This window comes from Nocardia sp. NPDC127579, from assembly GCF_042672005.1.
Lineage (GTDB): Bacteria > Actinomycetota > Actinomycetes > Mycobacteriales > Mycobacteriaceae > Nocardia.
Genome location: NZ_JBHXVZ010000014.1, coordinates 1 through 57671 on the forward strand (window position 1 = coordinate 1; position 57671 = coordinate 57671).

The window sequence follows — 57671 nt, forward strand, 5'->3', positions numbered from 1 at the left end:
ACCGACCCCACCTGGACCACCAAAGACCCCTACCTCCACGCCGAACAACTCCGCGGCACCACCCTCTACATCAGCACCGGAAACGGCACCCCGGGACATCTCGACACCGTGGCGGCGGTCGGCGGCGACCCCGTGCAATTGATGTGGCAACTGCTCATCGGTGCGCCCATGGAGGCCGTCGTCGCGGCCTGTACGCGTCAACTCGGTGATCGATTGCGGGAGTTGAACATTCCCGCCACCATCGACTACCGCCCCGAGGGCACCCACGCCTGGGGCTACTGGCGTGAGGACCTGCACAAGTCCTGGCCGATCCTCGAAGCGGCTCTGATCAACTGATCGACGCGGCCAGCAGGCGCTTGAGGACCGTCCCGGTTCCGCTGCGCGGCAACGCGTTGAGGAAGTTCACCTCGTGCGGCACGAATCGGCGGCCCAGGCGGTGGCGAAGATAGTGACGGATGGCCTCCGGGTCCAAACCACCCCCGCAGACCACGAACGCGGTCAGGCGTTGCCCGAGGTCGTCATCGGGGATGCCGAGCACTGCCGCCTCGCGGACCTGCGGGAGCATCTCCAGTGCTTCCTCGATCGGGCGCGCGAAGACTGTGCCGCCCCGGGCACGAATCGTCTCGTCGGCCCGGCCGAGCAGGAACAGCCGCCCGGAGACATCCAAATACCCCAGGTCGCCGGTATCCAACAGGCCATCGCAGTCATCCGGCGGCACCGCATCGACGTAGCCGTCGAACAGCCAGTGATTGCGCACGAAGATCCGTCCGACCGCACCGATCGGCACCGGCTGCCGGTCCGGGCCGAGCGCCGCCACCGTCGTGCCGCGAGGCGGCTTGCCCACCGTCTCCGGCGATATTCGCAGGTCGACGGGATCGGCGACCGACACCACCGACGCTTCGGTCGAGCCGTACACGTTGTAGAGAATGTCACCGAACACCCCCAGGAAGCGGAGCACGGTCGCACCGGCCAGCGGCGCGCCACAGCTGACCACCATGCGCAGGCTCGAAATGTCGTAACGGGTGAGCACTTCCACCGGCAGGTCCAGCAGTGCTCGCAGCATCGCCGGCGCGGTGACGAGAACCGTCACGCCCTGGATGGCGATCTGTCGCAAGCACTCCTCGGCATCGGCGAAATCCGGCAGCACGATCGTGGCACGCAGCGCGACACCCGCCTGGAGCGCCACCAGCCCCCAGCTGTGTGTGAGCGGTACGGTGATCAACATCGTCTCGCCGGTCCGAAACGGTATCCGCGACCGGATCGCCGCAACCGCTGCGAACCCCTTCGACCGCGACCGCCACGCGCCTTTCGGACTATCCCCGCTGCCCGAGGTCAGTACGACGATCCGGCCGGAGCGGCGCGGCGCACGTGATCGCTTGCGCCCGGCCACGATCATGTCCTCTACCGCGACACGTCCGGGCACACTCGACGCTCCGTCGGTGCTGAAAACCACGACATCCGGGTGCACCTCGGAAACGAGCGCTTCCAGGTCGCCGTCGACGAATACCGCCGACAGGCCGCCCCTGGCGGCGATCTGCGCGATTCGCCGTGGTGACAGCCCGGCATCGAGCAGCACGACGTCCGCTCCGAGTCGTCCTGCGGCAACCAGGCATTCGACCGTCTCGATGTGATTGCGGGCCAGCAGCCCGAAGGTGTCACGGCGACCGAATCCGAGCCGCGAGAGCGCACACGCCAGTGTGCGGGCGCGCCGATCGATTCCCGCATAGCTGCACGCGCCCCAGTGGTCGACGAGGGCAAGGCGATCGGGCGACCGGGCCGCGGCCACTGCGAATCCGCCGCTCGGTGTGAATCCCTGGCAGACGAGTCTCAGGCTCTGGCGCAGCGCACGATCCGGCCGAGAGCTCACGATTCCGGTTCCGAGCACTCGCCCGGCGATTTCGATACCTTGCATGAGCCGCGTTCGGCGGTGGTTCACCACCACCGCGGTCGGCTCCCAGACGGCGTAGTCGGCGATTCGGTCGAGTCCCGCTCTGGCCCACCGTGTCACAGACTTCTTGGTGAGCCCGCGCAGCAGCGGATGGTTCGGGTCGGCCGCATAGAACACCACCGTGACACGGGTATTCGCCCCCGTGCCACGCAGACCCACCGTAACGAAGCAGTCCGGCTGCTGTGTCCGCAACTCGAAACTCTCGTATTTGCGCCCGACTGCCAACTGCGCCCACACCGCATCGATCCCGAGTGCGGGTGTACCTACCCGCAAGGCGAACACGGGATGGTCCCCGGCCACCGACACCTGCTCACATGCCCCGATACCCGCAAACAGTCTCGGGTAGATCCGGGGATCGATCAGGATCCGCCAGAGCGCGTGCCGGGGAATCAGGTATTCCTCGACGACTTCCACAATCTCGGAGACCATGCGCGGAGCCCACCCGATCCTTCGGTCACCGAGTCCGTGCGTCCGGCACCGTGAGAAAGCGCGGTATGACCTTGCCGGTCGCGCCGCGCGGCAGCGCACTCAGGAACGAGACATCGCGCGGCACCGCGACCCGGCCCAGACGATGTCGGAGATAGTCGCGGATCATCTGTGCGTCCAGGCCCGCACCTTCGCGAGTGACGACGAATGCTGCCAGGCGCTGACCGAAGTCCGGATCGGGGACGCCGACGACCGCTGCCTCACGGACCTGAGGCAGATACTCGAGCGCCTCCTGCACCGGGCGCGGGAAGAACTTCTCGCCGCCGGAGATGACCATCTCGTCGCTGCGGCCGGTAAGGAACAGCCGCCCGGCCACGTCGACATATCCGTTGTCACCGGTGTCGAGCATGCCATCGGCCACCATCGGTGGTGGCGCGTTGACATACCCGTCGAAAAGCAGCTGGTTCGCGACGAAGACCCGCCCCACCGCACCGACCGGCACCGGCCGTAGATCCGGCCCGAGGACCGCAATCCGGGTACCGACCGGTGGGCGGCCGACGGTTGCCGGAGCACAGCGCAGATCCTGCGGTGTCGCGATCGTCGCCCAGGACACTTCGGTCGAGCCGTAGACGTTGTAGAGGATGTCGCCGAAAATATCCAAGAATCGCAGTGCCGTCGCACCGGACAGCGGCGCACCTCCGCACGCGACGACCCGCAATGACGAAGTGTCGTAACGAGACCGGATCTCCGGTGCCAGCTCGATCAGCCTCTGCACCATCGTGGGCACCACGACCAGGGTGTCGACACGCTGGTCGGCGATCGTCCGCAGACACTGCTCGGCATCGAACCGCGGCTCGAGCACCACGGTGGCCCGAAGCGCGGTGCTGAGCTGCAACATCCCCAGCCCCCAGGTATGGAACAGTGGCGAGGCGATCAGGATGGTCTCCTCCATCGCCATCGGGATCTCCGACAGCACCGAGGCCACAGCGTCCAGACTGCGCGGATGCGGCCGCCGCGCACACTTGGGACTTCCGCTGGTTCCCGAGGTGAGCACGATCATGCGGCCGGTGCGGGCCGGCCGGGCAGCGGTTCCCGGATCGCGCTCGGCGAGACCGTCGATGCTCGTGCAGTCCGCGACCGAGCCGATGCCGATCCGCAGGACATCGTCCGGGAGGTAGCGGACCGTTTCCACGAACTCGCTCTCGACGAACACCGCGGACAGGCGCTCCCGCTGCGTGATCGCCTCGACCTGCCGTCCGGCCATCCCGCCGTTCAGCAGTACGAGATCCATGCCCGCCTTGCAGGCAGCGACCATGACCTCGATCATCCCGACGTGATTGCGCGCCAGCACCGCGGCCGTGTGCCGGCCATCGAGCCCCGCATCGGTCAGAGCCCGGGCGATCGAGTCGGTGCGAGCGTGTAGTGCCGCGAAGTCGCGGGTGTGCGGGCCGCATACCACTGCGGGTCGAGTCGGTGCGCACGCTGCCGCGGCGGCGTATCCGCCGGCCAGGCCGAGACCCCATTTCCCGAGCTGTACCAGCTGTTTCACACCGAGTCCGACGCGGTGCGGGCGAACTACACCGGTCGCGATCAGTTGCGCGGCCACCGCGATCTGTCGCCGCGGGACCGTGGTCGCTTCCCCTTCGACCACCGAACTCGGCGCCTTGCGACAACGTTCGGCGACCCGGCGCAATCCATCGCCGACCCAGGCGATCACCGCGGTGTTGGTGGCCCGCGCTATCGCCGGGTGCACCCGGCCCGGCGCGAAAATAGTTACCACCACACTTGTTTCGTGGTTCTGGCCGCGCAGGCGAATCGCGGCCAGACTCCCCGGATCCGGGCAGTACAGTTCCAGCTTCTCGTGCCGGCGCCCGACGATGAGTCGCACGCGAACATCTCGGATTCCACAGGAATCGGCACCGATGCGGAACAGCAGCAGTGGCGAGTCCCCACCCGCCACGTACTCGCAGCCGCCGATCCCACCGAACAGTCGCGAGTAGGTCATGGGGTCCGTCAACGCCCGCCACAGCGCGCGCCGCCCCACCGGCAGCTCGTAGACGTGCTCGATAATCTCGGTAACCACGGCATCCGCTCCCATCGACCCGGCCCCTGTGCCGCACGATCACCTCGGACGCTACGAGCCCCGGCGGCACGTGGATGCCCGATCGCCACGGCATTGGAAAAATGCCAGCGGTGAACGGGTTCGCGCCTGTCGGTGGTCACGGAGAGATGGCCCACAGAAAAGGGTCCGCGGGTAACCACCCGCGGACCCTTGCCCAGTCGCATGTTCAGTACTTGGGCGGCAACTCCAGCAGCAGGTCCACGGCCTTCGCGGCACTCTGTGCGGCGCTCTCCATCGTCGCCGACCAATCGGTGCGGGTCCAGTCGCCGGCCAGCACCAGGCCCGGCACCGACGTGCGTTGTTCGGGGCGCAGTCCGGCGGTGCCGACGACCTGAGAGAACGTTGCCCTCGGCATCTTCACCACATGCGCATGCACGAGCTTCGCCTCGACGGCTTCCGGATAGTAGCGGCGGATCAAATCCATCTGCTCGGCAATGATCTCGTCATTGCTGCGGTGGATCTGCTCGTAGGCGCCACTGGTGGTCAGGCAGTACAGCCACGTCCCATTGGGTGGGCGAAGGTGCATCCGCTGCCGGTCGAACACTTCGTCGATCACCCCGCGGCCGCCGATGATAGCCTCCATCGCCGCCTTCGTCGACAAAGGTCGATCGAGATACAGGTTCGTGCTGACGATCGGTGTATGGCCGAGTTTGTCTGCGGCAGCATAGATTTCGGCATGTTCCGGCAGATCGTCGAGCAGTCCGCGCACACTGGAATTGGGGACGGCGCAGACGACCGCATCGGCCGCTATCTCGCTGCCGTCCGCGAGCAGGACCCCCTTGACTCTGCCGTCTTCGAGCAGAATTCGACGCGCGACCGCACGATGCCGCACGTCGACACCGCGTTCCTCGAAGACCCGCTGAGCCCCGGTGATATACAACGTGTCCAGATCGACTGTCGGATAGCCGATGGTCGACCCGCGGCGCTTCTTCATCCCTCCGCGCAGACCGGTCGCCATGACATCCGCGAACACCTTCGCCGATCCACGCTCCACCGGCTCGGCCGCGATCCCCAGCGCAAGCCAATCCCACAGTGCCTCACGCGCTTTGGCAGGCATGCCGACCCGGCGCAACCACTGGTCGGTGCTCAGGTCGGCGAGATCCGCGGGCTGGAACAACGCCTGCCACCCCAAACGCATCGTGGCCCGGGCCGCACGCAGCCGTTCGCCCGGCGAGGCATCGGGATGCGCACCCATCAATGTCGGCAGCGCCCGCAGGCCCTTGGTGTGCATGATCACCGCACGACCGCCCGGCCAACGCAGGGTGCCGCAGTGCGGATAGTGCAGATAGTGGTCGGTACCAACACTTTTCAGGTAGCGAAACAGATTGCTGTAGCCGCTCGCGACCACATGCTGACCGTTGTCGGCCAGATCGTCGACCTCCCCGACCCGCATCGCCTGTGTCCGGCCACCCAGCCGGGCACGGCGCTCCAGCAGCGTCACCTGTTTACCCGCCTCGGCCAGCCACACCGCTGAAGCCAAACCGGCCAAACCGCCGCCGATCACCACATAGCGTCGAGAATCGTTGCCCTGCATCATTTCACACCTCGCACCAGATCAGCGGAGTGCAGCGTGGCACCCATGCCGTCGATCATCCGGATCAGATCGCAACCGACCAGTTCCGCCGCCTCACATACCATGCGGGCTATCACCTCGGCGCACGTCGGGATGTCGTCGATCAGGCCCTGCACCTGCCCCGCCGTCCAGATACCGCCGTCGATGTCACCTTCCGCCATCGCCTGGCGGCCACGAACACCCATGACCAGTTCGCGGACATCCTCGAATTCGCCACCCGCGGCTTCGATCTCGATCACCTTGCGGCTCACCGCGTTGTTGGCCACGCGAGCGGTGTTGTGCAGCGTACGCAGAATCAGCCGGGTATCGAGTTCGGAGTTGCCGACGATCTGTTGCTTGATCCTGTGGTGGATCGGCGCCTCTTGCGTACACATGAATCTGGTGCCCATATTCACCCCATCCGCACCGAGCGCGAGCGCCGCCACCAGCCCGGCGCCGTCGGCGATACCGCCCGAGGCGATGATCGGAATGGTCAGGGCACGTGCCGCGGCGCGGATCAGGATCAGGCCGGGCACGTCGTCCTCGCCGGGGTGACCAGCGCATTCGAAGCCGTCGATCGAGACGCAGTCGACTCCGACCCGCTGTGCCTTCACCGCGTGCCGGACGCTGGTGCATTTATGGATGACCTTGATCCCCGCCGCTTTGAACACCGGCAGGAACGGTTCCGGGTTGCTGCCCGCCGTCTCCACCACCGGCACACCGGAGTCGACGATCACCTGTGCGTAGCGCTCGTACGGCGGCGGTTTTATCGCAGGCAGAATGGTGAGATTGACCCCGAACGGTTTGTCGGTCAGCTCCCGCGTCCGCTCGATCTCGACTGCCAGATCCTCCGGTGTCGGCTGGGTGAGCGCGGTGAGAAAACCCAGCGCGCCGGCCTCGGCGACGGCGGCGACGAGTTCGGCGCGACCGACCCACATCATGCCGCCCATGACAATCGGGTGCTCGACTCCGAATAGCTCGGTGAAACGAGTGTGGAACATGAATTTGCCTGCTTCCTTGATCGCAGATGTCGATTCAGCTCAGAACGCGGATTCGCTGAGTCGCATGATGTCGGTGTCGGCGGTTTCGATGATCTGGCGAACCGCACCGAGCAGCGGCAGCCGGTTCTTGGCGAACCACCTGGCTACGGCGACTTTTCCCTGGTAGAAGTGCTCCTTGTCGGCCGGCGACGTTCGCTCCGAGGCCGCCAGGGCGATCTCGGCCTGCTCCAGTAACCGCCACCCGATGATCAGGTCACCGGTGGCGAACAGGAACGGCTCCAGCGCCAGGCCCACCTTGTAGATGTCCTGATCGGCGTTGACCGATTCCAGTAGGTATTTGCTCAATGCGGTTGTCATGGCGGTGAACTCGACGAGGGCCGTGCCGAGCAGTTGCTGTTCGGCTCGAAGCCGGCCCCCGGCCCGGTCGGTGTAGGCGAAGCGCCCGACCAGCCCGGTCACATGCCGCAGGGCTTCCCCGCCGTCGCGCATCAGCTTGCGGAAGAAGAAGTCCTGCGCCTGAATCGCGGTCGTGCCCTCGTACATCGAGTCGACTCGGGTATCGCGCACATACTGTTCCAGCGGATAGTCCGTGAGGTACCCGGACCCGCCGAGCACCTGCATCGAGTGGCCCAGCATCTCGTATGCTCGTTCCGAGGCAACGCCTTTGACGATCGGAAGCAACAACTCGCTGACCCGCTCCGCCAGCGCGGCTTCGACACCGAACCGTCGCAGCGCCAGCACCGGATCCTGATAGGCCGCGCAGTACAGGTAGAGCGCGCGCAGTCCCTCCGCGTACGCCTTCTGCAGCATGAGACCGCGCCGGACCGACGGGTGGTGCGCGATGGTCACCCGGGGCGCTGCCTTATCGGTGATGAACCGCATGTCCGGGCCCTGCGTCCGGCTCTTCGCGTATTCGAGTGCGTGCAGGTAGCCCGAGGACAGGGTGCCGGTCGCCATGGCACCGACGCTCATCCGCGCGGCCTGAATCGCCCGAAACATCTGAGCGATGCCATTATGCGTGTCGCCGACCAGATAGCCGACCGCCGGCTGCTCGGCGCCGAAGGTCAGTTCACAGGTCGGCGCGGACCTGATACCCATCTTGTGCTCCACACCGGTGACCCGGACACCATTGCGAAAAGTGATGTCCATCGTGTGCGGATGAAAGAGGAATTTCGGAACGACGAACAGCGACAATCCTTTTGTTCCCGCTTTCGCTCCGGCCGGACGAGCCAGCACCAGATGCATGATATTGTCGGCCGTCTCCCCCAGATCCCCACCGGAGATGAAACGTTTGACACCGCGCAGATGCCAGGTCCCGTCGGCCTGTGCAACGGCCTCGGTCCGGCACAACCCCACATCGGACCCCGCCTCCGGCTCGGTCAGCACCATCGTTGCGCCCCAACGGCTTTCCCAGGAATGCTGGGCCCAGCGTCGCTGAATCGCGCTGCCCTCGAGATACAGCACCGTATGCAGCATCGGACCGAGATTGAAGAAGTGCGCGTTCCTATTGGCCGCCATCAGCATTTCCTGGACCGCCCAGTGCAGCGGCGCGGGCGCCACCATTCCGCCCATCCCGGGCGGCATGCCCAGTGCCGTCCAGCCACCGTCCTGCAACGCCGTGACCGACTTGCGCAGCGGATCGGGCACGACCACAACGCCGTTCAACTGGTCGAACTGCACCGGATCACGATCGGCGGCGACATAGGAGGCCGCCACCGGGCCCTCGGCCAGCGCCATGGCCTCCTGGAGAATGTACAGCGCGGTCGCGCGGTCCATGGACCCGTACGCTCCCGCGTCGAGTAGATCTCCTATGCCGAGGACGTCGAACAGGTTGAATTCGAGATCACGAAGGTTGGTCTTGAAGTGACTCACAGGCTGCTCCACCACTGCTTGGTCGAATTCGTTCAGTTCGGTCGGATCGCGGATACCGACTCGCCGATTACGGCGGAATCGGCACCGATCAGGGTTCGCAGGAATCCCTCCTGTGCGCGCCGGCCACGCGCGGCGAAGAACTCCGCGGCTCCGGGCAGAGCGCGCACGAGTGTCGAGCGCCCGGCATTGACCGGTGCTCGCACCATCGGATACCAGGGCAGGTGGGCCGGTAAGCCCAACCGCCGCATTGCCTTCGGCCCCAGGAACGTGGTCGCGATCGACAGATGACGCGACCGCGCAACTCGGCCACGGACTCCGGATAATCGCTGATAATGCCAGTTCAGCGGATCGTCACCCATCGGCAGGGCGAGTTGGCGGGTGGTCTCGTCCGGATTGGTGATAGCGGCCAGCGTATGGTTCAGCAGCCGGACGGAATCTCGAAACCCGTTCGGCAGGAATCTCTCCTCGACCCCGATCAGCCAGCCGACGTATCGGGTCAGGTGGGCCGCCGACTCCAGGTCTCGCGCCGCGGGAACGATGCCCATGGGAAATGCCCCCAGGAACGGGACCATCAGCGCGCCGATCAGTGTCGCCGCCATATCCGTTTGATTGATCGGCAGTCCCCACCGGTCCGAATCCCAATCCGGCAGTGCCGCTACATGTGTGCGAACCAGGGCGTGGATGAGCCGAACTCGCAGCGTTGAACGATAGCCGCGCCCCCAGGGTTCGAGTCCTGCATCCGAGGTCACATCGAGGGCCCATTGCAGCGTTTCCGCGAATCGCTGCGCCGGCCCTTTCTCCAGCGCACCGGTGCGTATCAGCGTTTTGTTGAACCCGGAGGCCAGGTATCCACCGAGAAAGGCTACGTCGCGCGCGAGGTAGAGCCCGTCGACGCCCCCTATCCGATAAACCTGGGCACCGTGGCGGATCTTGTCACGATCCAGCCAGTCCGGGGGTGTCTGCACCTGGGCGAAGAACTCACGCAATGGTTCCGGCGCCTCCGGGACGGTCTCGACCCCCCGGCTCAGTGCCTCCTCGAACAAGCTGCGAGTCCGGTCGAGCCCGGTTTCGATCATCCAGGCAACCAGCCGATCCATCGGCTCGTCACCGATCACCAGCGCTTCCCCCAGCTCGGCCCACTGCTCCCGCGACGGCTCCCGGAGTCGCAACAGCGAGGCGAGAGTGTCGATGCCGGGGATCGGGCGCGGGACGTCGGGATGACGGAGCGGCACTTTCGATTTCATTGCGATGCCCTCTCTGGCGAAACGGCCAACGAGTGACCACACGTTCGAATAGGTACGACTACCTGCGAGATGCACCAAAGATACAGCGTCTGTTACATTGGGTCAACCATCCGTTCGCACGCCCCGCCCGGCTACCGCCGGAGTCGAATACCCCGGGCGCGTAGCGCATTTCGCTGGGAATCACCCCAGCGCAGAGTGGGCTGTGAACGGATACAACAACTTCGCGTGCGGCCGTGCGGCAAACTCACAGTTCCGCGGGAACTCGATCGCGCACTTCGAACGATCGGTTACCGTTCTGTGATCCCCGAGACACAGATCAGGGGATGGTGAGGAGCCGTTGATGTCCGCCGATTATTCGGCCAGACCGGGACGCGGAAGTCCCCCGGCCGACATGTCGTCCGCCCTCCAGAACGTACGAAATCTGGCACGACACATGGCCGACCGCTTCGGAGATGCCGACCTGCCCGGGAATCCACGCCGCAGCGACATCGGCGCCATCACCAGAACCTGTCTCGATCTCGCGGTGGCGATGCTCGACGGCAAGGATATTCCCGCCAAGACAAATCGCCTGCATTCCGCGGCCGCGCGATGGGCCCGCGAAGGTATCGGCCTCGACATCATCCACCAGGCCGTGCACGAGGGATTCCAGGCCGGTTTCGAGCTCCTCGCGTCCAGCGCGGCACACCGAAATCCCGCAAGTCACACTGTGGCGTCGAACGTAGATGAACTGATCGGCGCGGCCAAGCTCGTCGGCGATGTTCTGAACCAGGTCACCTCCACGGTTTCATCGGCCTATCTCGCCGAACTCCAGACCGCGACGGGTGACCAGGACGCCGCCCTGCACGGACTCGCGTCCGCATTGCTCAACGGCCTCGGCACCGCCACAATGGCCCGAGAATGCGGAGTTACCGTGGCTGATTCGTATCACGTCGTGGCACTGACGATCGCGACCCACCCCGTCGGTCGCCGCCGGGCAGCCGAAGATCCACTGTCGGTACGGCGGCGACTGCACCGGCTACGAACCGAACTGGCGCGGCGATGCCGGGGCCAGGCCCTGTCTCTCTTGGCCGTGGACAGCGGCATAATCCTCGTTCCGACGTGGCGGAACACCGAGGGCGACCTTGCGGCACACCTGACGGAAGCAGCTCGCGTGGTCGATGTTCCAGGCACCGCAGCACTGGTGTCGGCGGCCGCGCACGATATACCCACCGCCGCGGAACAGGCCCGCGAACTGCTGGATGTCGTGCGTCGACTCGACTTCGAGCCGGGCTTGTATCAGCTCGACAACCTCGCCCTCGAATATCAGCTCACTCGCCCCGGCCCGGGACGAGAGGAACTCGGCGCATTGCTCGATCCGCTCGACGACCATCCCGAACTACTCCAAACACTGCAGATCCATATCGGGAACAACCTCAACCGCCAACGCACGGCACGACTGATGCACGTACACGCCAATACCGTCGACTATCGCCTCAAGAGAATCGGACAGCTCACCGGATTCGACCCCGCGCTCGCGACCGGCCTGTGGCACCTGCGCTCGGCAATGGTTGCCCGCAGCTATCGGGCAGGTTGACGCACCTCGCCCAGGCAGCCCGCTCCCGTGTGCGAGCCGAGCCGGCCCCCAAGTCGGTGACATCACCTGCGTGTACCCGACCATCGGATCCGCTCGCCATTCGGTGATCACGCGGACATGGATACCCGCGACGATGCCGACCGAGTTGTCGTCCCGGGCCGGGGGTGAACAGCCGCCGAACCGGATCCGGGCCGCGTACGGCATCCCGGGTCGCGTCGATCTGCGACTCGTCTTCGCAGTGACTGCACAAGCGTCTGTAAGGCCACCCCGGCCGCAACAAATAACGCCAATTGTTCACTCGCGCTTCACTCCTCGAGCCGATCGAGCAACAATGTATCAACCCCGACTACATCGGCTTACAGTGCATCAAGTATTGATGCATTGTCACATCGACGCTATTGTGATTCACATCCCGAAGCAAGAACGGAAGCCGCGCAGGAGGCCAGCCCCACAGGCCCGCATCGACGCCCGTGGACCTCCGGCCGATCGCAGCGCGTGACACCCCACGCGCCAGGCCAACCGACAGCCGATTGGAGCAGCCATGAACGTCACCGCCGACGTCCGAGTCCGACCCCATCTCCCAGCCACCATCACCCCGGATGTCATGCGGCAAGGGGTTCACGGATCGGAAGCGGCCCGCCTGCCGATCGCCTCGACGACCAGCTCGATCATCCGCGCATGCTCCGAACTCGTCATCGGCCTGGCTCGGCATGCCGACGCTGCCACAAGCAATCCGTCCACCAGCCTGGAATTGTTCCGTCACAACGCCAAAGCCTGGGCACAGCAGGGCATCTCGATCGCCGTCGTGCATCGCGCGATCAAACAAGCCATCGACGAGGCTATCGATTCCGCCGCAGCGGAAGCCCCAAGCGCCAACCCCCGTGCACTCATCGCCTCCACTCAACGGCTGTTGCGGGTGCATGCCGCGATCACCACGGCGGTTTCGGAGATCTTCGTCGCGGAAACCCACGCCGACGCCGGGCGCCCGCCGAGACCTCTGTCGGCTGTTGCCGTTTCCCTCACCCCAGGGCACAGGAGCGCACCGCCGGCCGGCCTCGAACTGGCTGACACCTACGCGGTTCTGGCGGTAGCGATCACTCACGCGACCGACGACACCGACCTGCCGGATCCGGCATCGGCGAAAACAGAGCACCTGCAGCGACTCCGGGCGGCGCTCAGCGAACAAACCGGCCATCGGGCGTTCGAAATACTCGGCGCACACGGCGGCACCATCCTGATTCCCGCGACACCGCGCACCGATGCCGAACTCGACAACTTCGTCGCCGAACTGTCCGTGGCCGCACAGACGCCCATACTCGCGATCGTGCTCTACAGCGACCGCGATCGAGTTCGCGACACAGCAGACCGAGCACACGAATTGCTCGACGTAGCACAACGGCTGCGATATCCGAGCCGGCTGTACCGCTTCTCCGATCTAGCCCTCGAATTCCAGCTGACCCGGCCGGGCCACGCCAACGACGGACTCGCCTCGCTCATCGAGCCGCTCGAAGCACATCAGGATCTGCTGCACACGCTCCAACTGTTCATCGACACCAACCTCAACCGACAGCAAACGGCTCAGCTGCTGGACTTGCACCGCAATACCATCGACTACCGATTGCGTCGGATCGAGGAACTCACCGGCCACAATCCAGCACAACAGGGCGGAATCTGGCATCTGCGATCCGCGCTGATCGTCCGCGCTTACCGCCGGATCACCGACTGACCTGGCCGCGCAGGCCACAGGCAAATGGGGCGGGCCGGATCGCGACAGGCTGAGCGCGCTGAATCAAAGCAACCAAATCTGAATCTCTGACCTCGATGCTCGAAGGAGAGCGGCGATGAACCAGCCCATCCCAACACGTCATCCGCAGTCACCGGTCCGCGCTCCGGGTATCCGCCCGGTCGCACGGATTCTCGGGATCGGCAAACCCACCACCGCCGAATGGCAGCTTCTCGGTGCAGGGCTCACCATCGGTGACCCACGCATGGACGAGCTCGTCGAATGGATGTATTCCGAAGGCATGGATTCGGTCCGGCCGATGTTCGACAGCGCATTGCGCGACGGCATCGTCAGTGTGCCGGAGGCACCGGAACCATTGCGCCAGTTCTTCCTCCATGTCGAAACACCACCGACGTGGCTCGATCCCGCGCGGGTGCACCGTGGTGAACGCGTGTTTCGCTCCGGCGGCGCCGACGGGCTCTACATCGCCCGCGATGTGTCGTTTCTCGGCGGCTATCTCGCCTCCGGCTTCAACAAGACACTCCTCTGCACCGGCGCACTGGAAAAGGGGCCGGCCCGCCGGTTCGCGGAGACGCTGCAGTGGGCGTTGGACGTCAGCTCCGACGACGGCATGGCCCGCTTCGGCCGGGGCTACCGATCCACCCTGCACGTTCGACTGATACACGCCATTGTCCGGCGCCATGTCGCCGCGCTTCCGAACTGGCGCGCCGCGGAATGGGGACTGCCGATCAATCAGACCGATATGGCGGCGACCCTCGTCGGTGCGTTGATCGCTCCGTTCGTCGGCGCATTGGCGATGGGCATGGTGCCGAGGAGAAGCGAGCTGGAAGACGCCGCGCACCTCGCGCGCTACACGGGCTGGTTGATGGGCGTGGAAGAGCAGCGCCTGCCGCGTGGATTCCGCGACGGGGTGCGAATCGTCTACCACAGCCTGACCGCTATCACGAACCCGGACGAAACCACTCCGCAACTCGCGGTCCCGATGGGCGACGACCCGCGCGGTTGGCACTATCCCAATATGGCCACGCTGCGCGGACGCCTGGCTCGTTCCCAGCACCTCTCCATCGCGACCATGTTCCTGGGCCGATCATCGATGCGCGAGCTCGGCCTTCCCGGCAACACACTGCCCTGGTACCCGCTACTCCGGATTCCAGTCAATCTGTCGCGCAGCGTCCAGGCACGTTTCCCCGGCGGCCTGGACCGGGCCGCGGCGCGCGGCCGGAGGCAGCAGGAAACCTTCCTACGCAAACTGATCGGCTCCGACGAAGTCGCCATCGGAGCCGCCGTCCAACATCTGCACAGCGCCGCCTGAGTGCGCGGGCCCGCTCTGTCAGGTCTTCGAGTCCCGGGATTCGGATCGGCGCGATTTCGCTTGCGCCGTCCGTGGTTTCGCCGTCTTCCGAGGCGCACGCCCCGATTTGCCCTCCTTGACCGGTATCGGCTCGACCGGCTTCAGTCCATGCGTCATCAAGGGCACGATCGCCGCGCGCACGAAGGTACGTGCGGCTACTGGATCCGAGAAATCGACACCGGCCTTGGGCGTCAGCATGAGTGAGTGCGCGAGGCGTGCCACCAATTCCGCAATCGGCCGCGGGTCATACGGATCGACGGTGCCGTGCTTCTGCGCGGCCTCCAGGACGCCGACGATGTAACTGATGCCCTGGGAGACCAGTTCCTCACCGCGCACCGTGTAGAAGCTCAATGTCTCCTCGGGCGCCACGTCGAGCAATTGGGTGACGAACGGATGGGTTTGGGTCAGCTCGAGGATATAGACCACGGTCTCCTCGATCTGCTCTTCCGCACTCCGGGCGCGTGCGGCGATCGCGGTCGCCTCGAGCAGAATCCGCTGAATCTCCCGGGAGAGCACGGCATCGATCAGGTTTTCCTTACCCGCGAACCGTCGATAGATCGTCACCCGGTTGACGCCCGATCGGCGGGCAATGTCGTCCAAACTGCTACGTCGAATTCCTACCTGGAGGATCCGCTGAAGCGCCGCATCCAGGATCTTCTCATCCAACTCGTCCGGTGTCCGCAGCATGCATCAAAGGTACAGACCACGTTTCTTTGGGGCAAAACCCGCGCATTCCAATGAACCAAGTATTGATGCTCTGTTGCATTCCGGCTATGTTGATCAGAAGCGCGACAACGCCCGTACCTGAGGACAGGGGCACCCAATGGGTAGCGAAACGTCATATCTCAAGCCCACGACGGCGGCACCTTCAGCACCGCAGAGAGTGCGGTCTCGCCCTGCCGTCGAACGCGGCCGTCCGGCCATCCCACCGGACGTCGTCGCCTATCTGCGACAACTGGGGGCAGCGACCGGAGAAGCCCACGACATAGAGACAACTCTCGCGTCACTGCTCGTGAGCGGGGAGAACGCCGAGATCGTTGCGCGCACGGCAGGCATTCCGATCGCCGAGTCCTACTCGGTGCTCGGCGTCGCTTTTCCGGGAACACCGAAGCCGGCGAACCCGACCGAGCACGAGTCGATGAGCGTACGGGGACGCCCCGGTCGAGTGACCGCCGTACTCCGCGAACTCGCCGGACCGGACATACTGCCGCTGCTCGGACTCGGCGGAGGTACCGTCCTGATCCCCGAAGCGCCTGCCCGCGAGGCGATCCCCGCCGAGCTCCTCGATCGGATGACCCGGGCCGCCGGGGTACCGGTCACCGCCACCGTAGTCTCGACGACCCCGGCGCAGATCGCCGCCAGCACCGACCTCGCGCACGAACTGCTGCATATCGTGCAACGACTGGGTTACCAGCCGAAGCTCTACCGCTTTGCCGACCTGGCTTTCGAATACCAGGTGACCCGTCCCGGCCCCGTGCTGAATTACCTTCTCGCACTGCTACAGCCTGTCCACCAGCACCCCGACCTGCTGAATACGCTTCGACACTACGTGAGTTCCGATTGGCATCGGCAGATCACCGCCCGAGCCCTCAGCGTCCACACCAACACTGTGGACTACCGCCTGCGGCGCATCAAGGAAATCACCGGACTTGATCCGTATCGCCCCGCGGACCTGTGGTGCCTGCATTCCGCCGTGATCGCCGACGCCTACGGATCAGCGCACACCGACTGACCACACAACGGGAATTCCCGCCGTGCGGCCATACGAGTCAGCACGCGCACACAGCGCGGACCTGGCCCCACTCGGCGAAATTCGGCGCCCGTCACGCGACCTGCCGTCCACTCCGGCACTGGGCGTCAGCATTACCGAATGCACAAGGCGGGCAACACATTCTGCGACCGGAAGCGGATCGTAATCATCGATCGCTCCCGCGCTCTGCGCCCGCGTCAGCATCTCGGCGATGAAGTCGATCGTGCGTCTCGAGCGGTCTCCGGCGTCGCGACCACACAAACTCGACGACTCCTGCGGCGTCCGAAGCGACCGCACGACCAACCGATGCAGCCGCGACTGCGACAGGACGTGCATCATGTCTACTCAGCTTCTACCTCAAGCCGTGTGCCATCAGTGGCACGATCACCGTCCGCACGAATTCCCGAGCGGCCTTCGGATCACCGAAATCCACACCGCCCCGCGGCGTGAGGAGAAGCGAATGCGCCAGCCGCGCAACCAGCTCCGCTACCGGCCGTGGGTCATAACGGTCGACGGTTCCGTGTTCCTGAGCGGCTTCGAGAACGCTCACGATGAAGGTGATGCCCGCCGACACCAACTCCTCGCCTCGCACGGTATAGAAGTTCAAGGCTTCCTCGGGAGAGACCTCCAACAGCTGCGTCGCGAACGGATGGGTCTGCGTGAGACCGAGGATGTAGACGACCGTCTCTTCGATCTGCCCCTCCGCGGTGTCCGCTCGCGCCGCGATCGCAGCAGTCTCGGCGAGGATTCGCTCGATCTCACGGCCGAACACCGCATCGATCAGATTCTCCTTGGCCGCGAAGCGCCGGTAGATCGTTACCCGGTTGATACCCGATCGTCGTGCGATGTCGTCCAGACTGCTCCGGCGAATTCCGACCTGCAGAATTCGCTGGAGAGCCGCATCGAGGATCTTCTCGTCCAATTCGTCTCGCGCCCGCAGCATGTCCAATAAGGTACATTCTGCATAAACTTTCGTCGACTCGGCGCACCTTGTTCTCGCGCACCAGAATTCATCGACTCGGCCGGAAATAGGGGTCATGCCCGACTCGAAATTTCGAGACGAACTCGGCGGCTCGTTGTTCCGGCAGATGCTTCCGGCGCCGGCCTACCACCCCTGATCCGGTCGCTCCGTCGGCCCGGCCGCTTACTCGGCCCTCCGATCCTGGCGGACAGTTCCGCGAACCGCCGAACGGTCGATTGCGGTGTCCTACCGTGTCGGCTGGCTTTGCTCCGCCAGGTAGGCTTCGGTGACCGTCGCGAGCAAGTCCGCTTCCAACCCGTCCGAGGTCGCAGACCTGCCCGAACACCCACGAATCCCGTCCCGGACCGCCGACCGCACCTCTTCGATCGCGACACCGGCACGCGCACAGGCCAATCCGGCGGCCATCAACTCGGTCATGGCCGATTCGTACGAATCATTTACGCGCTCTGCGGAATCGGTCGCCAATTCGAGGCCCAGTGCCAGCACCGCCGCATGTTCGTCGTTGATTTCGTGAAGTGGTCCGGCACCGCTCCCGCCCCACCGGCCTTCACCGCGCTCGATCTCCAGGGTGTCCTCACTTCCATGCGCTCCTGGGCAGTTCCACCGCCGGGTGTGACCAACCGGGCAGGCTCGTCCGCTTCGAGGTGATCGACGCGCGCCCCCCGGCGACACGCACCATCGACTGTACGGCCGACCGCGATCGTCCTCGAATCGCGATCGTGACTCTTGGACCGTGCACGACGATCGGAACGGAACCGCTGGGCAGCCTCACAGGCCACCGCGGACCGAGCCTGTTCGGAGCGGCCGGGCCCGCCGGGCGAGGTGACAGCGTGCACCGGCGACGGAATCGAGCGACTACTCGATATCCGCCGATCGAATACCCCGAACCGCGCGGAACAGTAATAGCTCGAAGATCGACGCAATAAATGGAGGCTCCTACAGAACGCGTCTCGAATTCTTGTGGATACTCCAATTCGTGCGGAATACCGGGTGCGAGGCTCGGCACGGCATAACGATCTCACCGTCGCACCGGTCACCGCCGCACTACCGCTCTGTCGGCTGTGGCGCTGATCGGCGAGTCACACAATCCGATCGACGATTTCGCCGTGCAATTTCCATATCTGTTCCGATACAACGTATTACACATTCGAATCAGGCGACCATCGTAGCGGCCACCAGCCCGAACATGGAACCATTCGCCCAGGAGCCGATATGCGCGCACATACCGCGGAACCCGACATGAAAGCTCCACCCGCCGTCGGGCACCGCTACCGAGGCACCCGCCGGTATCTCGTAACAGCACCGAACATCCAGCGTTTCGCCCGCGTGACGCACAACCAGCACCCAGCGCATCAGTCGGTCTCCTCCGCCGAGCACCACGGCTTCCCGACTTTGGTGGCGCCACCGGTTTTCGGCGCCCTCGCCTGGCTCCCACTACAGCGCGCAGTGGTCAACAGTCTCACCGGCCACCGCGGCCCCGCACGGACCCTCCATGTGGGCCAGACGCTTCGGCTCGGACGCCTCCTGAGGGTCGGCGACATCCTCACCGCCGACATCCATGTCGAGATGCTCGAGCGATGCCTGGAATACGACATGGTGGTTCTCACAGCGATACTGTCCGACCAGGACGGGCTCGTGGTGCAGTCCGCCACCAGTACGTTGATCTCGTCGACCGGCATCGCCCATCCGATCAGATCGCCTGTTTCGGATCCTCGCGCCACGTTCATGGAGACCGACGATGCGCTGACCCACTCCGACATCTCGCATGCCGGAAGCGAGCCATCCTGGCGAGCGCGTGGCGATATCGCAGACCTAACCGCGAACGCTGTTCTCCCGCACCGGATTACCACTCTCCGCCCCGCCGATATACGCGACTACGATCGGCTGGTGGGCACCGAAGTCTCCGACGACCCGTTCCCGCGACAATTCTCGATCGGCACCACGCCCGGCCTGCTGCGGATGGCCTTGGCGAGCGGGTACATCACCTCACTTGTCGGACGCCCCGATGCCGTCACGACCTACCGAGCGGAGTTCAGCCACTACCGAACCCGCGGCGCGGATCGGGGCGGCGCGCCGATCCGATTCGGCGGCCGGATTACCGCCTCGAAACCGGGACGTGACGCGGTCGATATTGCGATCGAAGCACGGTGCGGCGGCCGAAATCTCCTGGTGAACGCCTTCGCCGAAGTCGGCATCGGCTGACTACCCGGATCGGACAACGGACTACTCGACGTCGCCGGTGGCGGGCTGGCGCCCCGCCCTGCGGCCACCCCGAGGACCTCGGCGGACTGCCTTCTCTGCCGCCGTCCACCGCGTCGGCGGTAGCCGTCCGGTCAGTCGATGAGGATCCGCTCGACCCCTTCCCGATAGGTGGTGACCTGGAAGTCGGGGAAGCGGGTCGAGAACTTCGAGCTGTCGAAGATGTTGTCATCGCGATAGCGACCGAGCAACTCGTACATCTCGTCGAGCGTGTCGACGAAGTGTCGTCCGAGGCGGAACGCAAGCATCGGCAGCACGGTGTAGCTGATCTTGCGACCGGTGACCGCACCGGCGATCTCGACGAGCTGGGCGTAGGACTGCCGGTTCGGGTCGACCGGCAGGTGCCAGGTCTGACCGTAGGCATCGGGGGTGTTGCCGAGCCGGGCCAGCGCCCGGCTCGCGTCGGGGGTCCAGATCAGGGAGCGCACGGTGTGGGCGTTCACCGGGATGAATGGCCGCTTGCCCGCTTTGATCCGGTCGAACACCAGTGAATTGGTGTAGCTCTTGGTCGAGCCGGGCCCGTAGAACTCGGGCGCGCGGCCGATGAGGCCCTGGACCCGGTCGGCCCGGATGGCCTCGAGCAGCATGGTGGCGATCGTCCCGCGGACGCGTCCCTTGCGACCGTTCGATGCGAATGTTGTCGACTCGACTTGGGGCGTCGGCGTCGCGGGATACATGTAGGTGTTGTCGAAGAAGACGAGCTTGGTCCCGTGTTCGGCGCAGGCATCGATGACATTGCGCATGATGACGGGGAATCGGCGCTCCCACAGCTGCGAGTTCAGGGGCAGTCCGACGGTGAGGTAGGCGATCTCACTGCCCGCGACGGCACGGCGGGTCGCCTGGGCATCGGTGAGGTCCGCAGCCACGAGTTCGTCGGTGTCGTTGACCGGTGACGGTTCGCGGCTGACGAGGCGAATATCCCGGGTGTAGTTGCGGTAGAGCTCGTTGACCAGCTCGTCGGCGATCGGCCCGCCGGCGCCGAGGACGGTCTGCATGGGGTCTCCTCGAGGTGATGGGTGATGCCCGGGCCCGCTCGGATATCGAGCAGCGCGCGCCGATGCGCCGCGGGGTGGTAACGAGGTTCGGCCAGGTTACCGCTGACGTGCGTTATGTTTACAGTGCTAACACAGCATAGAAGGGCGAAGTGAGCAATGTCAACATTCGAGAAGAGTGGCTACCATCACGGCGACCTTCGCGCGGCGCTGCTGTCGGCCGCGATGGAAATGCTCGAGGCCGGCGAACCCTTCTCGTTGCGCGCGGTCGCGCGCAGGGCGGGCGTGTCGCAGACGGCGCCGTACCGCCATTTCAAAGACCGCGACGCACTGGAGTCCGCACTGGCCGTCGAGGGATTCCGAGATCTGCTGACACATCTCGGCGAGGGTCGCAACCCGCCCACCTCGCGCCAGGACTTGGCCGAGTTCGCGGTCTCCTATGTCGACTTCGCGCTACGACGCCCGGCTCTGTTCCGCGTGATGTTCGGCAAGCCGTGTGACGATGCCGACGACGAGCGGGTCAAGGCCGCCGACGCTCTGCACGAACGATTGGCCGAGGCGCTCGACCAGGTCTTTCCCGAGGCGGATGCCTCGGCCCTGGCATCCGCCGGCTGGGGACTCGCACACGGACTGGCCTGCCTGTACCTCGACGGCAAGCTGCATGCGACATCGAGCGAGGAAGTCGCCGAGCGGGTGCGCAGCGCTTTCCTCGCGATCGCGTCGGTCGACTCCTGAGAGGCCGACCCCGGAGGGCATCTCCTCACCGTCCCCGAAGGCGGTCTTTACGACCGGTTTCCGATGCTCGGCCGGCTCACAGGCATTCCCCTCCGAACCCCGCCCCCACTCCGGTTCGTCAACGAATACAACTCGGCCACAACATAACACGTGACGCGGGGATACTCCGGCTCAGTTGCCGTGATGCGAGAAGCCCCGCACCGGTGTAGGTCCAGCGCGGGGCTTCGAACTGAAAAGCATTGCTAGAGAACACTTTCAGTCACTTGATATCACTCTAGATGCTGGCGCCCTTGGCCTCGCGACGACGCCGGTGCAGGATCGGTTCCGTGTAACCGTTGGGCTGCTTGGTGCCCTCCAGGACCAGTTCCTTGGCGGCCCGGAAGGCGATGCTGCCGGCGAAATCGGGAGACAGCGGCCGGTAGTTGGGGTCGCCGGCGTTCTGCTTGTCGACGACGGGGGCCATGCGCTCGAGGGAGGCGAGGACCTCGGCTTCGGTGACGACGTTGTGGCGCAGCCAGTTCGCCATCAGCTGGCTGGAGATGCGCAGGGTGGCGCGGTCTTCCATGAGGCCGATGTCGCGGATATCGGGGACCTTGGAGCAGCCGACGCCCTGGTCGATCCAGCGCACCACGTAGCCGAGGATGCCCTGGGAGTTGTTGTCCAGCTCCTGCTGCTTCTCCTCGTCGGTCCAGTTGACGTCCTGGGCCAGCGGGATCTCGAGGATCTGATCGACGGTGGCACGCGGGCCGCCCTTGGCGATCTGGGCCTGCTGCTTGAACACATCCACCTGGTGGTAGTGGGTGGCGTGCAGGGTGGCGGCGGTCGGCGACGGCACCCACGCGGTGTTGGCGCCGGCCTTCGGGTGACCGATCTTCTGAACCAGCATGTCGGCCATCAGATCGGGCATGGCCCACATGCCCTTACCGATCTGCGCCTTGCCGGGCAGGCCGGTGGCCAGGCCGGTGTCGACGTTCCAGTCCTCGTAGGACAGGATCCACTGCTGGGCCTTCATATCGGCCTTGCGGACCATCGGCCCGGCCTCCATGGAGGTGTGGATCTCGTCGCCGGTGCGGTCCAGGAAGCCGGTGTTGATGAACACCACACGCTCGGACGCGGCGTTGATGCACGCCTTCAGGTTCACCGTCGTGCGGCGCTCCTCGTCCATGATGCCGACCTTCAAGGTGTTCGCCGGGACACCGATGACCTGCTCGATGCGGCCGAACAGCTCGTTGGTGAAGGCGACCTCGTCGGGGCCGTGCATCTTCGGCTTCACGATGTAGACCGAGCCCGTACGGGTGTTCTTCAGTTCGGTGTCACCGTTCAAGGCGTGCTTGGCGATCAGGGAGGTGATCAGGCCGTCCATGATGCCCTCGGGCACCTCGTTGCCCGCGGCGTCGATGATCGCGTCGGAGGTCATCAGATGACCGACGTTGCGCACGAACAGCAGCGAACGACCGTGCAGCACAAGGTCGCTGCCGTCGAGCGCGGTGTAGACGCGGTCGGGGTTCATGGTGCGGGTGAAGGTCTTGCCGCCCTTGCTGACCTCTTCGGCGAGGTCGCCCTTCATCAGGCCGAGCCAGTTGCGGTAGCAGACGGTCTTGTCGTCGGCGTCGACCGCGGCGACCGAGTCCTCGAAGTCCATGATGGTGGTGACGGCGGACTCGAGCACGATGTCCTTGACGCCCGCGGTATCGGTGGAACCGATCGGCGAGTTCGCGTCGATCTGGATCTCGATGTGCAATCCGTTGTGCTTCAACAGGATCGAGGTGGGCGCGGCGGGGTCGCCGAGGTAGCCGACGAGCAGCGACGGATCGGCCAGGCCGATGGTGGTGCCGTCTTCCAGGCCGACCTCGAGCTCACCGTCGACGATGCTGTAGCCGGTCGAACCGAGGTGCGAACTGGTGATCAGGGTGGCGACGTCGTCGAGGAAGTTGCGGCCCCACTCGATGACCTTGTCGCCGCGCACCTTGTTGTAGCCCGTGCCCTTCTCGGCGCCGTTCTCCTCGGAGATGGCGTCGGTGCCGTAGAGCGCGTCGTAGAGCGAACCCCAGCGCGCGTTGGCGGCGTTGATCGCGAAGCGCGCGTTCATGACCGGCACCACGAGCTGCGGGCCGGCCTGCACGGCGATCTCGTCGTCGACGTTCTGGGTGGAGATCTGGAAGGCTTCCGGCTCGGGGCGCAGGTAGCCGATCTCGGTCAGGAAGGTCTTGTAGGCGGCTTTGTCGTAGCCGGTGCCCGGGTTCGCGGCGTGCCACGCGTCGAGCTCGGCCTGGATCTCGTCGCGCTCGGCCAGCAGCGCGCGGTTGCGCGGAGCGAGATCGTTGATGACCTGCTCGGCGCCGGCCCAGAACGCCGCGGAGTCTACGCCGGTGCCGGGAAGCGCCTCGTTCTCGACGAAATCGTGGAGAACGCTGGCCACCTGAAGGCCGCCGACCTGAATCCGCTTTGTCATCTCATGCCTCACTTGTCGAGAAGAACCGGGTTAAATAAGACGCTCGTAATGTTACCCGCCGGTAGATGCCACTTCGTGCGTCGGGTCAACACAAACCGCGTGCAATCTGTTCCGCTCGGCGCTGGTCCGCCGTCTGCGAGCTCTCCGATACCGGCGGTCGGCCGGTCGACCCCTTGATTCTAACCACTGCCCGAATTAATGTACTGATCGGAACATTACTTGCCCCAGGAGGCCGGATGCCCGACCAACCCCTGCGAGACCAGATCGCCCTGGTGACCGGCGGCAGCCGCGGCCTCGGCAAGGCCATGACGCTGGCCTTCGCCGCCGCGGGCGCCGATGTCGTGATCGCCGGCCGCAAGCTCGACGGCTGCACGGCCCTCGCCGAGGAGATCGAGTCCACCTTCGGGCGGCGGGCGCTGCCCGTCGCCTGCAATGTCAGTGACTGGGACCAGTGCGGCACCCTGGTCGACGCCGCCTACGACGCGTTCGGCCGGGTCGATGTGCTGGTCAACAACGCGGGCATGTCGCTGCTGTATCCGAGTCTGGGCGAGGTCACCGAGGCCATGTTCGACAAGGTCGTCGGGGTAAATCTGAAAGGACCGTTCCGGCTCGCCGCCCTGATCGGCGCCCGGATGGCCGCGGGCGCGGGCGGCCGGATCATCAATATCTCCTCGATCGAGGCCGCGCACCCCGAGCCGCTGGCGGTGCCGTACGCGGCGGCCAAGGCGGCACTGAACAATCTGACCGCCGGGCTGGCCCAGACCTTCGGGCCGACGGTGCGGGTCAACGGCATCCAGTGCGGGCCCTTCGCCACCGACATCGCCCGGGCCTGGACCGAGGAGATGACCGCGTATCTGAGCGGCCACAACGCCCTGGGCCGCATCGGCGAACCGGCCGACATCGTCGGCGCCGCACTGTATTTCGCGACCGAAGCCTCGGCGTTCTGTACCGGCAGCACGCTCGCGCTCGACGGAGGATGGCGATGAGAGCACTCACCTACCGGGGGCCGAAGCTGATCGGCTACGACGAGGTGCCCGATCCGGTACTTCCCGGCTCCGACGGCGCGATCGTGCGGGTCACCGCCGCCGGGATCTGCGGCAGCGACCTGCACATCTACGGCGGCCACGGCTTCGTACCGGGCACGGGGTACGGCGTCGGACACGAGGCGACGGGCGTGATCGCCGAAATCGGGCCCGACGCACACGGATTCGCGGTCGGTGACCGCGTCCTGGTGCCCGCCTCGGCCGGCTGCGATCGGTGCCGGAACTGCCGCCGGGGCCTGGTGGCCGGTTGCGAGCGGCGACCACTGCCGATCGACGCCTGCTACGGTCTCGGCGGCGCACTCGCGGGCGCGCAGGCACAGTATCTGGCCGTCCCGCACGCGCCGGGAAACCTACTGCGCCTGCCCGATTCGATCGGCGACGACGCGGCGATCGCGCTCACCGACAACGCGCCCACCGCCTGGTACGGCGCCCGTCGGGCCCGCATCGTCCCCGGCGACCACGTGGTGGTGATCGGGCTGGGCCCGGTCGGGCTGATGGCCGTGCAGTCCGCGTTCGCCATGGGCGCGGCGCGCGTGCTCGGCGTGGACCTGATCGCCGAACGACGGGCCCGGGCCGCCGAACTCGGCGCCGAGCCGGTCGAATCCGACGACCCGAAATCCGCCATTCGAGATCTGCTCGACGGCGGCGCGGAGGTGGCGATCGAGGCGGTCGGCGCCGACGCCACCATCGAACTGGCGATGAGCGCGGTTCGCCCGCGCGGGCGGGTCAGCGTCATCGGCGTCAGCCAGAATCCGGCCTTCCCGGTGAATATGCCGCTCGCACAGGTCAAGGAGCTCGAATTCCATATCGGCCTGTGCTCGATACAATCCGAGTTGCCCGCGCTGCTGCGGCTCACCGCTGCCGGGCGGCTGCGGCCCGAAACCGTTGTCACCCACCACATGCCGATGTCGGAAGGCGAAGCGGCGTACAAGATGTTCGCCGAGCGAGCCGACGGTGTCGCCAAGATCGTGCTGGACCCGTGGACATGAGTACGCCGATGCGCAGACGCGGCCGCCCGCCCGCCTCCGAGACGACCGCCGAGGACACCCGCGATCGGATCGTGGCAGCCGCGCTGGAACTGTTCTCGGACAAGGGCTTCCACGGCACCGGCGTCGCCGAGATCGGCGAACGCGCCAACGTGCAGCGCGGCGCGCTGTACTACCACATCGGATCCAAAGAGGAACTGCTGTGGCAGATCCTGCGCGACTACATCCAGCTCATGCGCGCCGACGCCGAGGCGATCGCCGCCAGCGGCCACGACCCGATCACCAAGCTGCACAAGCTGATCCACAGCTATGTGGGCCTGATCATCGTGCACCGGCGCGAGGTCGCGATTCAGCTGCGCGATATCACCGCGCTCACCGGCGAACGCGCCGAACAGCTCCAGGACCTGCGCGACGACGTGCAGGACTGCTGGCAGCGGGTGCTCGACGAGGGGCACGCGGCGGGCCTGCTGCGCACCGCGGACCACGTCATCACCAACAGCCTGCTCAGCATGCTCAACAGCGTGACCGTCTGGTACCGCCCGGACGGCAACCACTCCCCCGGCGAGATCGCCGACCTGCTCGCCGAAACCTTCCTCGACGGCATCACCACCGACAAGACGAAAGGCTGATCATGGCTTGGGATTTCGATACCGACCCGGAGTACCAGCAGAAGCTGGACTGGGTCGCCGAATTCGTCGCGACCGAGGTCGAACCCCTCGATCTGATCTACCCCGAACCCTACGACCGGCAGAACCCCGAAGTCCGCGCGCTCATGAAACCGTTGCAGGACAAGGTGAAAGAGCAGGGTCTGTGGGCCTGCCACCTCGGCCCGGAACTCGGCGGCCCCGGTTACGGACAGGTCAAGCTGGCGCTGCTGAACGAGGTGATCGGCACCTCCAAGTGGGCGCCGCTGGTATTCGGCTGCCAGGCACCGGATTCCGGCAATGCCGAGATCCTCGCGCATTTCGGCACCCCGGAGCAGAAGGCGAAGTACCTCCAGCCACTGCTCGACGGCGAGATCGGGTCCTGCTACGTCATGACCGAGCCCACCGGCGGGTCGGATCCGACCGCGTTCAGGACCCGCGCGGTGCGCGACGGCGCCGACTGGGTGATCAACGGCGAGAAGTGGTTCAACTCGGCCGCCGAATTCGCCAGCTTCCACATCGTCATGGTGGTGACCGATCCGGAAGCCGCACCGCACCAGCGGCTCTCGATGTTCATCGTCCCGGCCGACGCGCCGGGCCTGGAGATCGTCAAGAACTTCACTGTGCCCGGGTTCTCGGAAAACGAAGGCCACCTTCGGTTCACCGATGTCCGGGTGCCCGCCGACGCGCTACTCGGCGCGGAAGGACTCGGTTTCATCGTCGCCCAGACCCGGCTCGGCGGCGGCCGCGTCCATCACGCCATGCGCACGGTCGCCATGGTGCGCAAGGCGTTCGACATGATGTGCGAGCGCGCGGTGTCGCGGCCCATGCGCAAGGGCGTGCTCGGCGGCCTGCAGATGACGCAGGAGAAGATCGCCGAGGCCTGGATCGAGATGGAGCAGTTCCGGCTGCTGGTGCTGCGCACCGCCTGGCGGATCGACAAGGAACAGGACTACCGCAAGGTCCGCCACGACATCGCGGCCATCAAGGTGGCCATGCCGAAGGTCATGCACGATATCGCCCAGCGGGCCATGCACCTGCACGGCGCGCTCGGCGTCAGCACCGATCTGCCGTTCGTCGACATGATGAACTACGCGCAGATCATGGCCATCGCCGACGGTCCCACCGAGGTGCACAAGATCACCCTCGCCAAGGAGGTGCTCAAGGCCTACGCGCCCGGGGACCCGGTGTACCCCTCCGGCTACCGGCCCGCCCTGCGCGAAGCGGCGCGCGAACTCGTCGCGCGCCGGCTGGAACACGCGGTCGGCAACCTCTGAGGGTGGACCATCCCCCACCCTGGGGGTGGATTCCCGCCACGGCGAGAACCGGTGTGGCGGCGCCCGCGTAGCACCCGGGCATGACGACTACCACCGCCGATTCCCGCACCGCCACCGACTGGGTCGCCCGCGCCCGCGCCGTCGGGCTCACCCTGCGCCCCGAGGTCGCCGAGCGCGACCGCACCGGCGAACTCGCCACCGCCGCCTTCGACCTGCTGCGCGAGTCGGGCCTGTCCGCCGCGCTGGTCCCGGTCGAATTCGGCGGTGGCGGCGCGACACACACCGAGCTGGGGGCGGCGCTGCGCGAGCTGGGACGGCACGACGCCGCCACCGCGGTCGCGTTCGCCATGCACACACACCTGGTCGCCACCCAGGTGTGGCGCCACCACAGCGGCCAGGACGCGAGCGCGCTCTTCGGCAAGGTCGCGGCCGGGGCCATCCTGGTGAGCACGGGCGCTGCGGACTGGGTCGGTTCCAGCGGACGCGCGGTCCGGGTCGACGGCGGCTACCGGGTGCACGCCCGCAAAGGGCCGGCCAGTGGGTGCGAAGCGGGCACCGTGCTGGTGACCAGCTTCCGCTGGGACGAGGCGCCGGGCGGCGCGCAGGCACTGCACTGTGCCGTTCCACTCGGCGCGCCCGGCGTCCGGATCGAACAGACCTGGAACACGCTGGGGCTGCGGGCCAGCGGATCGCACACCGTGGTGCTCGAGGACGTCTTCGTGCCCGATGCCGCGATCTCGCTGGCCCGTCCCGCCGATATCTGGCCGCCGCTGCTCAATGTGGTGATCGGTGCGGCGCTGCCGCTGGTGCTGGCCGCCTACCTCGGGATCGCCGACAACGCGGTCGAGGTCGCGACCGGCCTGGTCCGCGGGCGCGTCGAGCCGCACACCGTCCAGCTCGCGGGCGAGATGACCAACGCGCACACCACCGCCGCGGACCTGATCGCGGCCATGTTCACTGCATCGGAGAACCTGCGCTTCGCCGCTACCGACGCCTACGCCGCCCGCACACTCAGCCGCAAGACCGTCGCGGCCGACAAACTCGTCCAAACCGTCCGGCTGGCCATCGAAACCGTTGGTGGCGTGGGCTATTCGCGAGAGTGCCCGCTGGAGATGCACTACCGCGATATCCACGGCGTGCATTTCCACCCGCTGCCGCGGGCCAAGCAGCTCCGATTCACCGGCCGGGTCGCACTCGGAGGCGGCCCGCTGGGGTAGGTCGCGGCTTGGGCGTGTCCCGGCCGAGAGGTGTTGAATGGGGACATGGTGTTCGCACGGATCGGCTCGCACAAGGGCAAGATCGCGCTGGTCGCGGTCGCCGTGCTGGTTCTGGCGCTCGGCGCGGGGGCGGCGTATTTCGAGCCCTGGAAGCTGTTCACCGATACCACCGTCAGCGAGGCCGCGCCGACACCCGCCCCCGGTTCGGGTGCCGGCGCGGCGCCCCAGCTGCCCGCGCCGCTGTCCATCGGCCGGTTTCTCTCGCACGAACACACCACCACCGGAAGCCTGGTGATCCTGCGATTGCCCGATGGCAGCCGGGTGCTGCGCCTCGAGGATCTCGACACCTCCGACGGGCCCGACCTGCATGTCTGGCTCACCGACGCGCCGGTGCTCGAGGGCCGCGACGGATGGGGCGTCTTCGATGACGGGCAATACCTGGACCTGGGCGAACTCAAGGGCAACAAGGGCAGCCAGAACTACACGATCCCCGAGGGCACGGATCTGGCGAAGTACACCAGCGTGTCGATCTGGTGCGATCGGTTCAATGTGTCCTTCGGTGCGGCGACGCTGGAAAAGGCCTGACCACAACGTAATTCGGAACAGCACCGGCCGGTCGGCGGAAAATGAGCCGACAACGGCCGGTGCTGTGTGCCACCATGGATTCAGACGATGATCACCCCGATCGGCGGGGTGGTCCGACAGACTTCCGCGGAAGGAGGAGACGGCCTGTGCAACCCCGAGATATGAAGAATTCGGCGACCGGATGCGAACCGAGCGCCGTCCTCCTCCAGACCGGTCGCTAGACCCGCCGCACTCCCCCAGCCCGCGACACTTCGGTCGCCGCTGCCTGTCGAATTCTCCGACCCTTCACGAAACATGGTGAGCCCCATGCCGTTCCGCCGTGCCACCGATGCGGTGGCGTTGACCGCAGACAATTGGATACACACTCCGGTACTGGTCCTGAACGCCTCCTTCGAGGCGCTCGACGAGATCAGCGCCGACCGTGCCGTGGTGCTGGTGACGAGCGGAACCGCCGAAACCGTCGCCGATCGCGAACCGTACTTCCCGATTCGCTCCAGGCAGCTGGAAATCGCACTGCCGGAGACGATTCGGCTGCTGCGCTACGTCTACCTCCAGCACCGTGTGCCGACCAGCGACGAGAGCCGCGCCACGCTCGCGGGTGTGCTGCGCCGCGACAACCATCGCTGCGGTTACTGCGCGGCATGGGCCCGCACCGTGGACCACATCCGGCCGCGCAGCCGCGGCGGCCCCAACACCTGGAGCAACCTCGTCGCCTGCTGTGCCCCGTGCAATTCGGCCAAGGCCGACCGCACGCCGGAGGAAGCGGGCATGCGACTGCTGTGGGTGCCCCGGGCGCCGGACCACCTGGCCCGGCGGCAACGCCAAGTCTGGAAGCAACTGGCAACCACCACCTGAGGGGAGTGAACGATATGACTGTCCGAACCGCACTGAGCCGAGCGGCCGACAACGCCACCGAACCGACGCTGGCGGAGCTGCTCCCACTCTCCGACACCCGGGATTGGCATCGGGCCGCGTGCCGAGGTGACTCGAATCACGACGCGTGGTTCCCGTACCCGTCGGAGGACTTCGAGTACGCCCGCGGCATCTGCGCGGGCTGCCCGATCCGCCGCGCCTGCGGCGAATTCGCCGCCGACACCGGACAATCCGGCGTCTGGGGCGGGCACGAGTTCGACCGTGGCCGCATGATCCGCGAGTGAGAACACACCCGCGTCCGCGCGGACTGCCGCCGTAGCGCGGCAGTCCGCGCGCCACCGGCGAACCCACGACCGGTCGCCCGCCGAATCGGACGTGACCATAGACTGTGCGCCGTGGGCACACATCGCAGCGGAACCAGATCCCGGGGCGTCAGCAAAGGTCCGGTTATCGCAGTGGTGGCCGTGTTGTTGCTGGCCGGGGCGGTCTTCGCATGGTTTCAGTTCAGAGACAGGGCCGCGCAGGACAATCGAGCGGCGGCCGGGGAATGCGTCGAGGGCGACTCGACCCTCTACGTCACCGTCGATCCGGATATCGAGGCGCCGGTCAAGGCCGTCGCCGACAAGTACAACGCCACCGCCCCGCTGGTGCGTGATCACTGCGCGAAAGTGGTGGTGACGGCGCGGTCCTCGACCGAGATGGTCGCCGGGCTCACGGCCGACGGCCCGTGGAACGGAGTGCTCGGCCCGCAACCCGCGCTCTGGATTCCCGGCTCCTCGCGAGCCATCGAAGCCGCCCGGGTCCCCGGCCTGATCGAAGGTAATCCGGTGCCGATCGCGGCCAGCCCGGTGGTGCTGGCGGTTCCCGAACCGTTGCGGGCCGCACTCGAAGAAGCCGGAACCACCTGGGCGGATCTGCCCCGGCTGCAACAGGGTTCACTCGCCCCGATCGGCCTCGGCAGTTGGGGCGGCCTGAAATTGGCGCTCCCCGAGGGTGACGCGACCCTGGCCGCGGCGACCGCCGTCGCCTCCGCGACCTCGGGCACCGATCCACTCACCGAACAGGCCGCACAGTCCGGCCAAGTCGTGTCCGCGGTATCCGGACTGGCCTCCGGCGCACCCGAGGCCGACACCCTGACCGCGCTGGCCACCATCGCCGCGCCGCAACCCGCGCAGGCCGCCGTGCACGCGGTGCCCGCGACCGAACAGCAGATCCAGGCACAGGGCGGGACGGCGATCTTCCGGCCGGTCGGCGCCGCCCCGATCGCCGATCATCCCGCGGCCATGATGTCCGGGCACTGGGTCGACCAGACCCAGAACCTGATCGCCAGCGTCTTCACCGAATACCTACGCGCACCCGAACAGGCGCCGGTGTTCACCGCCGCCGGGTTCACCACCACGCCGCCGGCCGCCGGACCCGGCGCCGCGCGCGCGGCCCTGGAGAAGGTGCGCGCCACCCTGGCGAATCCGGTGCTGGGCGTGCAGGCGACGGTGCTGCTGGACACCTCGTCGTCCATGTCGACCCTCGACGGCTCTGCCACCCGGCTGGCCACCACGATCGGTGCGCTGAAATCGACCGTGAACGTGATGCCGCCGGATTTCGGGCTCGGGCTGTGGGCCTTCGCGAAGAACCTCGACGGCACCGACCCGTACGAGGTACTGACGCCGACCAAGGCGCTGTCCGACACCCAGCGCGCGGCGTTCACCGGCGCGCTCGACGATGTCGAGGTCAGCGACTCACGCACCGACCAGGCCTACCCGACCCTGCTGGCCGCCTATCGCAGCGCCGTCACGAATTATGTTGCGGGCAAGACCAATTCGATCCTGCTGGTGACCGACGGACCCGACGACGACTCGACCGTCACCGGCGCGAAGCTGTTGGCCGACATCGCCGCCGCCATCGACAAAACCAAGCCGGTGCGCATCGATATCATCGTCGTCGGCGGAACGGGCACCCAGACCCTCCAGGATCTGGCCGGGCGCACGGGGGGCAGCTATACCAGGCTCGCCACGTCCAACGACCTCAGTTTCGGCACCGCGATGGTCAAGGCGCTCACCACGCCCTAACCCCGGATGTCGGTCGCACCGACCGGGGAGCGACAATTGCAACAACTGAAGGCTTAACCTTCGGTGCCAGATCTGAACTCGAGCGGGAGTTGTTTGTGGAGACCCAGCGCCGGCCCGGTGGACGCAGTGCGCGTGTCCGGGCCGCGGTCCGGCAAGCGACGCTGGTGGAAGTGACCCAGCGCGGATACCAGGGCCTGACGGTCGAGAATGTCGCCAAACGTTCCGGCGTACACAAGACCTCGATCTACCGCCGCTGGGGCGGCCCGGAAGGACTGGTGGCCGACGCGCTCGAACTGGCCGCCACCGAGCCCATCCCGATTCCCGACACCGGCACCCTGGCCGGCGATCTGCGCGCGCTGACCGAAGCGGTCCGGGCCGGATTCGCCAGCCCACAGGGCGGAGCGATCGGATCCGCGTTCATTCTCGCGGGCATGCAGAACCCCGCCGCGGCCGCCGCCATGCAGAACTTCACGGCCGCCCGCCGCAAACAATCGGTCATCGTCGTCGACCGCGCAGTAGAGCGCGGCGAACTACCCGCAACCGTGGACGGCGACGAACTCATCCGCTTCGCCCTGGCCCCGATCTACTACCGCATCTTCGTCACCCACGAACCGCTCACCCCGGACGACGCCACCAAAGCCGCCGACGCCGCCCTCGCCGCCGCCCGCGCCGGAGTCCTCTAGGACCCCGGCGCCGCGGTCGACGCGATCAGTCCTGGTAGGCGTCCACGGGTGGGCAGGAGCAGATGAGGTTGCGGTCGCCGTAGGCGCCGTCGATGCGGCGGACGGACGGCCAGATCTTGGCGCGGGCGTGGCCGAGGCCGCGGGGGTAGACCGCGGTCTCGCGCGAGTACGGGTGGGTCCAGTCGCCGACCAGGCATTCCGCGGTGTGGGGGGCGCCGCGCAGCGGGTTGTCCTCGAGCGGCCAGACGCCGGCGGCAACCTGGTCGATCTCGCCCTTGATCGCGATCATGGCGTCGCAGAACGCGTCGAGCTCCTCGAGGTTCTCCGATTCGGTGGGCTCTACCATCAGCGTGCCCGCGACCGGGAAGCTCATGGTCGGGGCGTGGAAACCGTAGTCGGCCAAGCGCTTTGCCACATCATCGACGGTGACGCCGGTGCGCTTGGTGATCTCGCGCAGATCCAGGATGCACTCGTGCGCGACCATGCCGTTGTCGCCGGTGTAGAGCACCGGGAAATGCTCGTCGAGCCGGCGCGCGATGTAGTTGGCGGAGGCAATGGCGGTCAGGGTGGCACGGCGCAGCCCCTCGGCGCCCATCATCCGGATATAGGCCCAGGTGATGGGAAGGATGGAGGCAGAACCGAATTCGGCCGCCGACACCGCGTGCGACCCGGCCTCCAGCGGATTGCCGGGCAGGAACTTCGCCAGGTGCTCGCGCACCGCGACCGGGCCGACACCGGGGCCGCCGCCACCGTGCGGGATGCAGAAGGTCTTGTGCAGGTTCAGGTGGCTGACATCGCCGCCGAACTTACCCGGCCGGGCCAGCCCGACCAGCGCGTTCAGGTTCGCGCCGTCGACGTAGACCTGCCCGCCCGCCTCGTGCACGAGCGCGCACAGTTCGGCGACCTCGTGCTCGTACACGCCGTGCGTGGACGGGTAGGTGATCATGATGCAGGCCAGCCGCTCGGCATGGTCGGCGATCTTGGCGCGCAGATCGTCCAGGTCGATATCGCCGTTGGCGCGGCATTTCACGACCTCCACGCGCATGCCGACCATGGCGGCCGACGCGGCGTTGGTGCCGTGCGCGCTGGACGGGATCAGGCAGGTGTCGCGGTGGGTGTCGCCGCGATCGAGGTGGTAGCGGCGGATCGCGAGCAGACCCGCGTACTCACCCTGGCTACCGGCATTGGGCTGCAACGAGACCCGGTCGTATCCGGTGACAGCGCACAGCCAGCCTTCCAGATCGCTGATCAGCGTGCGCAACCCGGGCGCGTCCTCGACGGGCGCGTAGGGGTGCACGCGGCTGAACCCCGGCCAGGTGATGGGTTCCATCTCGGCGGTGGCATTGAGCTTCATGGTGCAGGAGCCCAGCGGAATCATGCTGCGGTCCAAGGCGATGTCCTTGTCCGACAGCGACCGCAGGTACCGCAGCATGGCGGTCTCGGTGTGGTAGCGGGTGAAGGCCGGCGCGGTCAGGAATTCCGACGCGCGGTTCTCGATATGCGGGCGGCGGTGGCCGTGGAACAGCGCACCCTCCGGCCCGACCGGGACCTCCGCGCCGAAGCAATCCAGCACCGCAACCACGTGGCTGTCGGTGGTGACCTCGTCGCAGGCGATGGCCACGTGGTCGGCGTCGACCAGGCGCAGGTTGATCCCGGCGCCCTTGGCCTTGGCCACCACCGCCTCGGCCCCGCCCGGCACCCGCACCAGCACGGTGTCGAAGAAGCTCTGGTGCACGACGGCGTCGCCGAGCCCGGCGGCCAGCCACTGCGCGTGCCCGTGCACCCGGCGCGCGATATTCCGCAGCCCCTCCGGACCGTGGTAGGAGGCGTACATGGCGGCCACGATGGCCAGCAGCACCTGCGCGGTGCAGATATTGGAGGTCGCCTTCTCGCGGCGGATGTGCTGCTCACGGGTTTGCAGTGCGAGCCGGTAGGCGCGATTGCCGTCGGCGTCGACCGAGATCCCGACCAGACGCCCGGGCAGCTGCCTGGCATGCGCGGAGTGCACCGCGAGATAGCCCGCGTGCGGCCCGCCGAATCCGAGCGGTACGCCGAACCGCTGCGTGGTGCCGAAACAGACGTCGGCGCCCTGCTCACCGGGCGGGGTGATCAGGGTCAGCGCGAGCAGATCCGCGCCGACCGCGACCAGCGCGCCGCGCTCGTGCGCGGCCGCGATGATCGGCGCGCAATCCAGGATCCGGCCCGACGCGCCGGGCTGCTGGAGCAGCACACCGAAGAAATCACCTTCCGGCACAACACCTTCGGCGAGATCGGCGGTGACGATCTCGATGCCGAGCGGCTCGGCCCGGGTGGCCAGCACGGTGCGGGTCTGCGGGAAGACATCGACGTCGACCAGCAGCCGGGCCGACTTGGATTTGCGGTTGGCGCGCTGCAACAGCGTCATCGCCTCGGCGGCGGCGGTCGCCTCGTCCAGCATGGAGGCGTTCGCCACCTCCATCCCGGTCAGATCCGACACCATGGTCTGGAAGTTGAGCAGCGCCTCGAGCCGGCCCTGCGAGATCTCCGGCTGGTACGGGGTGTAGGCGGTGTACCAGGCCGGGTTCTCGAGCAGGTTGCGCACCAGCACAGGCGGGGTGAGGGTGTCGTAGTAACCGAGCCCGATCATGGTGGTGGCCACGGTGTTCGAGTGGGCCAGCGCGGCCAGCGCGGCCAGCGCCTCGTGCTCGGACAGGGCCGGGGGCAGGGCGTCCAGGCCGTTGGTGGCGATCTCGTCGAGAATGCTCGCGGGTACCGCGCGACCGGCCAGTTCGTCCAGATTGCCGACCCCGACGACGGGCAGAATGGTGGCGAGTTCGCCCTGATCGGGACCGATATGGCGGTCGGCGAAACTACGAGTCGGGATCACGGCGGCTCCAAGGTCGGGGCGGGTCGACCGGTGCGGTCGACAAGGTCCTGCCCTCCCCCTCTGTCGTTGGAGCCTGAGAGATTCGGGAGTGGTGGTCCCTTTCCCCATGGGCGGGTGATACGAAATCACCACTTTCCAGAGGCGCCGAAGCCCGTACGGTCCCTGTTGCCTGAGAGATTGACGGGGAGGTGCTGCTCCTTCGGCGCCCGGTGTCGAATCGATACCGGGACTCTCCCGCACGGCGGCGACGCACCGCCCAGTTTAGGTGGTGCGTCGCGACTTCCTTGTCACCAGGTCCGTGTTCGGTGCGTCACTACCCTGTCTTGCGGTTCATCCGCGCCTTGCGCCGGAAGGACAGCTCGTCCTCGGGGCGCTCGGTGACACTGGAGGCCCGCTCGGCCGGGAAATTGGCGATTGCCCCGGTGAGTTCCTTCATGGCTCCGCTGACGGCGATACCGAACACTCCCTGTCCGCCCTGCAGTAAATCGACTACCTCCTCGGGCGAGGTGCACTCGTAGACCGAGGTGCCGTCGGAGAACAGGGTGATCCCGGCCAGATCCTGCACGCCGCGGCTGCGCAGGTGATCGACGGCGATCCGGATGTTCTGTAGCGAGATGCCCGCGTCCAGCAGCCGCTTGACGATCTTGAGTACCAAGATGTCCTTGAACGAGTAGAGCCGCTGCGACCCGGAACCCGCGGCACCCCGGATGGACGGCGCCACCAGCCCGGTTCGCGCCCAGTAGTCGAGCTGCCGGTAGGTGATTCCGGCCACCTGGCACGCACTGGGAACGCGGTAACCGACTAGATCGTCCGGGACCGAGTCATCCGGGAACAGGCCAGGCTGTACGACATCATCCTGCGTTTGCTCTGCCACTGACCACTCCCTTACTTCGACGCCGCGCCCTCATCCGACGACTCGGCGGCCCGCCCAACTTTCGAGGTTACTCCCCTGATTCTCCCGGGAGCACGAGCATCGGACCAAGCGCGACGCGCGGTTAAAGTCTCGACCAGTGGTTCAGACTCCCGGCCCTACCGGGAGCATGCTCTAACTATCGGTCGCCTTGAAGTCGTCCGGAGAGACCGATTCGAGGAACTCCTTGAACTTCTCGACCTCGTCTTCCTTCTCGTCCGGCATGACCAGCCCGGCCTCCTCGAGCACCGGTTCCTCCGCGTAGATGGGGCAACCCACCCGCAAGGCGATGGCAACCGAATCCGAGGGCCGTGCGGAGATCCGCAAGCCGTTCTCGAAGACCAGATCGGCGTAGAAGGTGCCCTCCTGCAGGTCCACGATGCGAACCTCCTCGAGGGTATGCCCCAGCTTGGCGATCAGCGTCTTGATCAGATCGTGGGTGAGCGGACGGATCGGCGTCACGCCCTCCTGCTCGAGCACGATCGCGGTCGCCTCGGCCTGACCGATCCAGATCGGTAGGTATCGATCGCCGGACACTTCGCGGAGCAGCAGCACGGGCTGATTCTGTGGCTGCTCGACACGAATGCCGATGACCCGCATTTCACTCATCGAACTGCCTCCAATACTCGCGGCCCGGCCTGACCACCGCGGGGCTCGCCGTACCACCGAGTCTAAGCGAACTCGGAGCACCTCTGCGATCGGTGTGCACAGCCGAAATCGGCGTGTTGCCATGGTGGAATAGGAGATGGGCGCGCCGTGGGCGGCACGCTCAGTTGCCCAGGGAGTTCCGCACCGAGGCCTTGACCAGGCAGGTGTGCAAGGTCAGCGACAGCGCGGCGAGTTCGCGCACGGTCTCCTCGGCCCGGGCCCGCGCTCCGGCGTCACGGCTCTTGGCGATCGGCGCGGCGATCTGCGCGACCAGCGCGGCCTCGCGATCCGCGGCGAGCTTGAACGCGCGCAGATGCCGTGCCTCCAACCCGAATTCGGCCATCGCGGCCGCGGTGCGGGCCAGCGTGACCGCATCGGCGTCGAAATAGCCCGCCGCACCGGGAACGATCAGGTTGGCGCGGATGAGATCGTTGAGGAAGGCGTCCTCGATCTGCGCCTGGGTCAGCAATTCCGCTCGGGTGAGCCGGATTTCGTGATCGAAGCGCAGTTCCTCCGGTGACACCTCGCCCGGCACGACACCGAGTTTGCGCGGCGGCGTGAGCCGGACCTCGGGAGCGTCGGCGGCCGCCGGGACGGCCGAGCTCCGGGCGCGGGCTTCCCGCACACCGAGCGTCGCCGCACCCTTATCGATCGCCTCGAGCTGTTCCTTGATCACCTTCAGCGGCAGATACTGGTCGCGTTGAGCGGTCAGCACAAATCTGAGCCGTTCGGTGTCCGCGACCGAGAATCTGCGATAGCCCGACTGGGTGCGCTCGGGCCGGATCAAACCCTCGGCTTCGAGGAATCTGATCTTCGAGATGGTGATGTCCGGAAAGTCCGGTCGCAGCAGGTCGAGCACGGAACCGATCGAGATTCCGCCGCGCGACCACTGCGCCGCTCCCGTCACAGCGCCGATCCCGTCGAGATCGTCGGCGCTGCCGTTCTCATAAGCTGCCCGCACCTGCCGAAGGCTCGGTGACCTGCGCGCGCGGCCCGGTGAGGAACACGAGCCGGAATTTGCCGATCTGCACTTCGTCGCCGTTCTGCAGCTCCGAGGAGTCCACCGGTTCGCGGTTGACGTAGGTGCCGTTCAGGCTGCCCACATCGACCACCTGGAACGTGTCGTCGTCCTGCCGGAACTCCGCGTGCCGACGGCTGACGGTGACGTCGTCGAGAAAGATGTCACTGTCGGGGTGCCGGCCGGCCGAGGTGGTCGGCTGGTCCAGCAGAAACCGCGAGCCCGCGTTCGGGCCGCGCTTGACGACCAAGAGGGCCGCACCCACCGGCAGGCCCTCGACCCCTTGGACCGGCTGCTCGCCGGTCACCTCTGCGGAGCGCGACGCGTCGACCTCGTTCAGGAAATCCGCGCGGAAGACCGACGTCGTCTCGGCCGCGGTCTCCTGGTAACCCGGGTCTTTGTTCTCGCTCACCGTTTCTCTCCTCCTCGAACCTGATTATCCATGCAAGCAGGTGATGCCATCTCCGGCACGAACGCTGGGTCCGTGCCGCCCTACACCGGTGTCGAGACCCCGGCGGAACTGTTGGCATTGACCGTACCCTGCCGGGGCGTGCCCGTGCAGGGAGAACTGGGAAGGGACCTTCAGGCCCCGATAACTCCTTGATAACCTGCGGAATCCAGCAATTCGGCAAGCGTCTTGTCGAGACCGTCGGCGTCCTCCACCTCCAGTTCGAAGATCCAGCCGTCGCCGTAGGGGTCGGTGTTCAGCGTTTCCGGCGCCGCGTCCAGATCCTGGTTCACCGCAACGATTTTCGCCGCCAGCGGAGCGTAGATGTCGGAAACGCTCTTGGTGGACTCCACTTCCGCGATGCCATCACCTGCGGAGACGTCGGAGTCGAGCTCCGGCAGCTGCACGAACACCACATCGCCGAGTTGCGACTGGGCGTAGTCGGTGATGCCGACGCGGACCCGGGCGGGGCCGACACGGCGCACCCACTCGTGCTCCTCGGTGTAGCGCAGATCGTCGGGCAGATCGGTCACAGGCCGTCCTTTCCTGTCGAAGGTTGCACGCAACTCTAATGCGCCCGGCCCGACCCACACAGTCGGCGGGGTGGAATACCCCGATGCGCTACGGGGTGTGGTGCGCCCCAGCGGGTATCGCCCGCGCCACCGCGACGGCCTTGGCGGTGTAGAGCACGCCGGTCCAGACGTACACCGCGGCGCCCCAGATCAGGAAGGCCCAGCCGAAGGCGTGACCGAAACCGGCCAGGGCCCAGTCCATCTGGCCCGCCAGTACCCAGGGCAGCGCGGACATGAGCGCGAAGGTGGCGGCTTTGCCCAGGTAGATGACCTCCGGCGGATCCAGGTCGCGACGCTTGTAGACGGAGAGGGTGGCGGCGAGGATCAGCTCCCGGGCGACCAGGACACCGACCAGCCACCACGGGATCAGACCGCGCAGCGGAAAGGCCAGCAGGGTGGCCACCAGATACAGCCGATCGACGAACGGGTCGAGCAGCGCGCCCAGTCGCGAGGACTGGTCGAGCAGACGCGCGAGTTTTCCGTCCAGGAAGTCGGTGACGCCGCTGGCGACCAGCAGCGCGAACGCCCAGCCATCGGCGTGCCGCACCAGCAGCAACCACAGCAGCAGCGGCACGCCGAGCATGCGGATCACGCTGAGCACGTTCGGGACGGTCACGATGCGATCGGCCAGGATCGCACGCACGCCGGTGAGGTCGCTTGTCACACGCCCGTGCATACCGCACCGCACCCCCGAAACGCTATCCGGGCACGCCGCGAGTGGCCGAACATCTCTATCCGTGAGAGACCACACGTGAAACCATCTCAGAAGTTCTGCTCGCTGAGGGAGAGGAAGTCCATGCCCGCCTTCGACTACGACGTGGTAGTGATCGGTTCCGGTTTCGGCGGCAGCGTGAGCGCGCTGCGGCTGACCGAGAAGGGATACCGGGTCGGTGTCCTCGAGGCGGGACGGCGGTGGAGTGCTGAGGATTTGCCGAAGTCCAATTGGAATGTGCGCAAATCCATCTGGGCGCCGCGCCTGGGCCTGACCGGCACCCAGCGGATCAGCGTGCTCGGCAAGTGCGCGGTCTTCTCCGGCGCGGGCGTCGGCGGCGGCTCACTGATCTACGGCAACACCCTCTACGAACCGCTGCCGAACTTCTACAGCGACCGGCAGTGGGCGCACATCACCGACTGGCGGGCCGAACTGGCCCCGTACTACGACCAGGCCAAACGCATGCTCGGCGTGGCGCCGAACCCGCGCCTGTCCCCCGCCGACGAGGTCATCCGGGAGATCGCCGAGGACCTGGGCGTCGGCGAGACCTTCCACGCCACCAATGTGGGCGTCTTCTTCAACGAGGCCGACCCGGGCGCCGAGGTCGAGGACCCCTATTTCGGCGGCGCCGGCCCGCGCCGGCGCGGCTGCGTGCACTGCGCGCAATGTTTCACCGGCTGCCCGCACAATGCCAAGAACACCACCCCGACCAACTATCTGTATCTGGCCGAGCAGGCCGGGGCCGAGGTGCACGCGCTCACCGCCGCCACCGCGGTGCGCCCGCTGCCCGAGGGCGGCTACGCCGTCGACACCGCGCGACCGGACCGCTGGATCCGCAAGCAGCCCAGGACCTTCACCGCGCAGCAGGTGGTGTTCGCCGGCGCGGCACTGGGCACCCAGAAGCTGTTGCACAAGATGCGCGACGAGCGCGTGCTGCCCGAACTCTCACCCCGGCTCGGCGAACTGACCCGCAGCAACTCCGAGGCCATCCTGAACGTGGTGAGCCGCGCCCGGACCGACTTCGCGGAGGGCATCGCGATCACCTCCTCCATCCATCCCGAGGCCGACACCCACATCGAGGTGTGTCACTACGGCAAGGGCCAGAACGCGCTGTTCCCGATGTCGGTGCCGATCGTGGACGGCGGGGCGTTCCGCTTCCTGCGATTCCTGCTCGCGATCCTGGTGCACCCCCTGGTCTTCCTGCGCAGCCTCAATGCCCACCGCGCCTCCGAGAAGTCGGTGATCCTGCTGGTCATGCAGTCGCTGGACAATTCGCTGACCTCGTTCCGGCGGCGCGGACAGCTCAAGACCAAGGCCGGCACCGGGGAACCGAACCCGACCTGGATTCCGCTGGCGCACGATATCGGCCGCCGGTTCGCCCGCAAGGTCGACGGCGATACCCACGGCCTGATCATGGACGTGTTCGACATCCCGGCGACCGCGCACTACATCGGCGGCTGCGTCATCGGCGAGGGCCCCGACACCGGCGTGGTCGATCCGTATCAGCGCGTCTTCGGGCATCCGGGGCTGCATGTCGCGGACGGTTCGGCGGTCACCGCCAATCTGGGTGTGAACCCGTCGCTGACCATCACCGCGCAGGCCGAGCGCGCGATGGCGTTCTGGCCGAACAAGGACGAGGCCGATCCGCGGCCCGAGCTCGGCGCGGCGTATCGGCGCATCGATCCGGTCGCGCCCCGCAGGCCCGCGGTGCCGGCCGCCGCGCCCGGCGCACTTCGCCTGCCCATCACGCCGGTGCAGTGACTAGGTGCTGGTGATCCGCGCGCGCTAGCGTGATCGGTTGTGTCAGACAGTGGTATCGATCTACGCGCGCATGTGACCGAGGCCGAGGTGCGCGCCCGGGGCCGCGCACTGCGGGAGACAACTCCCGTGACGGCGCGCGACCGCGCCGCCCTCGGGGCCGACCGCCCGGATGTCCTGGATTTCCTGCGCGCCGCGCACGCGAACCGGTTGCCGCAGCTGGTGCCGTTGCGCATCGGCCGCATGATGTCGAGCCCGTTCACCTTCTATCGCGGCGCGGCGGGTCTGATGGCCGCGGACCTGCACGGCGGCCCGGTGTCCGGCCTGACCGCGCAGATCTGCGGTGACGCCCATGCCGCCAACTTCGGGCTGTTCGGCACCGCCCAGGGCGACATCATCATGGACATCAACGATTTCGACGAGAGCGTGCCCGGCCCATGGGAGTGGGACGTGGACCGGCTGGCGGCCAGCCTGGTGCTCGCGGGCCGGGAATCCGGGGTCGACGCCGACGGCTGCCGCCACGCCGCGCACGAGGCGGCCCGCGCCTACCGGCTCGAGACCGATCAGCTCTCGCGCATGCCCTTCCTGGCCGCCTGGACCGCCCTGCCGGACGAATCGGTGATCGGCACCGCCAAGGCCGACGATCTGCTGGACAACTTCAAGAAGGCCGCCAAGAAGGCACGCAAGAACACCAGCGCCAAAGTGGTGGCGAAGTGGACCCACATCGACGACCACGAGACCGGAATCCGCAAGCACCGCTTCGTCAGTGATCCGCCGGTGCTGACCGCGGTACCCGACGAGATCGCCGAGGCGGTGATCGACGGCCTGGAGGGCTATGCGAGCACCCTGCGGGATTCCGGCGCGCACCTGCTGGCCCGATTCGCGGTATCCGACATCGCTTTCCGCATCGTCGGCACCGGCAGCGTCGGCCTGCACAGCTATGTGGCGCTGCTGCACGGCAACGACGGCGAGGCCCTGGTGCTTCAGCTCAAGCAGTCGATCCCCTCGGCGCTGGCGCCGTATCTGCCGGCGCCGCCGGTGGCACACGAGGGCGAGCGGATCGTGCGCGCCGCGCGATTGTCGCAGGCGCACAGCGACATTCTGCTCGGCTGGACCTCGGTGCGGCTCGGCTCCGAACCGCTGCCCTTCATCGTGCGCCAGTTCCGCAACTACAAGGGCAGTATCGACCCGGCCACGCTGTCGGCGGACGACCTCGACGACTACGGCCGGCTCGCGGGCGCGCTGCTGGCCCGCGCGCACGCCCGGTCGCTGGACCCGCGCCTGACCGCGGGGTATCTGGACGGCGACGAACGTTTCGAGGACGCGGTGGCGGCGTTCGCGGTGCGCTACGCCGACCGGACCGAGCAGGATCACGCGCGCCTGGTCGCCGCCGTCGAAGCCGGGCAGCTGCCCGCCGAACTTCCGCTCGATTGAACACGCCGGGCCCGTCGGGGCCCTCCGGGGCGCGCGGGGCTCGTATTCTGTGCACTGACGACTGAAGGGCGGTCACCATGCTGGTACGGGTCCAGAATCCGGCGGGCACGAATGCCGAACGGGCACTGATCGACTGGCTGCGCACCTGGAAGGAACCGACCGATCCCAAGGGCGTCGCGACCATCAATTGCAGCCTGTTCCACGAGGACCGGCTGTTCCAGTTCGACGCGGTGATCTGGACGCCGACCAGCTGCGTGGTGATCGAGGCCGAGGCGCTGGTGGCGCGCCAGGACGGGGTTTTGGAGATCCCGCTCAACGGTCCCTGGACCATCGACGAGGAACCCGCCGTCCTGGAGGGCCGGGATCGGCGCACGCCGCTGGACAAGTCCCGCGAGCACACCTTCGCGTTGCAGAACTGGCTGGCCGCGCGCGGGCTCGGCCAGCGCGCCGTACACGGCGTCGCGCTCATCGTCCCGCTGCGCGGCGCCGAGCTCACGGTCGAACAGGCTTGGAGCGACCCGAGTTTCGATGTCATCCTCGGCAACGACGCCCAGGCGCTGGAAGCGTATTTCGGCACGCTAGCCGAATCCGAGAAGCACCTGTGGACCGCCAACGACGTGGCGGTGGCCTTCCGCGCCATGGGCATCCTGCCCTATCTGCCCGCACCGCAGGAACTGCTCGCCGAGGGTTTCCTCGGCCCGATCGACATCACGTTGTGGCACGGCGGCCCGCAGCAGGCCCAGGCCGAGGCCTACGCGGAGGAACTGGCCGTCGCCGAACGCGAGGCCGCGCGCGGGCGGGTCGTCACCGCGCCCTGGTACAGCCCCTGGAAGCTGTATCCGGCGGAGCCCGGACACGTGAACGTCGGCCGCGGGCTCATGCGCGCCGCGCTGGCCTTCGGCATGATCGTCGCGGTCGTGTGGGTGCTGTGGTTCGTGATCACCGCGGCGCTCACCTATGGGCCGTAGTTCTGTCGCCTTCCTCTGTGCACTGGTGACAGTGCTTGTGCCGCTGAGCTTTCCGGCGGGCGGCGGCTCGACTGATCTCGACCGCTCGGTCGCCGACGCCGTACATCGGCACGTCGGCGCCGACGCGTATCCGGCGCTCGTGTTGGCCAGTAACGGGCCGGTCGTGGTCGCGCTGCTCCTGACCGCGGTGGCCTGGTTCGCGTGTCGGCGTCGATGGTGGAGTGCCGCAACCATGTTCGTGGTCCCGGAGTCGACGCTGGCGATCAACGCCGCGCTGCTCAAACCGCTGTGGGACCGCCCGCTCGCGGACTATCTCGCCTATCCCAGCGGGCACACCGTCCACCTGGTCGCCGTCGCGACAACCTTTGTGCTGCTGACGGATTCGACAAGGGCGCGATTCGGCGTCGCGCTGGCGACCGCGCTCATCCTGGCGGCGGTCACGATCGGCATGATCGGACTGGGCTACCACCACCTCACCGACGTACTCGGCGGGACCGCGGCGGCCGTGGCCCTGTCGATCGCCCTGTGCTGGGTGGCCGCGCGGATCCGGGACCGAACCGACCGGCCGGGCAGCGCCGCGCCGTCGTGAGCCATCGCACTTCCTGTGCGGCAGCTGGGAATTCATTGTCGCGGTAGCTCCCCCGCACGTACCGTGGAGGCGGGAAGGGAGCTCGAATGACCGGGAAGACGCCGTGGTGGGCCCTAGTGGCCGGGGCGTTCATGTTCATGCTGCTCGCGTCCAGCCTGCTCCAGGCGGTGCGCGATCTGTTCACCTACGCGGTCATCGGGGTGTTGATCGTCGCGATCGCCCGGCTGGTGTATGTCATCCGGCACGAGCGCGCGGTCGCGGAGAAACGGCACGCGCGCGAGCGCGCACAGCGGCGCGGCCCGCGCCGCCAGGGCGCGATGGCGCTCAGTGGTCTGGACGCCGGCCCGGCGTCGGGGCAGCCGCGCTACTCGGACCGGCGCACCCGATACTGACTCAGGAGGGCTTGCGCACCGGGAATTCGGCGGCCAGCTCGGCGAACATCGCAGTGTTCATGGTGAACGCGCGCTGCGCCTCGTCCAGCGCACGGCGTCGCTCCAGCTCGTCGATCGGGAGTTCGTCCAGCAGCGAACGGTATTCGCGTTTGAACGCGGCCGGATTGCCGATCCCGTCGAAGACGTAGAAGCGCACGCCGTCACCGCGCCGCGGCAGATCCCACAGTTTCTCGGCGGTACCCCGGATGACCTGCCCACCGGACAGGTCACCGAGATAGCGGGTGTAGTGGTGGGCGATGTAGCCGGCGGGCCAGTCGCGCGCGCACTCCTCGATCCGGGCCGCGTAGGCGATGGTCGCGGGCAGCGCCTGGATCTCGGCCTGCCACCGCGGGCCGATCAGGGCGGCCAGATCGCGCTCCAGCTCGGCGGTGCGGGCCAGTTCCGGACGGATGAACGGCCCCGCCACCGGATCCGCCGCCAGTGCGTCCCATTGCGCTTCGAGCGCGCGGTAGACGAACCACAGCTGACCGGTGTAGCGGTGGTAGGAGTCGATCGGCAGGCCGCCGCCGAGCATGTCGCCGATGAACGTCGAGTTCTCGGCCTCGGCGTGCTGCGCCGCGGTCGCCGTCCGGATCCGCGCCGAGAACGGCGTCTGCTCGGGAACTTCCTGTCGCACCACGAACCACCTCTACTTTGGTTACCCTAACTACCCGACCATACCGATCGATCGCGTCCACCGGTATCCACCTTTCGATGGAATCGGTTCGATCATTGGGCAGACGGCCCGCGCCGGATCCGGCGCGGGCGCCGCACCACGGTGGGGCGGCGCAGCGATCCGAATCGGCTCAGGATCTGCGGTCGCAACTGCGCCCGGTCGAACCACTCGCCCAGGGTGACGCCCGCGGCCAGCGCGCAGCCGATACCGAAGGCGGCGATCAGCTGATTCAGGCCCAGGATCAATTGGTCGTTGAGCAGCCCGTAAAGGCCGCGGTAGACGCTCAGGCCGGGCAGCAGCGGGGTGATGCCCGCGAGCGCGACGACCAGCGGCGGGGTCAGCGCCCGCCGTGCCATCAGACCACCGGCCAGGCCGACCACGGTCGCGGCGACACCGGAGGACACCACCGGCCCGAACCCCGCCCACAGCACCAGCAGGTAGCAGATGATGCCGGCCGCGCCACCGAGCCCGGCGGCCGCGAGCGCGCGCTTCTCGGCGTAACAGGCGAGCGAGAAGGCCAGCGCCGCGACCGCTCCGGCCAGAATCTTGACCGGCAGGTCGGTGATGTCGCGCCCGGCGGCCAGATCGATCGAGGGGACGGTCGCGCCGAACGCCTCGCCCAGCCGCAGCGCCAGCGCGATGCCCGCGACGATGCCGCCGGTCATCATCACCACCTCGAGCATGCGCGCCGTGGCGGTGATCGGCGCGCCGGTGATCGCGTCCTGCACCGCGCCGAACAGCTGCAAACCACTGAGCAGCACGGTGATTCCGGCCGCGATGACCAGGGTCGGACTGGTGGCGACGCCGAACGGTTCGACGAAGGTGGCCAGCAGGATCGCCGGTGTCGCCGCGATCACGCCGCCGACCATGTGCTGGAAGAAGAACGGCAGCCCGAAGCGATTGAGCACCCGGTTGGTCCGGTCGATGGCCGCGGTGGCGGCGAAGCTGACCACGGCCACCAGCAGGGAGCCGCCCAGCAGCGCCGCGATCGAGGCGGCCAGCAGCGACCAGCCGAGGGTGGCGGTCCAGCGGTGATAGGGGTGATCGGCGCGGACGATCTCGTCGAGCGCCGCGCGGGCGTCCTCCGGAGGCACCACCTGGTTGCGGATGCGCCGGGTGAGCCGGTCGACGGCGGCCAGGCGGGTGAAGTCCAGGGCGCGCTGGCGGACCACGCGCATGTTGTTGGCGGGCGGCAACATCGGGCCGCGGTCGACCCAGATCCGGATGGCGTCGTAGGTGACATCGACATCGCAGCGGGACAGGCCGTAGGTGGCGGCGATGAATCGCACCTGGTTGGTCGTGTCCATCACGCCGGTGCCCGAGGCCAGCACCACCTCGCCGACCCGCACCGCCAGATCCAGCACCTCGGCGACGCTCGCGTCGTCGGTGAGGTCGATCGGTTGCAGTGGCGTCGGCGCCGCGACGATCGTGTCGACCGTCGCCTGCCGGTCGCCGACCACCGCCTCGACCGCTTGACTGACACCCGGGATCCGGACCCGGCGCGGCCGTAGTCGGCCCCGCCAGCCGGTCCTGGGCGCCGGTGTCGTCTGTTCGTTTCCACCCCCGACTGCTTCCAAACCCATGGTTGTCGAAGGTAGTCGAATGCTGGGAACCGGACCGCGAACCATGGTAGAACTTGTTTCAGTTTCGGCGAATGGGAGTACAGAGCTTTGCGCTACGGAATCGTGTTGTTCACCAGTGACCGGGGCATTACGCCCGCCGACGCGGCGGCGACCGCGGAACGAGCCGGTTTCGATTCGTTCTATGTTCCCGAACACACCCACATTCCGGTCGTGCGGGCCGCGGCGCATCCGACCACCGGCGACGCCACCCTGCCCGACGACCGCTACCTGCGCACCCTGGACCCGTGGGTCGCGCTCGCCACGGCCGCCGCGGTGACCGAGCGGATCACCCTGTCCACCGCGGTGGCCTTGCCCGCCGAGCACCACCCGATCACCCTCGCGAAGACCCTGGCGTCGCTGGACTTCCTCTCCGGCGGACGGGTCAACCTGGGCGTCGGATTCGGCTGGAACACCGACGAATTGGCCCATCATGGCGTACCCGCCAACAAACGCCGCACCGTGCTGCGCGAACACCTGGACGCCATGCGGGCCATCTGGACCACCGAAGAAGCCAGCTTCGCAGGCGATTTCGTGAATTTCGGCCCCAGCTGGTCCTGGCCGAAGCCGGTGCAGAAGTCCATTCCGGTGCTGCTCGGCGCGGCCGGCGGCGAGAAGTCGTTCACCTGGCTGGCCAAGCACGCCGACGGCTGGATCACCACCCCGACCGAGGGCGAACTCAGCGGGAAGATCGAACTGCTGCAACGCATCTGGCAGGAACAGGGCCGGACCGGGTCGCCGGAGATCATCGCGCTGGCCGGACCGCACAATGCCGAACAGCTGGCACAGTGGGAGGCGCTCGGCGTCACCGAGGTGGTGTTCGGCATGCCCGACCGCGACGCCGACATCGTGCGCGGCTACCTGGGCAAGCTGGCCGGAAAGCTCGGCCTGCACCCCTGAGACCGCGATCGCCGCCCGGAGCATGCTCCGGGCGGCGATCCACTCCGCGGATCAGCGCAGATCGCGCCGGCGGAAGCCCGCGATACCCACCGCGAGCAGCACGGCCGCGATACCGAACAGCCACAGCAATGGCCGGAGCTCGAACGCCGCACCCGGCAGCTTCGGCGGATGCACGAACGGAACCAGATCCACCATCCACTGCGGCAGGCCGTCCAGCGAACCCATCAGGAACAGCACGATCATGGCGCTGAGCACACCCCACGCGACCGGGGTGTAGCGCGGCGCGAAACCATAGATCACCACGGTGATCCCGGTGACCACCCAGACCGCGGGAATCTGCACCAGGCCCGCGGCGAAAGCTTCGGGCCCCCGGCCCATGTCACCGGTCGACGCGCCCCACACCACCCCGATGGCCAGACCGGCCACCGCCAGTAGCACGGCCGGGCCGAGTAGCGCGAATCCGATGTGGCTCAACGCATATCGGGACCGGCCGACCGCGCCGGACAGCGTGGCCTCGATCCGGCCGCTGGACTCCTCGTCGTGCAGGCGCAGTGCCGCCGAAATGGAGTACGCCGCCGCCGCGATGGCGAGCATGGTGATCGCGTAGCCGACGAACGAGCTCTCCAGCGCGGCCGAGCCGCCCATGCGCTCGATCAGCTCGCGCACGGTGCTGTTCTCGTTCAGCATGCTGCCGACGCTGTTCACCGCGCCGCCGATCAGCATGCCGTACAGTGCGAATCCGATTCCCCAGCCGAGCAGCGACCCGCGCTGCAATCGCCAGGCCAGACCGGTCGGACCGGCCAGCCCCGGTGCGGCGGACGCCGGGCCGGGCCGCTCGGCGATCAGGCCGGACCCGGTATCTCGCCCACGCAGCAGACGGTAGGCGACGGCGGTGCCCAGCACGGCCATGCCAAGCAGCGGAATCAGGACCCACCAGCGCTCGTCGGCGAACGGCCGGATCTGCAACGACCAGCCCAGCGGCGAAAACCAGCTCAGCACACCGTTGGCCGCGTCACCGACCGCGCGCAGCGCGAAGGCGGTGCCCAGCGCGGCGAAGGCGACGCCACGCGCGACCCGGGCACCGGCGCTCACCTGCGCGGCGATCGCCGCGACCCCGGCCCAGGCCAGGCCCGATCCGGCCAGCGCCGCACCCCACGCGACCGAACCCGCGGCGGGCAGATCTGCACTGTACAGTGTTGCGGCACAGAGGATTCCGGCGACGATCGCGCCACCGAAGGTCATGATCAGCGCAGCGGTCAAGCCCGCGTTGCGGCCGATCGCGGTGGCGCCCACCAGTTCCGCGCGACCGGTCTCCTCCTCGACCCGGGTGTGCCGGATGACGGTCAGGATGGTCGCGATGGCGATCATGGTGTACATGGCGCCGGCTTTCCAGGTGCCGATCGAGCCCAGCGAACTGTTGAACACCGGCCCGTACATCGCGGCCAGCGCCGGGCTCCCCTCCAGGGAGAGCGCGAACCGGTCCAATTCGGCCTGGGTCGTGTAAAGCCCTTTCACGCTGGCGACCTGGATGGCCGGCATGGCGCCGATCAGCAGCACCCACAGCGGCAGCACGATCCGATCCCGGCGCAGGAACAGCCGCAGCAGCCGCCCCGTGCCGGTGAAATCCGAGGCCGAACCGAAACTCGGGGTGGCCATGGGACGTTCGGCGGCGATGGTGGTCATGCCCGCACCTTCTCCCCGGTGCTCGCGGCGGCCGGCGCCTGACCGTCGACGTGGTAGTGCCGCAGGAACAGCTCCTCCAGCGTCGGCGGCGCACTGGTCAGGCTGCGCACGCCGGCGTCGCCGAGCACCCGGATCAGCTCGCCGAGGTGGGCGCTGTCGACCTGGCAGCGCAGGGTCGAACCGTCGCGTTCGATGTCCTCGACACCCGCGATGCGGCTCAGATCGCCTGGGTCGCCGATCAATTCGGCGGTAATCGAGGTGCGCGAGAGGTGCCGCAGTTCCGCGAGGGTGCCGGTTTCGACGGTGCGCCCGGCCCGGATTATGGTCACCCGGTCACACAGCGCCTCCACCTCGGAGAGAATGTGGCTCGACAGCAGCACCGTGCTGCCGCGCTCGCGCGCCTCCTTGGTGCAATCGCGAAAAACCTGCTCCATCAACGGATCCAGACCCGAGGTCGGTTCGTCGAGCAGCAGTAGCGGTACATCGGAGGCGAACGCCGACACCAGCGCGACCTTCTGCCGATTGCCCTTGGAGTAGGTGCGCGCCTTCTTGCGCGGATCCAGATCGAAGCGCTCGATCAGCTCGTCGCGACGGGCGGTGTCGACCCCGCCGCGCATGCGCGCCAGCAGATCGATGGTCTCCCCACCCGACAGCGACGGCCACAGCGTGACATCGCCTGGCACATAAGCGATCTCACGATGCAGGGCGACCGCGTCGCTCCAGGGGTCGCGGCCGAACAGGCTCGCTCGGCCGGCACTGGCGCGCAGGATGCCGAGCAGAACCCGGATGGTGGTGGACTTTCCGGCCCCGTTCGGGCCGAGGAAGCCGTGGATTTCGCCTTCGGTGACCGACAGATTCAATCCGTCGAGGGCGATGACGTGACCGAAGGTCTTGACCAGATCGTGGACTTCGATGACCTCGGACATCGGTCCTCCTATTTTCGAGATTCGGGGTGTAGCACCGTCTCCAGCAGGGTGGGATCGGTGAGCAGGCCCTGGGTGTACATCTCCAGGGCCGGGGGCGTGAGTACATCGGTCAGCTCACGCATCGCCTTACCGAAATCGATCTTCTCGCCGCGCGCCTCGTGCAACTGGATCCACAGCATGGTGGCGCCGAGATTGATCAGCATCAGATATCTGGCCCGGGCCGCGTGGTCGCGGCTGGGCTTGATCGTGCCCGCGTCGACTCCGGCCTGTAGGTAGGCCTCGGCGTCGGAAACCATGTGTTCGAACAGGGATTCGGCGAGCGGACCGCCGGCCTGGAGACTACGCACCATGTAGCCGACGAGTGGGCCGTACTCCTCGATCTCCGCCAGCGCCGCCAGCATCCCCTTGCCGGGATTGTCGGCGGTGGCCGCCTGGGTCTTCTTGTCGAAGGTCAGCTGCCGCACCCGCTCATCACAGGCAGCGCGCAGGCCGTCCTTCGAGCCGAAGTGATGGTTCACCAACCCGGGCGATACTCCGGCGGCGGCGGCGATCTTGCGAACGCCGACACTGAAGCCCTGTTCGCCGAACACCTCGATCGCGGCGTCGCGGATGCGGGCTGCGGTCGAGAGGTCCGAGGCCGTCACGGCCGCGGCGGATCTTTGCGGAACGGGCTGTTGATTAAACACATGTTCAATATACTAAACACGCGTTCAATCCGTGGCAAGGGGTCCGAGCCGGGAATCCGGCGCTACTGTCGAAAACATGACTCACGGCGGCTCGACAACGGCAGATCACCTCCGCGCGGCCCTCGACGGGCCCTGGGCCGCGGTCCGGGAAGAAGCCCGGATCCAGCTCGCCGACGACCGATTCACCGGCGACCCCTACCTCGACTACCACGCCGCACGCGCCCGCGTACTCGACCAGATGAAACTCATCACCGGGCTCGGCCTGGCCGAACGCGGCTTCCGCCGCGAGAACGGCGGCACGGGCGAGCCCGGCGCGGCCGTCACCGGGCTGGAGATGCTCGCCTATGCCGACCTGTCGCTATGGGTCAAATCCGGTGTGCAGTGGGGGCTTTTCGGCGGCGCCGTGGAGAACCTCGGCACCGAACGCCACCGCGACCACATCACCCGGCTGCTCGCGCTGGACCTGCTCGGCTGCTTCGCCATGACCGAATCCGGGCACGGCAGCGACGTGGCCAATCTGGAGACCACCGCCACCTACGATCCGGCCACCCAGGAATTCGTGGTGCACACGCCCACACCCTCCGCGCGCAAGGACTACATCGGCGGCGCGGCCGAACACGCTCGCATGGCAGCGGTTTTCGCGCAACTGATCACCCAGGGCGAGAATCGCGGCGTGCACTGCCTGCTGGTGCCGATCCGCGACGAGCAGGGCGCGGATCTGCCCGGCGTCACCACCTTCGACGACGGGCTCAAGGGCGGGCTGCCCGGCGTCGACAACGGCCGCCTCGTATTCGACCAGGTCCGGATTCCGCGCGAGAACCTGCTCAACCGCTACGCCGATGTGGCGCCCGACGGCAGCTACAGCTCCGAGATCGACAATCCGAGCCGGCGCTTCTTCACCACGCTGGGCACGCTGGTGCGCGGCCGGGTCAGCGTGGGCGGCGCGGCGGCGGCCGGCGCGCGCGTCGCGCTGAGTATCGCGGTCCGATATGCCTTGAAGCGCAGGCAATTCGCCGATCCGGACAGCGGCCGGGAAACGCTGCTGCTGGACTACCGCAGCCATCAGCGGCGACTGTTGCCACTGGTGGCGAAGTCGTGGGCGCTGGCGTTCGCGCAGAACGATCTGGTGCGGCGCATGCACCTGGTCCAGACCGGCCAGGATCAGGATCCCGGCGCGCAGCGGGCGCTCGAGAAGCGCGCGGCCGGGCTGAAGGTGGCCCAGACCCGCTTCGCCACCCGCGCGATCCAGGAATGCCGCGAAGCCTGCGGCGGCGCCGGCTATCTCACCGAGAACCGGCTGGTCACCCTCAAGGCCGACACCGATGTCTTCACCACCTTCGAAGGCGACAACGTGGTGCTGACCCAGTTGGTGGCCAAGGAGCTGCTCACCGCCTACTCCGACGAGGTCCGTGATCTCGACGCGCTGGGCTGGGTGCGGTTCGCCGCCACCATGGCCGGTGACGTGGTGCGCAAACGGTCGGGCGTGCGGCAGATGATCCAGACCCTCGGCGACCGCGCGGGCGAGAGCGTCGACGAGGCCGATCTGTCACGGCGAGCGGTGCAGTTGCGACTGTTCGCCGACCGCGAGGACTATCTGGTACGCACCGCCGCGCACCGGCTGCGCGCCCGCGCCAAGGAAACCGGGCCGTTCGAGGCGTTCAACAACGCGCAGGACCACATCCTCGCGGCCGGGACGGCCCATATCGACCGCCTGGTCCTGGAGGCATTCATCGAGGGGATCGCCGATATCTCCGATCCCGCGGCGCGGGCACTCGCCGAGGACGTGTGCGATCTCTACGTGTACTCGCTGCTCGAGGAGCACACGGCGTGGCTGATCATGCACCGGTTCATGTCGGTCGAACGGGCCAAGTCGGTGCGGCGCGGAGTCAATGAGCTCGTCGACCGGCTGCGGCCGCACGCGCTGACCATGGTCGAGGCACTGGGCGTGCCCGAGAGCATGCTGCGCGCGGCACTGCTGAGCGACGCCAGCGTCTACGAAAGGGACTGAGCCACAGCGGTTCTCCCACCTCACGAGCGGGCTTCGGCTGCGGCCTTCAGATCGCGCAGCCAAGCTTGCAGGCCCATCCCGAGGAAGCTGAGCTCCGCTCCAGCTCTCCTCGCGTCCTCTCGCTCGAACTCGCCGGTCATTTCGCGGGCTTGGGCGTGGGTCCCGCCCGCCTGTTCGCCGCCGAGCCAGACGCGCTACTCACCGGCTGAGGGCGGCGCGTCCGGCACCTGCACCGCGATCTCGCCGCCGAGCTCGTAGCCGTCGGACAGGCGCAGTTCGTCACCGCTCCAGAAGCGGCCCGGGTCATACCAATTGGGGCTGCGATCCTGGGGCAGCAGTCCCATCGACTGATAGGTGGCCGCGACGATCTCGGCACAGTAGGCGCTCTCCAGGTCACGGGCCGCCCGGCGGCGGCGCGGCAGCCGGGCGCCGCGGCCACGCAACCAGCGCCCGGCCAGGCTCGCGGTGGACGGGAAGGGCGTGCCGTCCAGCCGCGCGATGGTGCGCAGCAGCTCGTCTTCCATCCGCGGGGTGGCCGGTCGATTCAACTGACGCAACCAGGCGCGCTGTCCGTAGCGGTGTGCCCACACCAGTACCGCGTCGCGCAGATTGTGCAGCTGGACACCGCGATGCGTCGCGCCCGACCACATATCGGGCAGCGACCGGCCGAGCTCGGCATGCCAGATCAGCGCGGGCAGATCGTCGAGCACCACCGACATGCCGACATGGTTCACCGGACTGTTCGTCGTCATCCGAATCGCCCGATCCGCCGCCGAATGCCCGCGGAACAACCAGATGTCACCGGTTCTGGTGAGCTCCAGCGCCCGATCGAGACCGATGCTCGTCCCCGTCATAGCAGTAGCCTAGGCGCTATGAGGTGGTGGAAGGCAGTGGGTTTGGCGGGTGCGGCCGGCGTCGTGGCCACCGGCGTGGTGATCGTGCGCGCCGAGCGCCGCCGCCGGGCCTATACCCCGGAGCAGGTCCGCGAACAGCTGCACGCGCGCTATGCGCAGGCCACCGCGGTGGCCGTCGAGCAGCCCGCACCCCCGGCCGCGGCCGGCCCCCGGGCGCGGCTGCGGCGGCTGTTGCGCCGCCGATAACGGTCGATCCCCGCCCGAATGAGGTCCGGGCAGGGATCGACCGAAGGGCTCGGCTACGGATTCGCGACGATCGACACCCGATCGAGAACGCGTCCGCCGACCGCCGTGCGCCGCTCCGTCCCGGCCGGAATCCGGGGCAGCCGAGCACAATCCAGCGCCGCGTAGTACGACGCCTCGTACCCGGCGCCGAGCCGGTCGACCGAGAAGTGCTCCACCACCCGGCGACGGCACGCGACCGGGTCCAGCTTCGCCGCCTCGGCCATGGCGGCGGGCAGCTCGGCCGGGTCGTCGCAGATGAATCCGGTGACGCCGTCCTCCACGACCTCCGACACCGCGCCACCGCGCAGCGCGACCACCGGCGTGCCGCAGGCCATCGCCTCGATCATGACGATGCCGAACGGCTCCTCCCAGCGGATCGGGAACAGCAGGCAGCGCGCCTGGGACAGCAGCAAACGTTTGGCGACCGCATCCGCTTCGCCGAAAACGAAATCCCGTTCACTCAGCAGCGGCCGCACCGAACGCTGGAAGTACGCCTTTTCCGGCGGCTCGTTCATTTTCGCCGCCAGCACCAGCGGAATTCCGGCCGCCTGCGCGGCTTTCAGCGCCAGATCCGGGCCTTTATAAGGTGCGTATCGGCCCAGGAACAGCGCGAAATCCTGTTTCTCCTTCTGAAAAGGCCATTCGCTCGGCTTGACGGCGTTGTAGACCCGCCCTAGCCAATTCAGATGTCGTGCCAGGCTCTGCTGGCGATCGCTGATCGCGATCAGGTGGGCGCAATCGCCGAGCGCGCCGTAGTAGGCCTGCTCCTCACCGTCGACCGGCCCGTGCACGGTCACCACGGTGGGAATGCCCAGCGCCTGGTAGACCGGGGCGTTGAGCGGGCCCGCGAAGGTGTGATCGTGGATCACGTCGATGTGCTCGGTACGCGCGAGTTCGGCGATGGTGTGCCGCACCTTCAGCGCGTTGACCACCTCCGGGTACGGATCGCCCAGCCGATCGGCAAGGATCTTGTCCCACACCGGAATGAACCGCGTGGCGGTCGTTCCCGCCCGCCCCGCGCCGAGCAGGGTGACCCGATGTCCGCGAGCGACCAGTGCGTCCACCAATTGAGCCACCACCGCCTCCACGCCGCCGTAGCCGGCGGGTGGAATTTCGAAATACGGTGGAGCCACCATGACGATATTGAGCGGTGCACCGGATTCTCGGATGTTGTAAATCAGCGAATCGGACCCGGACGGACGACTGATCATGGACTGCCTCCTCAACGTGTGAAGCTGCGACCAAAACGGAATGCGACGCCATTCGCCGCATTCCGCAACCACGGTAGTTTCATCAGGGTGCACTCGACAGGGTTGGTACCCAGCGCAGAGTCAGCTAACCATTGATGTCCGGATTCCGGGCGACACGCCACGTCAGCTGGAGCGCCTTCCGGCGCGCCGCATTCGGAGCGGCCGTTCGGCCATCGATTGACCAGAGCGCGCCGATCCGCGCGGGCGCGAGTGTCCGAACCCGCCGAAAGCATGGATGAGCTGGGCGAATTCGCTCAGCCGGTGTGGTTTCCGGTGGCGGGAGCGCCGATTGCGGAAGAAGTTCGGCCGGTTTCGTAAGACCCCTTGCCGGACCGCGATTCAACTAGGATGTCAGCTGCCCGGCACGGTGGCGGGCGGATTCGGGGTGGTGATGGGCGGCTCCGGAACTTCGGTCCGGGTGACCTCGCCGGTGCGCAGATAGTGCAGGACGGCCTGATTCAGGATCGGGTTGTCCCGGGTGAAGTTGCCGTGATCCCCGCCGCCGACCCAGATGATGCTGCCGTGCAGGGCCGCCGACAGTGCCGCGGCGCCGGAAGTGGCCGGGTCGTGTCGACTCTGGAGTAGCAGCGGCGCGGTGGTGAGCGCACCGCCGTCGGCTCGGACACGAGTCGTGCTGCGCGGCCAGCCCACACAGGTGATTCCGGCCCGCGTCACGGCTTCCTGCTGGCGGAACGGATCGGATTCGGCCAGCGCCGTGACCGCCGCGCCGGTGAGTGCCGCGAGATCAACGCCGCCGTCCTCGTTGCACTGGGTGGCTGTGCGCATCCAGCCCGAGGTCGGGTCGGTGACGGCGGCGGGCCGGGACAGGTAGGTCAGGAAACGCAGTTGCTGTGGGTCGTCGCGGTATTCCCGCATCCCCTGGGCGAGATACGGCCACAGGGTGCGGGTGTAGGCGGCGAAGGTGGTGGCCTGCACGGTCGGCGCGAACCAGCCGCCGTTCTGCGCGCCGATCTGGCGACGCCATTCCGCGCGCACCGCGTCCCGGGTGTCGCCGAGCCCGTAGATCGAGTCGTTGGCGGCGATCCAGTCGAG

At 67.3% G+C, this 57671-nt stretch carries 50 protein-coding genes, 1 pseudogene and 1 riboswitch (1 of these 52 running past the window's edge); of the genes and pseudogenes, 25 read left to right on the forward strand and 26 right to left on the reverse strand.

Annotated elements, in window-relative coordinates; genetic code table 11:
- Positions 1 to 336, forward strand: a pseudogene (locus ACFVMC_RS31755) (esterase family protein); the annotation flags it as partial.
- Here the strand turns inward: ACFVMC_RS31755 and ACFVMC_RS31760 are convergent.
- From ACFVMC_RS31760 to ACFVMC_RS31785, 6 genes are all read right to left on the reverse strand, one after another.
- Positions 329 to 2377 carry an AMP-binding protein gene (locus tag ACFVMC_RS31760; protein ID WP_379216455.1) on the reverse strand — a complete coding sequence of 683 codons (2049 nt, stop codon included), beginning with the start codon at positions 2375 to 2377 and terminating at the stop codon, positions 329 to 331. The pseudogene ACFVMC_RS31755 and the gene ACFVMC_RS31760 overlap by 8 nt on opposite strands.
- A 25-nt stretch (positions 2378 to 2402) precedes the next feature.
- Positions 2403 to 4457 carry an AMP-binding protein gene (locus tag ACFVMC_RS31765; protein WP_379216457.1) on the reverse strand — a complete coding sequence of 685 codons (2055 nt, stop codon included), beginning with the start codon at positions 4455 to 4457 and terminating at the stop codon, positions 2403 to 2405.
- Between the two features lie 205 nt (positions 4458 to 4662).
- The gene (gene hpnE, locus ACFVMC_RS31770) at positions 4663 to 6033 is read right to left on the reverse strand and encodes a hydroxysqualene dehydroxylase HpnE (protein WP_379216459.1); all 1371 of its coding nucleotides are present in this window, start codon (positions 6031 to 6033) and stop codon (positions 4663 to 4665) included.
- Positions 6030 to 7049: an NAD(P)H-dependent flavin oxidoreductase gene (locus tag ACFVMC_RS31775; protein WP_379216461.1), complete on the reverse strand. Its 1020-nt coding sequence runs from the start codon at positions 7047 to 7049 to the stop codon at positions 6030 to 6032. The genes hpnE and ACFVMC_RS31775 overlap by 4 nt, the downstream gene beginning before the upstream one ends.
- 39 nt (positions 7050 to 7088) lie before the next feature.
- Positions 7089 to 8921, reverse strand: a complete 1833-nt coding sequence (locus ACFVMC_RS31780) for an acyl-CoA dehydrogenase (protein WP_379216462.1) — start codon at positions 8919 to 8921, stop codon at positions 7089 to 7091.
- 32 nt (positions 8922 to 8953) lie between these two features.
- On the reverse strand, positions 8954 to 10165 hold the full coding sequence (locus ACFVMC_RS31785; RefSeq protein WP_379216464.1) for an oxygenase MpaB family protein: 1212 nt from the start codon (positions 10163 to 10165) through the stop codon (positions 8954 to 8956).
- 340 nt (positions 10166 to 10505) lie between these two features.
- Here ACFVMC_RS31785 and ACFVMC_RS31790 point away from each other — a divergent pair, with 340 nt between their 5' ends.
- The 3 genes from ACFVMC_RS31790 (at position 10506) to ACFVMC_RS31800 (ending at position 14794) form a co-directional block, all read left to right on the forward strand.
- Positions 10506 to 11738, forward strand: a complete 1233-nt coding sequence (locus ACFVMC_RS31790) for a PucR family transcriptional regulator (RefSeq protein WP_379216466.1) — start codon at positions 10506 to 10508, stop codon at positions 11736 to 11738.
- Between the two features lie 541 nt (positions 11739 to 12279).
- Entirely contained in the window at positions 12280 to 13464 is a 1185-nt protein-coding gene (locus tag ACFVMC_RS31795; RefSeq protein ID WP_379216467.1) for a PucR family transcriptional regulator, read from the forward strand.
- 115 nt (positions 13465 to 13579) lie between these two features.
- Positions 13580 to 14794 carry an oxygenase MpaB family protein gene (locus ACFVMC_RS31800; RefSeq protein ID WP_379216469.1) on the forward strand — a complete coding sequence of 405 codons (1215 nt, stop codon included), beginning with the start codon at positions 13580 to 13582 and terminating at the stop codon, positions 14792 to 14794.
- Between the two features lie 18 nt (positions 14795 to 14812).
- Here the strand turns inward: ACFVMC_RS31800 and ACFVMC_RS31805 are convergent, their stop codons facing one another.
- Positions 14813 to 15520, reverse strand: a complete 708-nt coding sequence (locus ACFVMC_RS31805) for a TetR/AcrR family transcriptional regulator (RefSeq protein WP_379216471.1) — start codon at positions 15518 to 15520, stop codon at positions 14813 to 14815.
- 325 nt (positions 15521 to 15845) lie between these two features.
- Between ACFVMC_RS31805 and ACFVMC_RS31810 the strand changes: the two genes are divergently transcribed.
- Positions 15846 to 16565 carry a PucR family transcriptional regulator gene (locus ACFVMC_RS31810; protein ID WP_379216473.1) on the forward strand — a complete coding sequence of 240 codons (720 nt, stop codon included), beginning with the start codon at positions 15846 to 15848 and terminating at the stop codon, positions 16563 to 16565.
- 370 nt (positions 16566 to 16935) lie between these two features.
- Here ACFVMC_RS31810 and ACFVMC_RS31815 read toward each other — a convergent pair whose 3' ends face one another.
- Both ACFVMC_RS31815 and ACFVMC_RS31820 read right to left on the reverse strand, forming a co-directional pair.
- On the reverse strand, positions 16936 to 17505 hold the full coding sequence (locus ACFVMC_RS31815) for a TetR/AcrR family transcriptional regulator (RefSeq protein WP_379216475.1): 570 nt from the start codon (positions 17503 to 17505) through the stop codon (positions 16936 to 16938).
- Between the two features lie 285 nt (positions 17506 to 17790).
- Positions 17791 to 18051 carry a hypothetical protein gene (locus ACFVMC_RS31820; RefSeq protein WP_379216477.1) on the reverse strand — a complete coding sequence of 87 codons (261 nt, stop codon included), beginning with the start codon at positions 18049 to 18051 and terminating at the stop codon, positions 17791 to 17793.
- 753 nt (positions 18052 to 18804) lie between these two features.
- Between ACFVMC_RS31820 and ACFVMC_RS31825 the strand changes: the two genes are divergently transcribed.
- A complete protein-coding gene (locus ACFVMC_RS31825) occupies positions 18805 to 19767 on the forward strand; it encodes a MaoC family dehydratase N-terminal domain-containing protein (protein WP_379216478.1) in 963 nt (320 codons plus the stop codon).
- 131 nt (positions 19768 to 19898) lie between these two features.
- Here the strand turns inward: ACFVMC_RS31825 and ACFVMC_RS31830 are convergent, their stop codons facing one another.
- Complete coding sequence (locus tag ACFVMC_RS31830; RefSeq protein WP_379216480.1) at positions 19899 to 20819, reverse strand: NAD-dependent epimerase/dehydratase family protein; 921 nt, start codon at positions 20817 to 20819, stop codon at positions 19899 to 19901.
- Positions 20820 to 20975: 156 nt separating this feature from the next.
- Here ACFVMC_RS31830 and ACFVMC_RS31835 point away from each other — a divergent pair, with 156 nt between their 5' ends.
- Positions 20976 to 21551, forward strand: coding sequence for a TetR/AcrR family transcriptional regulator (locus ACFVMC_RS31835; RefSeq protein ID WP_379216482.1), 576 nt, complete (start codon positions 20976 to 20978; stop codon positions 21549 to 21551).
- A gap of 274 nt (positions 21552 to 21825) precedes the next feature.
- On the opposite strand, the gene ACFVMC_RS31840 is transcribed toward ACFVMC_RS31835, so the two are convergent.
- A complete protein-coding gene (locus ACFVMC_RS31840) occupies positions 21826 to 24003 on the reverse strand; it encodes a malate synthase G (RefSeq protein ID WP_379216484.1) in 2178 nt (725 codons plus the stop codon).
- Between the two features lie 236 nt (positions 24004 to 24239).
- On the opposite strand from ACFVMC_RS31840, the gene ACFVMC_RS31845 reads away from it, so the two are divergent.
- The 10 genes from ACFVMC_RS31845 (at position 24240) to ACFVMC_RS31890 (ending at position 33377) form a co-directional block, all read left to right on the forward strand.
- Entirely contained in the window at positions 24240 to 24989 is a 750-nt protein-coding gene (locus tag ACFVMC_RS31845) for an SDR family NAD(P)-dependent oxidoreductase (protein ID WP_379216486.1), read from the forward strand.
- Positions 24986 to 26035: a zinc-binding dehydrogenase gene (locus tag ACFVMC_RS31850; RefSeq protein WP_379216488.1), complete on the forward strand. Its 1050-nt coding sequence runs from the start codon at positions 24986 to 24988 to the stop codon at positions 26033 to 26035. The genes ACFVMC_RS31845 and ACFVMC_RS31850 overlap by 4 nt, the downstream gene beginning before the upstream one ends.
- Positions 26032 to 26661: a TetR family transcriptional regulator gene (locus ACFVMC_RS31855; RefSeq protein WP_379216490.1), complete on the forward strand. Its 630-nt coding sequence runs from the start codon at positions 26032 to 26034 to the stop codon at positions 26659 to 26661. Before ACFVMC_RS31850 ends, ACFVMC_RS31855 begins: the two co-directional genes overlap by 4 nt.
- 2 nt (positions 26662 to 26663) lie before the next feature.
- Positions 26664 to 27953, forward strand: coding sequence for an acyl-CoA dehydrogenase family protein (locus tag ACFVMC_RS31860; RefSeq protein ID WP_379216492.1), 1290 nt, complete (start codon positions 26664 to 26666; stop codon positions 27951 to 27953).
- A gap of 80 nt (positions 27954 to 28033) precedes the next feature.
- On the forward strand, positions 28034 to 29170 hold the full coding sequence (locus ACFVMC_RS31865; protein WP_379216494.1) for an acyl-CoA dehydrogenase family protein: 1137 nt from the start codon (positions 28034 to 28036) through the stop codon (positions 29168 to 29170).
- Positions 29171 to 29215: 45 nt separating this feature from the next.
- A complete protein-coding gene (locus ACFVMC_RS31870; RefSeq protein ID WP_379216496.1) occupies positions 29216 to 29755 on the forward strand; it encodes a DM13 domain-containing protein in 540 nt (179 codons plus the stop codon).
- A 306-nt stretch (positions 29756 to 30061) separates the two neighbouring features.
- Positions 30062 to 30610, forward strand: a complete 549-nt coding sequence (locus ACFVMC_RS31875) for an HNH endonuclease (protein WP_379216498.1) — start codon at positions 30062 to 30064, stop codon at positions 30608 to 30610.
- A gap of 14 nt (positions 30611 to 30624) precedes the next feature.
- A complete protein-coding gene (locus ACFVMC_RS31880) occupies positions 30625 to 30912 on the forward strand; it encodes a WhiB family transcriptional regulator (RefSeq protein ID WP_379216499.1) in 288 nt (95 codons plus the stop codon).
- 111 nt (positions 30913 to 31023) lie between these two features.
- On the forward strand, positions 31024 to 32694 hold the full coding sequence (locus tag ACFVMC_RS31885; protein ID WP_379216501.1) for a VWA domain-containing protein: 1671 nt from the start codon (positions 31024 to 31026) through the stop codon (positions 32692 to 32694).
- A 95-nt stretch (positions 32695 to 32789) separates the two neighbouring features.
- Positions 32790 to 33377 carry a TetR/AcrR family transcriptional regulator gene (locus ACFVMC_RS31890; protein ID WP_379216503.1) on the forward strand — a complete coding sequence of 196 codons (588 nt, stop codon included), beginning with the start codon at positions 32790 to 32792 and terminating at the stop codon, positions 33375 to 33377.
- 25 nt (positions 33378 to 33402) lie between these two features.
- Here the strand turns inward: ACFVMC_RS31890 and gcvP are convergent, their stop codons facing one another.
- The 7 genes from gcvP to ACFVMC_RS31925 form a co-directional block, all read right to left on the reverse strand.
- The gene (gcvP, locus tag ACFVMC_RS31895) at positions 33403 to 36243 is read right to left on the reverse strand and encodes an aminomethyl-transferring glycine dehydrogenase (protein ID WP_379216505.1); all 2841 of its coding nucleotides are present in this window, start codon (positions 36241 to 36243) and stop codon (positions 33403 to 33405) included.
- 146 nt (positions 36244 to 36389) lie between these two features.
- Positions 36390 to 36490, reverse strand: a riboswitch (glycine riboswitch).
- A 66-nt stretch (positions 36491 to 36556) separates the two neighbouring features.
- On the reverse strand, positions 36557 to 37117 hold the full coding sequence (locus ACFVMC_RS31900; RefSeq protein ID WP_379216507.1) for a MerR family transcriptional regulator: 561 nt from the start codon (positions 37115 to 37117) through the stop codon (positions 36557 to 36559).
- A gap of 171 nt (positions 37118 to 37288) precedes the next feature.
- Complete coding sequence (locus ACFVMC_RS31905) at positions 37289 to 37762, reverse strand: bifunctional nuclease family protein (RefSeq protein ID WP_379216509.1); 474 nt, start codon at positions 37760 to 37762, stop codon at positions 37289 to 37291.
- Between the two features lie 160 nt (positions 37763 to 37922).
- A complete protein-coding gene (locus tag ACFVMC_RS31910; protein WP_379216595.1) occupies positions 37923 to 38708 on the reverse strand; it encodes a MerR family transcriptional regulator in 786 nt (261 codons plus the stop codon).
- Positions 38709 to 38745: 37 nt separating this feature from the next.
- The gene (locus tag ACFVMC_RS31915) at positions 38746 to 39231 is read right to left on the reverse strand and encodes an FHA domain-containing protein (protein WP_379216511.1); all 486 of its coding nucleotides are present in this window, start codon (positions 39229 to 39231) and stop codon (positions 38746 to 38748) included.
- Positions 39232 to 39401: 170 nt separating this feature from the next.
- The gene (gcvH, locus tag ACFVMC_RS31920) at positions 39402 to 39800 is read right to left on the reverse strand and encodes a glycine cleavage system protein GcvH (protein ID WP_379216513.1); all 399 of its coding nucleotides are present in this window, start codon (positions 39798 to 39800) and stop codon (positions 39402 to 39404) included.
- An 88-nt stretch (positions 39801 to 39888) separates the two neighbouring features.
- On the reverse strand, positions 39889 to 40503 hold the full coding sequence (locus ACFVMC_RS31925) for a CDP-alcohol phosphatidyltransferase family protein (protein ID WP_379216515.1): 615 nt from the start codon (positions 40501 to 40503) through the stop codon (positions 39889 to 39891).
- 132 nt (positions 40504 to 40635) lie between these two features.
- Here ACFVMC_RS31925 and ACFVMC_RS31930 point away from each other — a divergent pair, with 132 nt between their 5' ends.
- The 5 genes from ACFVMC_RS31930 to ACFVMC_RS31950 all read left to right on the forward strand — a co-directional run bounded on the left by ACFVMC_RS31930 (position 40636) and on the right by ACFVMC_RS31950 (position 45692).
- Complete coding sequence (locus ACFVMC_RS31930; protein ID WP_379216516.1) at positions 40636 to 42312, forward strand: GMC oxidoreductase; 1677 nt, start codon at positions 40636 to 40638, stop codon at positions 42310 to 42312.
- 39 nt (positions 42313 to 42351) lie between these two features.
- Positions 42352 to 43743: a DUF2252 domain-containing protein gene (locus tag ACFVMC_RS31935; protein ID WP_379216518.1), complete on the forward strand. Its 1392-nt coding sequence runs from the start codon at positions 42352 to 42354 to the stop codon at positions 43741 to 43743.
- Positions 43744 to 43820: 77 nt separating this feature from the next.
- A complete protein-coding gene (locus ACFVMC_RS31940) occupies positions 43821 to 44711 on the forward strand; it encodes a nuclease-related domain-containing protein (protein WP_379216519.1) in 891 nt (296 codons plus the stop codon).
- A 25-nt stretch (positions 44712 to 44736) separates the two neighbouring features.
- A complete protein-coding gene (locus tag ACFVMC_RS31945) occupies positions 44737 to 45300 on the forward strand; it encodes a phosphatase PAP2 family protein (RefSeq protein WP_379216521.1) in 564 nt (187 codons plus the stop codon).
- Positions 45301 to 45386: 86 nt separating this feature from the next.
- On the forward strand, positions 45387 to 45692 hold the full coding sequence (locus ACFVMC_RS31950) for a hypothetical protein (RefSeq protein WP_379216523.1): 306 nt from the start codon (positions 45387 to 45389) through the stop codon (positions 45690 to 45692).
- A 1-nt stretch (position 45693) separates the two neighbouring features.
- Here the strand turns inward: ACFVMC_RS31950 and ACFVMC_RS31955 are convergent, their stop codons facing one another.
- Both ACFVMC_RS31955 and ACFVMC_RS31960 read right to left on the reverse strand, forming a co-directional pair.
- Positions 45694 to 46368 carry a heme oxygenase (biliverdin-producing) gene (locus ACFVMC_RS31955; RefSeq protein ID WP_379216525.1) on the reverse strand — a complete coding sequence of 225 codons (675 nt, stop codon included), beginning with the start codon at positions 46366 to 46368 and terminating at the stop codon, positions 45694 to 45696.
- 92 nt (positions 46369 to 46460) lie between these two features.
- Positions 46461 to 47990, reverse strand: a complete 1530-nt coding sequence (locus tag ACFVMC_RS31960) for a threonine/serine exporter ThrE family protein (RefSeq protein WP_379216526.1) — start codon at positions 47988 to 47990, stop codon at positions 46461 to 46463.
- Positions 47991 to 48077: 87 nt separating this feature from the next.
- On the opposite strand from ACFVMC_RS31960, the gene ACFVMC_RS31965 reads away from it, so the two are divergent.
- The gene (locus tag ACFVMC_RS31965; protein WP_379216528.1) at positions 48078 to 48926 is read left to right on the forward strand and encodes a TIGR03619 family F420-dependent LLM class oxidoreductase; all 849 of its coding nucleotides are present in this window, start codon (positions 48078 to 48080) and stop codon (positions 48924 to 48926) included.
- Positions 48927 to 48977: 51 nt separating this feature from the next.
- Here ACFVMC_RS31965 and ACFVMC_RS31970 read toward each other — a convergent pair whose 3' ends face one another.
- From ACFVMC_RS31970 to ACFVMC_RS31980, 3 genes are read right to left on the reverse strand one after another with little or no spacing between them, the layout of a single operon-like run.
- On the reverse strand, positions 48978 to 50609 hold the full coding sequence (locus tag ACFVMC_RS31970; RefSeq protein ID WP_379216530.1) for an ABC transporter permease: 1632 nt from the start codon (positions 50607 to 50609) through the stop codon (positions 48978 to 48980).
- The gene (locus ACFVMC_RS31975) at positions 50606 to 51535 is read right to left on the reverse strand and encodes an ATP-binding cassette domain-containing protein (RefSeq protein WP_379216532.1); all 930 of its coding nucleotides are present in this window, start codon (positions 51533 to 51535) and stop codon (positions 50606 to 50608) included. The genes ACFVMC_RS31970 and ACFVMC_RS31975 overlap by 4 nt, the downstream gene beginning before the upstream one ends.
- A gap of 8 nt (positions 51536 to 51543) precedes the next feature.
- Complete coding sequence (locus ACFVMC_RS31980; protein ID WP_379216534.1) at positions 51544 to 52179, reverse strand: TetR family transcriptional regulator; 636 nt, start codon at positions 52177 to 52179, stop codon at positions 51544 to 51546.
- A gap of 118 nt (positions 52180 to 52297) precedes the next feature.
- Between ACFVMC_RS31980 and ACFVMC_RS31985 the strand changes: the two genes are divergently transcribed.
- Entirely contained in the window at positions 52298 to 54229 is a 1932-nt protein-coding gene (locus ACFVMC_RS31985) for an acyl-CoA dehydrogenase (protein WP_379216536.1), read from the forward strand.
- Between the two features lie 194 nt (positions 54230 to 54423).
- On the opposite strand, the gene ACFVMC_RS31990 is transcribed toward ACFVMC_RS31985, so the two are convergent.
- Positions 54424 to 55083 (reverse strand): hypothetical protein, encoded by a 660-nt coding sequence (locus ACFVMC_RS31990; RefSeq protein ID WP_379216538.1) that lies wholly within the window; start codon positions 55081 to 55083, stop codon positions 54424 to 54426.
- Positions 55084 to 55101: 18 nt separating this feature from the next.
- Between ACFVMC_RS31990 and ACFVMC_RS31995 the strand changes: the two genes are divergently transcribed.
- A complete protein-coding gene (locus tag ACFVMC_RS31995; RefSeq protein ID WP_379216540.1) occupies positions 55102 to 55329 on the forward strand; it encodes a hypothetical protein in 228 nt (75 codons plus the stop codon).
- A gap of 53 nt (positions 55330 to 55382) precedes the next feature.
- On the opposite strand, the gene ACFVMC_RS32000 is transcribed toward ACFVMC_RS31995, so the two are convergent.
- Together ACFVMC_RS32000 and ACFVMC_RS32005 are read right to left on the reverse strand one after the other, a co-directional pair.
- Positions 55383 to 56579 carry a glycosyltransferase family 4 protein gene (locus tag ACFVMC_RS32000; RefSeq protein ID WP_379216542.1) on the reverse strand — a complete coding sequence of 399 codons (1197 nt, stop codon included), beginning with the start codon at positions 56577 to 56579 and terminating at the stop codon, positions 55383 to 55385.
- A 390-nt stretch (positions 56580 to 56969) separates the two neighbouring features.
- Positions 56970 to 57671: the 3' portion of an alpha/beta fold hydrolase gene (locus ACFVMC_RS32005; protein WP_379216544.1), read on the reverse strand. Its footprint extends 837 nt past the window's final position; only the last 702 of its 1539 coding nucleotides appear in the window; its start codon lies beyond the right edge, outside the window — the gene reads right to left on this strand; its stop codon occupies positions 56970 to 56972.

Bases quoted from the DNA above. Each gene is read 5' to 3' on its own strand.
- ACFVMC_RS31850 (WP_379216488.1), top strand. From the start codon at position 24,986: ATGAGAGCACTCACCTACCGGGGGCCGAAGCTGATCGGCTACGACGAG.
- ACFVMC_RS31760 (WP_379216455.1), bottom strand. From the start codon at position 2,377: ATGGTCTCCGAGATTGTGGAAGTCGTCGAGGAATACCTGATTCCCCGG.
- ACFVMC_RS31975 (WP_379216532.1), bottom strand. From the start codon at position 51,535: ATGTCCGAGGTCATCGAAGTCCACGATCTGGTCAAGACCTTCGGTCAC.
- ACFVMC_RS31845 (WP_379216486.1), top strand. From the start codon at position 24,240: ATGCCCGACCAACCCCTGCGAGACCAGATCGCCCTGGTGACCGGCGGC.
- ACFVMC_RS31970 (WP_379216530.1), bottom strand. From the start codon at position 50,609: ATGACCACCATCGCCGCCGAACGTCCCATGGCCACCCCGAGTTTCGGT.
- ACFVMC_RS32000 (WP_379216542.1), bottom strand. From the start codon at position 56,579: ATGATCAGTCGTCCGTCCGGGTCCGATTCGCTGATTTACAACATCCGA.
- ACFVMC_RS31860 (WP_379216492.1), top strand. From the start codon at position 26,664: ATGGCTTGGGATTTCGATACCGACCCGGAGTACCAGCAGAAGCTGGAC.
- ACFVMC_RS31825 (WP_379216478.1), top strand. From the start codon at position 18,805: ATGAAAGCTCCACCCGCCGTCGGGCACCGCTACCGAGGCACCCGCCGG.
- ACFVMC_RS31930 (WP_379216516.1), top strand. From the start codon at position 40,636: ATGCCCGCCTTCGACTACGACGTGGTAGTGATCGGTTCCGGTTTCGGC.
- ACFVMC_RS31790 (WP_379216466.1), top strand. From the start codon at position 10,506: ATGTCCGCCGATTATTCGGCCAGACCGGGACGCGGAAGTCCCCCGGCC.
- ACFVMC_RS31995 (WP_379216540.1), top strand. From the start codon at position 55,102: ATGAGGTGGTGGAAGGCAGTGGGTTTGGCGGGTGCGGCCGGCGTCGTG.
- ACFVMC_RS31985 (WP_379216536.1), top strand. From the start codon at position 52,298: ATGACTCACGGCGGCTCGACAACGGCAGATCACCTCCGCGCGGCCCTC.
- ACFVMC_RS31865 (WP_379216494.1), top strand. From the start codon at position 28,034: ATGACGACTACCACCGCCGATTCCCGCACCGCCACCGACTGGGTCGCC.
- ACFVMC_RS31950 (WP_379216523.1), top strand. From the start codon at position 45,387: ATGACCGGGAAGACGCCGTGGTGGGCCCTAGTGGCCGGGGCGTTCATG.
- ACFVMC_RS31960 (WP_379216526.1), bottom strand. From the start codon at position 47,990: ATGGGTTTGGAAGCAGTCGGGGGTGGAAACGAACAGACGACACCGGCG.
- hpnE (WP_379216459.1), bottom strand. From the start codon at position 6,033: ATGATGCAGGGCAACGATTCTCGACGCTATGTGGTGATCGGCGGCGGT.
- ACFVMC_RS31775 (WP_379216461.1), bottom strand. From the start codon at position 7,049: ATGTTCCACACTCGTTTCACCGAGCTATTCGGAGTCGAGCACCCGATT.
- ACFVMC_RS31785 (WP_379216464.1), bottom strand. From the start codon at position 10,165: ATGAAATCGAAAGTGCCGCTCCGTCATCCCGACGTCCCGCGCCCGATC.
- ACFVMC_RS31830 (WP_379216480.1), bottom strand. From the start codon at position 20,819: ATGCAGACCGTCCTCGGCGCCGGCGGGCCGATCGCCGACGAGCTGGTC.
- ACFVMC_RS31990 (WP_379216538.1), bottom strand. From the start codon at position 55,083: ATGACGGGGACGAGCATCGGTCTCGATCGGGCGCTGGAGCTCACCAGA.
- ACFVMC_RS31835 (WP_379216482.1), top strand. From the start codon at position 20,976: ATGTCAACATTCGAGAAGAGTGGCTACCATCACGGCGACCTTCGCGCG.
- ACFVMC_RS31940 (WP_379216519.1), top strand. From the start codon at position 43,821: ATGCTGGTACGGGTCCAGAATCCGGCGGGCACGAATGCCGAACGGGCA.
- ACFVMC_RS31840 (WP_379216484.1), bottom strand. From the start codon at position 24,003: ATGACAAAGCGGATTCAGGTCGGCGGCCTTCAGGTGGCCAGCGTTCTC.
- ACFVMC_RS31870 (WP_379216496.1), top strand. From the start codon at position 29,216: ATGGTGTTCGCACGGATCGGCTCGCACAAGGGCAAGATCGCGCTGGTC.
- ACFVMC_RS31805 (WP_379216471.1), bottom strand. From the start codon at position 15,520: ATGCTGCGGACACCGGACGAGTTGGATGAGAAGATCCTGGATGCGGCG.
- ACFVMC_RS31875 (WP_379216498.1), top strand. From the start codon at position 30,062: ATGCCGTTCCGCCGTGCCACCGATGCGGTGGCGTTGACCGCAGACAAT.
- ACFVMC_RS31800 (WP_379216469.1), top strand. From the start codon at position 13,580: ATGAACCAGCCCATCCCAACACGTCATCCGCAGTCACCGGTCCGCGCT.
- ACFVMC_RS31795 (WP_379216467.1), top strand. From the start codon at position 12,280: ATGAACGTCACCGCCGACGTCCGAGTCCGACCCCATCTCCCAGCCACC.
- ACFVMC_RS31880 (WP_379216499.1), top strand. From the start codon at position 30,625: ATGACTGTCCGAACCGCACTGAGCCGAGCGGCCGACAACGCCACCGAA.
- ACFVMC_RS31855 (WP_379216490.1), top strand. From the start codon at position 26,032: ATGAGTACGCCGATGCGCAGACGCGGCCGCCCGCCCGCCTCCGAGACG.
- ACFVMC_RS31905 (WP_379216509.1), bottom strand. From the start codon at position 37,762: ATGAGTGAAATGCGGGTCATCGGCATTCGTGTCGAGCAGCCACAGAAT.